This is a genomic window from Chryseobacterium lineare, assembly GCF_977014045.1.
Window position 1 is genome coordinate 1,557,131 of record NZ_CDRNIQ010000001.1, and the last position, 57,671, is coordinate 1,614,801.

General features: G+C 37.0%; 56 protein-coding genes, 1 tRNA gene and 2 pseudogenes (1 of these 59 cut by a window edge). 34 read left to right on the plus strand and 25 right to left on the minus strand.

What is annotated here, in order from left to right; translation table 11 throughout:
* Positions 1–530 precede the first annotated feature (530 nt).
* The 4 genes from ACWNCI_RS06780 to ACWNCI_RS06795 all read left to right on the plus strand — a co-directional run bounded on the left by ACWNCI_RS06780 (position 531) and on the right by ACWNCI_RS06795 (position 2,691).
* Positions 531–1,112 carry a Crp/Fnr family transcriptional regulator gene (locus ACWNCI_RS06780; protein ID WP_449387700.1) on the plus strand — a complete coding sequence of 194 codons (582 nt, stop codon included), beginning with the start codon at positions 531–533 and terminating at the stop codon, positions 1,110–1,112.
* Positions 1,113–1,173: 61 nt separating this feature from the next.
* Positions 1,174–1,557: a DUF4260 domain-containing protein gene (locus ACWNCI_RS06785; RefSeq protein ID WP_449387701.1), complete on the plus strand. Its 384-nt coding sequence runs from the start codon at positions 1,174–1,176 to the stop codon at positions 1,555–1,557.
* A gap of 120 nt (positions 1,558–1,677) precedes the next feature.
* Positions 1,678–2,163 carry a hypothetical protein gene (locus ACWNCI_RS06790; RefSeq protein WP_449387702.1) on the plus strand — a complete coding sequence of 162 codons (486 nt, stop codon included), beginning with the start codon at positions 1,678–1,680 and terminating at the stop codon, positions 2,161–2,163.
* Between the two features lie 336 nt (positions 2,164–2,499).
* On the plus strand, positions 2,500–2,691 hold the full coding sequence (locus ACWNCI_RS06795; protein WP_449387703.1) for a hypothetical protein: 192 nt from the start codon (positions 2,500–2,502) through the stop codon (positions 2,689–2,691).
* Positions 2,692–2,720: 29 nt separating this feature from the next.
* On the opposite strand, the gene ACWNCI_RS06800 is transcribed toward ACWNCI_RS06795, so the two are convergent.
* The gene (locus ACWNCI_RS06800; RefSeq protein WP_449387704.1) at positions 2,721–2,942 is read right to left on the minus strand and encodes a hypothetical protein; all 222 of its coding nucleotides are present in this window, start codon (positions 2,940–2,942) and stop codon (positions 2,721–2,723) included.
* A 1-nt stretch (position 2,943) separates the two neighbouring features.
* Here ACWNCI_RS06800 and ACWNCI_RS06805 point away from each other — a divergent pair, with 1 nt between their 5' ends.
* The 5 genes from ACWNCI_RS06805 (at position 2,944) to ACWNCI_RS06825 (ending at position 6,117) form a co-directional block, all read left to right on the plus strand.
* The gene (locus tag ACWNCI_RS06805) at positions 2,944–3,630 is read left to right on the plus strand and encodes a type 1 glutamine amidotransferase domain-containing protein (RefSeq protein WP_449387705.1); all 687 of its coding nucleotides are present in this window, start codon (positions 2,944–2,946) and stop codon (positions 3,628–3,630) included.
* Between the two features lie 118 nt (positions 3,631–3,748).
* Positions 3,749–4,273 carry a DUF1440 domain-containing protein gene (locus tag ACWNCI_RS06810; protein ID WP_449387706.1) on the plus strand — a complete coding sequence of 175 codons (525 nt, stop codon included), beginning with the start codon at positions 3,749–3,751 and terminating at the stop codon, positions 4,271–4,273.
* A 292-nt stretch (positions 4,274–4,565) separates the two neighbouring features.
* Complete coding sequence (locus tag ACWNCI_RS06815; protein WP_346984990.1) at positions 4,566–5,171, plus strand: DUF2911 domain-containing protein; 606 nt, start codon at positions 4,566–4,568, stop codon at positions 5,169–5,171.
* Positions 5,172–5,221: 50 nt separating this feature from the next.
* The gene (locus ACWNCI_RS06820) at positions 5,222–5,749 is read left to right on the plus strand and encodes a GNAT family N-acetyltransferase (protein WP_449387707.1); all 528 of its coding nucleotides are present in this window, start codon (positions 5,222–5,224) and stop codon (positions 5,747–5,749) included.
* On the plus strand, positions 5,746–6,117 hold the full coding sequence (locus tag ACWNCI_RS06825) for a cupin domain-containing protein (RefSeq protein WP_449387708.1): 372 nt from the start codon (positions 5,746–5,748) through the stop codon (positions 6,115–6,117). The genes ACWNCI_RS06820 and ACWNCI_RS06825 overlap by 4 nt, the downstream gene beginning before the upstream one ends.
* An 81-nt stretch (positions 6,118–6,198) precedes the next feature.
* Here the strand turns inward: ACWNCI_RS06825 and ACWNCI_RS06830 are convergent, their stop codons facing one another.
* The gene (locus tag ACWNCI_RS06830) at positions 6,199–6,942 is read right to left on the minus strand and encodes a dienelactone hydrolase family protein (protein ID WP_449387709.1); all 744 of its coding nucleotides are present in this window, start codon (positions 6,940–6,942) and stop codon (positions 6,199–6,201) included.
* Between the two features lie 358 nt (positions 6,943–7,300).
* Positions 7,301–7,732, minus strand: coding sequence for a type I restriction enzyme HsdR N-terminal domain-containing protein (locus tag ACWNCI_RS06835; RefSeq protein ID WP_449387710.1), 432 nt, complete (start codon positions 7,730–7,732; stop codon positions 7,301–7,303).
* Positions 7,733–7,739: 7 nt separating this feature from the next.
* Between ACWNCI_RS06835 and holA the strand changes: the two genes are divergently transcribed.
* From holA to ACWNCI_RS06855, 4 genes are all read left to right on the plus strand, one after another.
* Positions 7,740–8,777: a DNA polymerase III subunit delta gene (gene holA / locus ACWNCI_RS06840; protein ID WP_449387711.1), complete on the plus strand. Its 1,038-nt coding sequence runs from the start codon at positions 7,740–7,742 to the stop codon at positions 8,775–8,777.
* Positions 8,778–8,957: 180 nt separating this feature from the next.
* Entirely contained in the window at positions 8,958–9,899 is a 942-nt protein-coding gene (gene trxB / locus ACWNCI_RS06845) for a thioredoxin-disulfide reductase (RefSeq protein ID WP_449387712.1), read from the plus strand.
* Between the two features lie 227 nt (positions 9,900–10,126).
* A tRNA-Ser gene (locus ACWNCI_RS06850) sits at positions 10,127–10,214 on the plus strand.
* A gap of 367 nt (positions 10,215–10,581) precedes the next feature.
* Positions 10,582–12,072 carry a serine hydrolase gene (locus tag ACWNCI_RS06855; RefSeq protein ID WP_449387713.1) on the plus strand — a complete coding sequence of 497 codons (1,491 nt, stop codon included), beginning with the start codon at positions 10,582–10,584 and terminating at the stop codon, positions 12,070–12,072.
* 129 nt (positions 12,073–12,201) lie between these two features.
* Here the strand turns inward: ACWNCI_RS06855 and ACWNCI_RS06860 are convergent, their stop codons facing one another.
* Positions 12,202–12,357, minus strand: a complete 156-nt coding sequence (locus ACWNCI_RS06860) for a hypothetical protein (RefSeq protein WP_449387714.1) — start codon at positions 12,355–12,357, stop codon at positions 12,202–12,204.
* Between the two features lie 2 nt (positions 12,358–12,359).
* Here ACWNCI_RS06860 and ACWNCI_RS06865 point away from each other — a divergent pair.
* A pseudogene (locus tag ACWNCI_RS06865) lies at positions 12,360–12,506 on the plus strand (arsenical-resistance protein); the annotation flags it as partial.
* A gap of 249 nt (positions 12,507–12,755) precedes the next feature.
* Here ACWNCI_RS06865 and ACWNCI_RS06870 read toward each other — a convergent pair.
* The 7 genes from ACWNCI_RS06870 to ACWNCI_RS06900 all read right to left on the minus strand — a co-directional run bounded on the left by ACWNCI_RS06870 (position 12,756) and on the right by ACWNCI_RS06900 (position 19,190).
* Entirely contained in the window at positions 12,756–13,670 is a 915-nt protein-coding gene (locus ACWNCI_RS06870) for a helix-turn-helix domain-containing protein (RefSeq protein ID WP_449387715.1), read from the minus strand.
* 16 nt (positions 13,671–13,686) lie between these two features.
* Entirely contained in the window at positions 13,687–14,424 is a 738-nt protein-coding gene (locus ACWNCI_RS06875; RefSeq protein WP_449387716.1) for an SDR family oxidoreductase, read from the minus strand.
* A 12-nt stretch (positions 14,425–14,436) separates the two neighbouring features.
* A complete protein-coding gene (locus tag ACWNCI_RS06880; RefSeq protein ID WP_449387717.1) occupies positions 14,437–15,414 on the minus strand; it encodes an aldo/keto reductase in 978 nt (325 codons plus the stop codon).
* Between the two features lie 435 nt (positions 15,415–15,849).
* Positions 15,850–16,680 (minus strand): SDR family NAD(P)-dependent oxidoreductase, encoded by an 831-nt coding sequence (locus tag ACWNCI_RS06885; RefSeq protein ID WP_449387718.1) that lies wholly within the window; start codon positions 16,678–16,680, stop codon positions 15,850–15,852.
* A gap of 80 nt (positions 16,681–16,760) precedes the next feature.
* On the minus strand, positions 16,761–17,654 hold the full coding sequence (locus ACWNCI_RS06890) for a helix-turn-helix domain-containing protein (RefSeq protein WP_449387719.1): 894 nt from the start codon (positions 17,652–17,654) through the stop codon (positions 16,761–16,763).
* A gap of 107 nt (positions 17,655–17,761) precedes the next feature.
* On the minus strand, positions 17,762–18,742 hold the full coding sequence (locus ACWNCI_RS06895) for a DUF6268 family outer membrane beta-barrel protein (RefSeq protein WP_449387720.1): 981 nt from the start codon (positions 18,740–18,742) through the stop codon (positions 17,762–17,764).
* 13 nt (positions 18,743–18,755) lie between these two features.
* Complete coding sequence (locus ACWNCI_RS06900; protein WP_449387721.1) at positions 18,756–19,190, minus strand: hypothetical protein; 435 nt, start codon at positions 19,188–19,190, stop codon at positions 18,756–18,758.
* 165 nt (positions 19,191–19,355) lie between these two features.
* Here ACWNCI_RS06900 and ACWNCI_RS06905 point away from each other — a divergent pair, with 165 nt between their 5' ends.
* The 7 genes from ACWNCI_RS06905 to ACWNCI_RS06935 all read left to right on the plus strand — a co-directional run bounded on the left by ACWNCI_RS06905 (position 19,356) and on the right by ACWNCI_RS06935 (position 25,315).
* Complete coding sequence (locus ACWNCI_RS06905; protein ID WP_449387722.1) at positions 19,356–20,447, plus strand: sensor histidine kinase; 1,092 nt, start codon at positions 19,356–19,358, stop codon at positions 20,445–20,447.
* The gene (locus ACWNCI_RS06910; protein ID WP_449387723.1) at positions 20,444–21,154 is read left to right on the plus strand and encodes a LytR/AlgR family response regulator transcription factor; all 711 of its coding nucleotides are present in this window, start codon (positions 20,444–20,446) and stop codon (positions 21,152–21,154) included. Before ACWNCI_RS06905 ends, ACWNCI_RS06910 begins: the two co-directional genes overlap by 4 nt.
* A 213-nt stretch (positions 21,155–21,367) precedes the next feature.
* Positions 21,368–21,523: a transposase gene (locus tag ACWNCI_RS06915; RefSeq protein ID WP_449387724.1), complete on the plus strand. Its 156-nt coding sequence runs from the start codon at positions 21,368–21,370 to the stop codon at positions 21,521–21,523.
* Positions 21,524–21,557: 34 nt separating this feature from the next.
* Complete coding sequence (locus tag ACWNCI_RS06920) at positions 21,558–22,250, plus strand: helix-turn-helix transcriptional regulator (RefSeq protein WP_346984939.1); 693 nt, start codon at positions 21,558–21,560, stop codon at positions 22,248–22,250.
* 70 nt (positions 22,251–22,320) lie between these two features.
* Positions 22,321–22,749 (plus strand): DUF1761 domain-containing protein, encoded by a 429-nt coding sequence (locus tag ACWNCI_RS06925; protein ID WP_449387725.1) that lies wholly within the window; start codon positions 22,321–22,323, stop codon positions 22,747–22,749.
* Positions 22,742–23,341, plus strand: coding sequence for a YdeI/OmpD-associated family protein (locus ACWNCI_RS06930; protein WP_449387726.1), 600 nt, complete (start codon positions 22,742–22,744; stop codon positions 23,339–23,341). Before ACWNCI_RS06925 ends, ACWNCI_RS06930 begins: the two co-directional genes overlap by 8 nt.
* Before the next feature lie 564 nt (positions 23,342–23,905).
* Positions 23,906–25,315: an MBL fold metallo-hydrolase gene (locus ACWNCI_RS06935; RefSeq protein ID WP_449387727.1), complete on the plus strand. Its 1,410-nt coding sequence runs from the start codon at positions 23,906–23,908 to the stop codon at positions 25,313–25,315.
* A gap of 90 nt (positions 25,316–25,405) precedes the next feature.
* Here the strand turns inward: ACWNCI_RS06935 and carB are convergent, their stop codons facing one another.
* From carB to ACWNCI_RS06955, 4 genes are all read right to left on the minus strand, one after another.
* Positions 25,406–28,585 (minus strand): carbamoyl-phosphate synthase large subunit, encoded by a 3,180-nt coding sequence (gene carB / locus ACWNCI_RS06940; protein WP_346984936.1) that lies wholly within the window; start codon positions 28,583–28,585, stop codon positions 25,406–25,408.
* 179 nt (positions 28,586–28,764) lie between these two features.
* Complete coding sequence (gene tnpA / locus ACWNCI_RS06945) at positions 28,765–29,211, minus strand: IS200/IS605 family transposase (RefSeq protein ID WP_449387728.1); 447 nt, start codon at positions 29,209–29,211, stop codon at positions 28,765–28,767.
* Positions 29,212–29,278: 67 nt separating this feature from the next.
* A complete protein-coding gene (locus ACWNCI_RS06950) occupies positions 29,279–30,355 on the minus strand; it encodes a carbamoyl phosphate synthase small subunit (RefSeq protein WP_449387729.1) in 1,077 nt (358 codons plus the stop codon).
* Between the two features lie 135 nt (positions 30,356–30,490).
* Positions 30,491–31,381 carry an aspartate carbamoyltransferase catalytic subunit gene (locus ACWNCI_RS06955; protein WP_449387730.1) on the minus strand — a complete coding sequence of 297 codons (891 nt, stop codon included), beginning with the start codon at positions 31,379–31,381 and terminating at the stop codon, positions 30,491–30,493.
* Positions 31,382–31,620: 239 nt separating this feature from the next.
* Between ACWNCI_RS06955 and ACWNCI_RS06960 the strand changes: the two genes are divergently transcribed.
* Complete coding sequence (locus tag ACWNCI_RS06960) at positions 31,621–32,082, plus strand: Lrp/AsnC family transcriptional regulator (protein WP_248392595.1); 462 nt, start codon at positions 31,621–31,623, stop codon at positions 32,080–32,082.
* Between the two features lie 148 nt (positions 32,083–32,230).
* On the opposite strand, the gene argH is transcribed toward ACWNCI_RS06960, so the two are convergent.
* The 8 genes from argH to ACWNCI_RS07000 form a co-directional block, all read right to left on the minus strand.
* Positions 32,231–33,535: an argininosuccinate lyase gene (gene argH / locus ACWNCI_RS06965; RefSeq protein WP_449387731.1), complete on the minus strand. Its 1,305-nt coding sequence runs from the start codon at positions 33,533–33,535 to the stop codon at positions 32,231–32,233.
* A gap of 227 nt (positions 33,536–33,762) precedes the next feature.
* A complete protein-coding gene (locus ACWNCI_RS06970; protein WP_449387732.1) occupies positions 33,763–34,845 on the minus strand; it encodes a M20 family metallo-hydrolase in 1,083 nt (360 codons plus the stop codon).
* Complete coding sequence (gene argB / locus ACWNCI_RS06975; protein ID WP_449387733.1) at positions 34,820–35,614, minus strand: acetylglutamate kinase; 795 nt, start codon at positions 35,612–35,614, stop codon at positions 34,820–34,822. The genes ACWNCI_RS06970 and argB overlap by 26 nt, the downstream gene beginning before the upstream one ends.
* 41 nt (positions 35,615–35,655) lie before the next feature.
* A complete protein-coding gene (locus ACWNCI_RS06980) occupies positions 35,656–36,630 on the minus strand; it encodes an N-acetylornithine carbamoyltransferase (RefSeq protein ID WP_449387734.1) in 975 nt (324 codons plus the stop codon).
* Between the two features lie 232 nt (positions 36,631–36,862).
* Entirely contained in the window at positions 36,863–38,002 is a 1,140-nt protein-coding gene (locus ACWNCI_RS06985) for an aspartate aminotransferase family protein (RefSeq protein ID WP_449387735.1), read from the minus strand.
* 257 nt (positions 38,003–38,259) lie between these two features.
* Positions 38,260–39,240, minus strand: a complete 981-nt coding sequence (argC, locus tag ACWNCI_RS06990) for an N-acetyl-gamma-glutamyl-phosphate reductase (RefSeq protein ID WP_449387736.1) — start codon at positions 39,238–39,240, stop codon at positions 38,260–38,262.
* Between the two features lie 67 nt (positions 39,241–39,307).
* On the minus strand, positions 39,308–40,504 hold the full coding sequence (gene argG, locus ACWNCI_RS06995; RefSeq protein WP_449387737.1) for an argininosuccinate synthase: 1,197 nt from the start codon (positions 40,502–40,504) through the stop codon (positions 39,308–39,310).
* Positions 40,476–41,072 (minus strand): GNAT family N-acetyltransferase, encoded by a 597-nt coding sequence (locus tag ACWNCI_RS07000; protein ID WP_449387738.1) that lies wholly within the window; start codon positions 41,070–41,072, stop codon positions 40,476–40,478. Before ACWNCI_RS07000 ends, argG begins: the two co-directional genes overlap by 29 nt.
* Positions 41,073–41,232: 160 nt before the next feature.
* Here ACWNCI_RS07000 and ACWNCI_RS07005 point away from each other — a divergent pair, with 160 nt between their 5' ends.
* The 12 genes and pseudogenes from ACWNCI_RS07005 to nhaA all read left to right on the plus strand — a co-directional run bounded on the left by ACWNCI_RS07005 (position 41,233) and on the right by nhaA (position 56,587).
* Positions 41,233–41,649 (plus strand): IS1/IS1595 family N-terminal zinc-binding domain-containing protein, encoded by a 417-nt coding sequence (locus tag ACWNCI_RS07005; protein ID WP_449387739.1) that lies wholly within the window; start codon positions 41,233–41,235, stop codon positions 41,647–41,649.
* Between the two features lie 246 nt (positions 41,650–41,895).
* Positions 41,896–43,275 carry a porin gene (locus ACWNCI_RS07010; RefSeq protein ID WP_449387740.1) on the plus strand — a complete coding sequence of 460 codons (1,380 nt, stop codon included), beginning with the start codon at positions 41,896–41,898 and terminating at the stop codon, positions 43,273–43,275.
* A gap of 45 nt (positions 43,276–43,320) precedes the next feature.
* Positions 43,321–44,901, plus strand: coding sequence for an MFS transporter (locus tag ACWNCI_RS07015; protein ID WP_449387741.1), 1,581 nt, complete (start codon positions 43,321–43,323; stop codon positions 44,899–44,901).
* 43 nt (positions 44,902–44,944) lie between these two features.
* On the plus strand, positions 44,945–45,172 hold the full coding sequence (locus ACWNCI_RS07020) for a DUF6814 family protein (protein WP_449387742.1): 228 nt from the start codon (positions 44,945–44,947) through the stop codon (positions 45,170–45,172).
* 77 nt (positions 45,173–45,249) lie between these two features.
* Positions 45,250–45,441, plus strand: coding sequence for a hypothetical protein (locus ACWNCI_RS07025; RefSeq protein WP_449387743.1), 192 nt, complete (start codon positions 45,250–45,252; stop codon positions 45,439–45,441).
* Positions 45,434–48,100, plus strand: a complete 2,667-nt coding sequence (locus ACWNCI_RS07030; protein ID WP_449387744.1) for an ATP-binding protein — start codon at positions 45,434–45,436, stop codon at positions 48,098–48,100. Before ACWNCI_RS07025 ends, ACWNCI_RS07030 begins: the two co-directional genes overlap by 8 nt.
* A gap of 32 nt (positions 48,101–48,132) precedes the next feature.
* Positions 48,133–48,492 (plus strand): response regulator transcription factor, encoded by a 360-nt coding sequence (locus tag ACWNCI_RS07035; RefSeq protein WP_449387745.1) that lies wholly within the window; start codon positions 48,133–48,135, stop codon positions 48,490–48,492.
* A gap of 143 nt (positions 48,493–48,635) precedes the next feature.
* Complete coding sequence (locus ACWNCI_RS07040; RefSeq protein WP_449387746.1) at positions 48,636–50,522, plus strand: AMP-binding protein; 1,887 nt, start codon at positions 48,636–48,638, stop codon at positions 50,520–50,522.
* A 114-nt stretch (positions 50,523–50,636) separates the two neighbouring features.
* Positions 50,637–52,553 (plus strand): annotated as a pseudogene (gene acs / locus ACWNCI_RS07045) (acetate--CoA ligase); the annotation flags it as partial.
* Between the two features lie 176 nt (positions 52,554–52,729).
* Positions 52,730–53,089: a hypothetical protein gene (locus ACWNCI_RS07050; protein WP_449387747.1), complete on the plus strand. Its 360-nt coding sequence runs from the start codon at positions 52,730–52,732 to the stop codon at positions 53,087–53,089.
* Positions 53,090–53,200: 111 nt separating this feature from the next.
* The gene (locus ACWNCI_RS07055; RefSeq protein ID WP_346984916.1) at positions 53,201–55,405 is read left to right on the plus strand and encodes a RelA/SpoT family protein; all 2,205 of its coding nucleotides are present in this window, start codon (positions 53,201–53,203) and stop codon (positions 55,403–55,405) included.
* 9 nt (positions 55,406–55,414) lie between these two features.
* On the plus strand, positions 55,415–56,587 hold the full coding sequence (gene nhaA, locus ACWNCI_RS07060) for a Na+/H+ antiporter NhaA (protein ID WP_449387748.1): 1,173 nt from the start codon (positions 55,415–55,417) through the stop codon (positions 56,585–56,587).
* Between the two features lie 41 nt (positions 56,588–56,628).
* On the opposite strand, the gene ACWNCI_RS07065 is transcribed toward nhaA, so the two are convergent.
* Positions 56,629–57,561: a YihY/virulence factor BrkB family protein gene (locus tag ACWNCI_RS07065; protein WP_449387749.1), complete on the minus strand. Its 933-nt coding sequence runs from the start codon at positions 57,559–57,561 to the stop codon at positions 56,629–56,631.
* A gap of 1 nt (position 57,562) precedes the next feature.
* Positions 57,563–57,671, minus strand: the final stretch of a protein-coding gene (locus ACWNCI_RS07070; protein ID WP_449387750.1) for a DUF4421 family protein. The gene runs 911 nt beyond the window's last position; the window shows 109 of its 1,020 coding nt (coding positions 912–1,020); its start codon lies beyond the right edge, outside the window — the gene reads right to left on this strand; it ends in the stop codon at positions 57,563–57,565.

A 57,671-nucleotide genomic window follows, 5' to 3' on the forward strand; every position in this document is an offset into this window, starting at 1 on the left:
CCGAATCTTTCCATGCTACTGTTACCAACGATGCCGAGATTCCTAACGGAAATCGAAGATTCGACGGAGTCAATGACAAAGTGGGGGTTTTAGGGTCGGAGGGTTTGAGAGTATGAGAGTGGGAGTATTTGGTGGCTGAACGGAGCCGAAGCCACCATTGAACGGATGCTACCACGTTACCTTGTCATCCCGATAAGGATCTAGGCCCGAATCTTTCCATGCTACTATTACCAGCTATGTCGAGTTCCTAACGGAAATCGAAGATTCGACGGAGTCAATGATAAGGTGTGTGTTTTAGGTTGGGAGAATTTTAGAGTCGGAGGGTTTTAGAGTTTGATCGTGGGAGAGTCTTGGTGGCTGAGGTGACTCGAAGCCACCACTGATACAGAGTTTAAGGATCGGTTGAACAGTGTATAGATAAAAGAAATATTACTATCTTTAAATCGGAAATAATACAAAGAATAGTATTATCCTAACTCACTGTGATAATCCAGAAAATGTTCTGAGCAGACCAACGTTTATTTTAAATTATGCAACATCTAGATCATCTTTTACAGAACTATTTCGGTACGTTATCTCATGAAGAGCTGTCGTTTATTGAGCCCTATTTCAGGGAAGAAAAACTGACAAAGAATGACTTTTTTATCAGATCCGGAAAGATATGCAACAGGCTGAGCATTGTAAAGACAGGTATTTTAAGGTTGTATGCATTGTCCGAAGATGGTAAGGAAGTTACCCAATGGCTCGCTCAGGAAAACTTTTTATTAACTGAAGTTTCGGGATTCTTTTTTGATCAACCCAGCCGTTGGAATATACAGGCGCTTACCGAGACAGAGCTTCTGACGATCACTAAAGATGATTACATAAAACTTTGCCATGATTTTCCAAGATGGTCTGAGATTGAAAAGAGATTGATCATGAAGTGCTTTTCGATGATGGAAGACCGTATTTTTACTCACCTTTCGCTTACCGCCGAGCAGCGGTACAATCTGTACTTTGAGCAGAATAAGAGTCTCTTTACCCAGGTTCCGCTGCAATTCATCGCCTCGGTTCTAGGGATGTCGCCGGAAACCTTCAGCAGGATAAGAAAACGCCGGGTTTCAAATTCTTGACTTTTATCAAGAGGAACTTTGCAGAAATGAGGGAACTTTGCTTCATTAAATCAATATCGTCATGAACAGTAAAATGGATCTCCTTTTGAAACTTGAACAGGCAGGGCAGTTTATCCTTTCTATCCTTTTATTCAATCAACTCAATTTTGCCTGGTGGGTATTTCCTGCATGCATATTGCTTCCTGATATATCGATGGTCGGATATCTGTTCGGCAATAAATCAGGGGCCTACACGTATAATTTCTTCCATCACAAGCTGGTTGCAGTTATCGTTATTGCATTGGGATTTTGGTTAGATAATTCCATCCTTTCACTGGCAGGAGTTATCCTGTTTGGTCATTCGGCGATGGATCGTTTTTTTGGCTATGGCCTCAAATTTACAGATGGCTTTAAGCATACTCATCTCGGAGGGATCGGAACCAAAAGTGAGGAGGTAGAGAAATAAAAACTTCGTTGAAGAAAGTATTAAATTAAGCCCATTATCATTATAGATGCCTAAATCCTTTCATCATGCTACCCTACTCCATTTTTTTACCTATTTTTACGTGATAATAGATCAACGTATATGAGAAAAATACTATTCGCAGGAATAATAACTTTAGGAGGTTTTTTAATGGCAAATGCACAGTGCAAACCGGTATCCTCCATTACAGAAAATTTTGATACCTGGAAGGAGATCGGACCATGCTGGACTGCTCAGCAAGGAAAGGCAATGCTTTACGCCAGTGACAAAAAGATCATATTTTATTCCATGACCAATCCCGGTGAAAATATGTATCTGGTAACCCCTAGAATCAAGGCAGGAAACTATACTTTAACGCTTGATATTTCAGATAACGGAGGCGATACCATTCTGGAACTTTTCTCTATTAACAATACTTCCGATCCTAAATCTTATATTTCTATAGCTAAACCTTCAAAAATAGCCGGAGGCAAAAAAACATTCACCATTTCTCTGAAAAAAGAGGCGAATCTTGGGCTGAAAGTATTGCTGAATAGCGTTCATCAGGCAGTGTATGTAGATAATCTTTCTTTAAAACCAAAAAAATAATTGATTAATAATTAAGTTTTTTATTTAACCATAAAAGCTACAAAAGATTTAGATTCTTTTGATTAAAGTTAATAAACATTAAGAATAAAGAACACAATAGTTTTTAAAATCTTTGATTTTTGTTCTTTTGAAAGTTTTGAACAGCTCATAAAACTTTTAAAATTGTCTTTTGCACCTTTTGCGGTTAAATTTAATTTAGTTTAAACATTCTATTGTAATAAATCTCCAAAGCTGATACTTTGGAGATTTATTTTGCTCACAGTTTATTATATTTGTGATCGACTAATAAACATCTTAGTTAAGACCATATCTTAATTAAAACAAAACTTTAAAATTATGGAGAACAGCAAAGCACCTGTATTCACGATGACAATCGTTGCCATTATTGTCGGCGGAGCATTATACAAACAGTTTGATTTCAAAACCCGGACTTTCGAAAACCCCGCTTTATCGGCACTGTATGTGATCATTTTTTTATTTGCCATTTTTATTCTGGTAAGAAATTACAGAAAGACCGCAAGAAAATAAATCAACACAGAAACTGTTTTGGATTATCCTCAAAACATCCCGGAACCATTTTTCAGTCCCCAACCACTTCCCCACTTCAATCTCAAAGCTAAATCTATTGAGGCTAATTTGTTTTTGCAGAACATCCAATCCGGATTGGCAATAAACTTGTATGTAAGTATCCCGGACATCGTCTGAAGATTCGTCGCAACATACAAAGCGATATTTTTAACCTGAAGACTCTTTTCTAAATTAACACTAAAAATATTCAATATGAAAGTATTATTTGTACTTACCTCCCACGATGAGCTGGGAAACACCGGCAAAAAAACAGGTTTTTGGGTAGAAGAATTTGCGGCACCCTATTATTCATTTAAAGATGAAGGATTTGACATTGTAGTCGCTACGCCAAAAGGCGGACAGGCACCCATTGATCCCAAAAGTGAAGATCCTGATGCCCAGACTCCCGCTACAGAACGCTATTACAAAGATGAAGAAGTGCAAAACATCATTGCCAATACCCACAGATTAAGTGATCAGAAAGCCGCAGATTTCGATGCTGTTTTCTATCCGGGAGGCCACGGACCACTTTGGGACCTGGCGTACGATAAAGATTCTCAACAATTAATTCTTGATTTCTATAATACGGAAAAACCGGTGGGAGCCGTTTGTCATGCACCCGGTGTTTTTAAAGATATAAAACTGGGAAATGGTGATCCGTTCGTAAAAGGTAAAAATGTTACCGGTTTTTCTAACACTGAAGAAGAGGCGGTACAGCTGACCGACGTTGTTCCTTTCCTGGTAGAAGATGAACTGAAAAAATCCGGCGGGCATTACAGCAAAACCGATGACTGGGGCGTACACGTTATTCAGGACGGCCTTCTGATCACCGGGCAAAATCCTGCTTCATCCGAAGCTGCAGCCGAAAAACTGATCGCGATCCTGAAGAAAATAAAGTAAGCATAAAAACAAAACCATCTCTAGCAGGATGGTTTTGACTTTTATTCGCATTACTTAAACCATCATGATGCGTAATTAAAGTCAGCATTAACCACTCTCCTATTTTAAACTTTCAACAATGAACACACTCACAAAAGATATTATAAAAGGAATTGCAGTTGGATTATTGGCTTCTTTCATTAAATCTATCGCAGAACCGCCTTTACAAAAGCTGGGTGAAAGCTTATTTCCACCAAAACCAGATGAACTCGATTTACGAGGTGCAGATGTTACGTATCAGCCGGAAAATATGCCGCCGGCAGTATTGGCCAAAGAAATTTATAAGAACATTTGCTATAAGGAACTGTCATACAATGACACCTTACAATCGATGAAAGCGATCCATTATACATTAGGAACCGCGATTGGAATTACGTATGTTTTGTTAGCAAATAACAATAAATACATTAAAGCAGGTGAAGGCTCCGCAGCAGGTATTGCGGTATGGGCATTCACACACGGTTCTGCCGTTCCGGCATTAGGGTTACAGGGAAAAGTTTCTGAAATGCCCACATCATGGTGGGTTTGGGAATTCGGTTCACACATCATTTTCGGACTGGCCATGGAACAGAGCCGGAAGATTTTAAATCAATTATTGAATTAACCGCAAAAGATGCAAAAGACAATTTTAAAAGTTTTATGAACCGATCATAGCTTTCAAAAGAATAAAATCAAAGATTTTTAAAAACTATTGTTAGCTTTTTCTTTTTATAAAAAGGGCTTAAGATAGAAACTTCTAATCTTTTGGAACTTTTGTGGTTAAAAAAAACTTATCACAAGCTTACAATGAAATTAGATTAATGTATTCGCTTACCTAGATTCTTTAACATAAATTTATTATCTCAGAGAAATAGAATTTTGATCTCGTTTTTGTATTTTAGGCAAAATTTTTAAAAGTGAAAAAAGTAATAGTTGCATTATGCATATCAGTATCAGCATTAGGTTTTGCTCAGGATTACTCGGTGCCGGCAGTGAGTCCGCGCCAGAAAGTTGAACAGCAGTTTTCTATGTCAAAAATTACAATAGACTACGGAAGACCGGGCGTGAAGGGAAGAAAAATATTTGGAGAACTGGTGCCTTACGGACAGGTTTGGAGAGCAGGCGCCAACTCATCTACCAAAATTACTTTCGGGCAGTCGGTGAATTTTGGCGGAAAAATCGTTCAGCCAGGAACATACGGATTATTCATCATTCCTACCGAAAAAGAATGGAAAGTAATATTAAACAAAGACTTCCAGCAGTGGGGCGCTTACACTTACGATCCTAAGCAGGATGTCGTGGATGTTACTGTTCCGGTAAACAAGCTTGCCGATAAGCAGGAATGGTTTGAAATCACACTAAATCCAACAGGCGAAAATTCTGCAAATCTGGTTTTAAAATGGGACATGGCTCAGGCTGAGGTAGCATTAAAACCTTCAAGCCCTGAAGCTGTAACTAAAATTGCAGACAAACTAAAGGAAATAAAGAAAATAGAAGCTGACGCTGCCAAAACAAAGAGCTAAGCGTTCAACTCATATATTCTGTCTGATCAGAATCCACAAAATATTATCCGATGAATTTTTCTATTCAAACTATATTAGAAAATCAGGAATATCAATTAATCCCCTTACAACAAGGGGATTTTGAGTCTTTATATAAGGTTGCTGCCGACCCTGAAATCTGGAAACAGCATCCCAATAAAGACAGACACCAAAAAGAGGTTTTTGAAATCTTTTTTAATGGTGCGATACAAAGTGGCGGCGCTTTTAAAATTATTAAAAAATCTACAGGCGAAGTCCTGGGAAGCAGCCGTTTTTATGATTACAATGAAAAAGAAAACAGCATTTTCATAGGGTACACTTTCTACGGAACAAAGTGCTGGGGAAAAGGAATTAATCCACAGATCAAAAAACTCATGCTCGATTATATCTTTCAGTTTGTTGACACTGTTTATTTCCATGTCGGAAAAGACAATATCCGATCCAGAATCGCTATGGAAAAACTGGGAGCAGAGAACAAAGGTGAATATGAAATCGCTTACTTCGGAGAACCTTCAAGAATGAATATCTTATATCAAATCAAAAAAGAAAACTGGTTATGAAAAAATTTAAAATTCAGCAGACGCCATTTATAGTACCAACAACCGACGGAAAACTGATTGAGGAACACTGGGGAAATTCCACTGGAAACTCCAATATCTCTATCGCACACATGGTAGCGCCTCCAGATTGGAGCGAACCCCATCAGACACCCGAATTTGATGAATTTACTCTTATTATTTCAGGAAAAAAGCAATTTGAAATCGACGGTGAAATTGTAGTTTTAGAAAAAGGACAAAGTATCTTCATCGAAAAAGGAGCAAGAATTCGCTACAGCAACCCTTTCCCTGAAGAATGTGAGTATGTCTCCATCTGCCTTCCCGCCTTTTCCATGGAATCGGTACACAGGGAAGATGAAGGAGTGGATTGAAAAATGTAATAATCTAAAAATGTAACAGTATAACAATAATGAGATTAAATTGTTATACTGTTACATTTTTAAATTGGTATATTATTTAAGGATTTCCTTAAGGAACATCAATGTATGATTCCAGGCTCTTTTTGCCATTACTTCGTTATAATCCGGTGACTTCGGATCCGTGAAGGTATGTTTTGAATGCGCATACGTAATGATCTGCCAGTCAGCATTGCCCTCATTCATTTCTTTTATCAAATTATTATAGTCTTCCGGCGACACACTTTTGTCATCAGCAGGATTTTCAACCAGAATTTTTGCAGCAATCGGTCCGTTTTTTCGTTCCTGAGCTTTTCCTATGCTTCCGTGTATGGAAACCACACCCACAACAGGCAGATTGCCTCTGGCCGATTCCAAAGCACCGGTTCCTCCGAAACAATAGCCTATTACCGCAATTTTATTGGCTATAGCACCATTTTTCTTTAATTCTTCCAACGCAAGCGAAATTCTTTTCTGGTAAGCTTCATAGTTTTTCTTGTAATATCCTGAATTTCTTGCCGCTGTATCCATATTCGTCGGGATATTCCCTTCTCCGTAAATATCTGCGACAAAAGCAATATATCCTTGTTTTTCCAGCTCAGCAGCAGCTGTTTTTGCTTCGTCATCAATACCTTTCCAGGCAGGAAGAATAAGAACTCCCGGAAGCTTTTTCCCGGCGTTAGACGTTACCAGTCCGTTGAGTTTTTGCGGACCGTCCTGATAAGTAACGGTTTTCAGTTTCTGACTGAAAAATTTTCCTGAAGTGAGTAAAATTCCGGCAAGTAAAATTGAACGTATCATATTTTGTAATTTAATTTTTTAAGGAGCTTTTTTGACTCTGTCGAATTGTTTTTTGGAGCAATTTGATTACATCGGAAAGCAATATATATTTTTCATTTGAAGCTTTTTGACTTCGTCGAATTGTATTTACTTATTTATTTTTTTAAGGAGCAATTTCTCGCTTTCGCTACTCGCTTTTCGTGGTTTCGGCGGGCTTCGCCCGCCGAAACCACGAAAGAGCTCAGACATACCGCTCAATCGCGGCTAGGAAAGTTCAGCATTTATAACAAATGAATGACAAAAATCTTTTATCTAAATTAATAAAAAATAACCCAATCATTAGCAATAAAATATTTCAAAGCTGTCATTCAGCTTACATTTAATCAGGTTTATAAAACCGGTACTCTCCGTTATCATAATAGGCATTGATGTGCTGCAGACCATTTGTGAGGATAATTTCTTTAGCACCAATGACAGAATTGTACCTTGCTGTCTGTTCAAAAGTTTTTTCCGTCAATTTTATTTGTGGTGCTTTACATTCAATTAAAATTTTAGGCTGAGTTTTCTCTGTGATAAGAATATCTATTCTTTTGGTCAAACCGTTTAAAACAATTTTTTTTTCAGTAATTAAAGCAGAAACAGAATAAGATTTTACGGTGAGATAATAGTGAACCCAATGCTGTCGCACCCATTCTTCAGGAGTGAGCAAAAGGTAAGTTTTACGAACCAAATCATAAATAAAAAACTTATCTTTGTCTCTCTTGAATTTAAAATCAAAAGTTTCCTGAAAATTCAGTTTTGGAAGTTCCATTTATAAGATGAAAGAATTAGATTTAATCCTCAAAAATATTAAAAATAAAGAAGTTTTACCGATTTATTTTTTCCACGGAGAAGAACCTTACTTTATAGATCTTGCTGTAAAAGCCTTCGAGCACGATTTTCTGACTGAGGATGAAAAGGCATTCAACCAGACCGTTGTGTACGGAAAAGATACGTCTTATCAGGAAGTTCTTTCCCTGGCGAGACAGTTTCCGATGATGGGAGACAAGCAGGTGATCATTGTAAAAGAAGCGCAGGATCTGAAGCTGACCGAAAGTGAAAGCAGTGCTTTAGACGTATATGTTCAAAATCCTGTACCGTCAACAGTGTTGGTTTTTGCCCATAAACATAAGAAGCTGGACAGCCGAAAAAAGGTTACGAAATCTTTAGACAAATCCAATGCATTATTTTTAAGCGAATCTATCAGGGAAAATAATCTTCCGAAATGGATTGCTGATGAATGTATTTCATTGGGAATAAAAACAGCACCCAATATCTCTCATTTGCTGGCAGAATACCTTGGAAATGATCTCTCAAGAATTGCCAATGAACTGAATAAATTAAAGATTATCCTCAAACCCGGGGATATTCTGGACGGCAAAATTGTGGAAGATCATATCGGGATCAGTAAAGAATACAATGTATTTGAGCTTCAGAAAGCATTAGGAACCAAAAATGCCAATGCAGCTTTTAAAATTGCACATTTTATGGGTAAGAATCCGAAAAACAATCCTTTCGTCATGATGCTGGCAAGTCTTTATAATTATTTTTCCAATGTGATCATTTATAATACGATGGCCGGTCAGCCACCGCAGGTTATTGCCGCACAGATGGGTGTAAATCCCTATTTTATAAAAGATTATGCAGAATCGGCACGACTCTATCCTCTAAAACATGCTACGAGAGTGATCTCTATTTTAAGGGAATTCGACATGAAGGGAAAAGGACTGGGAGCAGTCAATATGACAGAAGCAGAACTGATTAAAGAACTGGTTTACAAGATTATCAACGTCGATAAAATTAAGATGAAAGTATAAAGAAGTGAATGGTGAATAGTCAATTCATTTCATTTGTCAATTTACCTGAAGAGAATTCAAAGTTGACAATTGACCATTCACATATTAGATATTGACAAGTATCATTAAAATAACTTTAAATAAATATTAAAAATTACGAACTTAGCGGACGTAAATTTTAAATCTTTTGAAAAGCAAATTATGGAGCAAAACATTTTAGATTGTGTGATCGTTGGATCCGGTCCTTCCGGCTTTACAGCAGCAATTTATGCGGCAAGAGCAGATTTGAAACCTGAGTTATACACAGGTTTGGAGCCGGGTGGACAATTAACTACAACTACGGAAGTGGATAATTTCCCGGGATATCCGGCGGGGATTACAGGTCCTGAAATGATGATGGATTTGCAAAAGCAGGCCGAAAGATTCGACACAAAAGTGCATTATGAGATGATCACCAAGGTTGAATTTTCTAAAGAAGTCGGCGGAGTTCACAAATTATATTCAGGAAACAAGGAAATTCTTGCCAGAACCGTGATTATTTCTACGGGTGCTACTGCAAAATATCTGGGTCTTGATGATGAGAAAAAATATGCGGGCGGAGGTGTTTCTGCGTGTGCGACCTGTGACGGATTTTTCTATAAAGGAAAAGATGTTGTGGTTGTGGGAGCCGGAGATACCGCAGCAGAAGAGGCAACATATCTTGCAAAATTGTGCAAAAAAGTGACCATGCTGGTAAGAAAAGACACTTTCAGAGCATCCAAAGCAATGATTCACAGGGTACAGAATACACCGAACATCGAGGTTAAATTTCACCATGAATTAATCGCGATTGAAGGTGATAACAATCTGGTTGAAAGAGCGGTAGTAATCAATAATCAGACTCAGGAAACTTCTACGGTGGATGTTGACGGAATTTTTATTGCGATCGGTCATAAGCCGAATACAGATATTTTTGCAGGCCAAATCAATTTGGACGAAAATGGATATATCTTAACTGAAAAAGGCTCTGCGAGAACCAACCTTCCTGGAATTTTTGCAGCGGGAGATGTTCAGGATCATATTTACAGACAAGCGATTACGGCAGCCGGAAGCGGATGTATGGCCGCTATGGATGCAGAAAAATATTTGGCAGAATTACATTAATTATTGAATTCTAATTGAGACAAACGCATTTCTTGAAGTGCGTTTTTTTTATTATCAATACTACAAAACCTTCTTCATACAGCTTATAACCTGCAGTAATAAAAATATTTCTCTGATTTATAGTTGATTATTAAGTTTTGTTAAAATTTTATTGATAAATATTTTGGCAATAAACAAAAACTTTCTATATTTGCACCACTGAAAACGACGATAAAATCGGAGTTTCTGGAGAGTTGGCAGAGTGGTCGATTGCGGCAGTCTTGAAAACTGTTGACTGTAACAGGTCCGGGGGTTCGAATCCCTCACTCTCCGCCAGTTGGGAAACTAAAATAAGCTAAAACGCTGTAAACATTGATGTTTACAGCGTTTTTTGTTTTAGCGCAGGTATCAAAAAAAAATCAAAATAGGTCACGATTTATATGTCCTATTTCGTGATACATTAGCACGAGAAATACATTAGCCTTCAATCCCATGTAATAAAATCCCCTCCGACATTGTCCTAATAATAAAAATACAATTAAGTTAATTATACATCCATAATTTATTGTAAATTTTAGGATCAATTAAAATTACTAAAAAATGTGATATAAATCTTTAGTCATCCATTTTCACTATTCTTTATTTAGGTAGTTGATAGCATCGTTGTACTCATCTTAATTTATATTTTATAAAAAAATATCTAATGAAAAATTCCTTTAAAACCACTAAAATTATCCTGATACTATCAATAACATCATTTTCACAACTGCTGTTTGCTCAAAGTAATTCGGACAGCATCGATATTTTCATCAAAGAGAAAATGAGCCAAATGAAGATTCCCGGACTTCAGCTGGCTATTATTAAAAATGGTAAACTAGAAAAATCAAGCAACTACGGTTTTGCCAATCTAGAACATCAGGTTCCTACCACTTCAAAAACTACTTTCTCTATAAACTCTATGACGAAAGCTTTTGTAGGAGTTGCAATTATGCAATTACAAGAGCAAGGAAAATTAAAGGTCGATGATCAAATTTCCCAGTATATTTCTGATATCCCAAACGAATGGAAAGCTATTACCCTCAAACAATTGCTCAGCAATACTTCCGGATTGCCCAATAATATAGATGAAAAAGAACAGGTTCTAGGAAATGGCGTTGAAGAAAAAAACTGGGAATTAGTAAAGACATTGCCAATGGAATTCAAACCCGGAGAAAGATTCAGCTATAACCAAACGGGATATTATATTTTGGGTAAAATCATCACGAAATTAAGTGGTCAACATTTTACAAAATTCATCGAAGAAAATCAATTCAAACCTTGCAATATGATTGCTACACAATTTGGAGATTCAAATGATATCATTCCAAACAATGCCGGAGCCTATTCCACAATTATCAATACGGACGGAAAATGGATTAATGACGGAAAGCTGCATAATGTATTTGCCACTTTTCCGGTATTCTTTAGAACAGCCACAGGGATCATTTCCACTTCCGAAGATCTAAGCAAATGGCTTATTGCATTGCAAAATGGAAAGCTATTGCAAAACAAAAATAGCGTCCAAGAGCTTTTCACTTCCGTAAAACTAAATGACGGGCATATCGACGGGTTTAATAAATTGACTAACGGATATGCACTGGGCTGGCCAACAGTCGAGCGAGAAGAACATCCTGCTGCTGCACCTGTTGGAGGTATGCGTTCGGCATTATTCGTCTATCCAAAGGATGATCTGTCGATCGTGGTTTTGACCAATCTTCAAGGTTCCAATCCTGAATGGTTCATTGATGAAATAGCCGGATACTATTTTCCTGATATGAAAGTTAAAAATGGTTTCGGCCTGAGTAATAATCTAAAATCATTACGTCAACAACTCATTGAAAGTCAATTTAAAAATGGATACAAGCTTTACACAAAAATTAAAAAAGCCAACAAAGATTTCACATTATCCGAAGACGAAATCAATTCTTGGGGCTATCAATTATTAGAACAAAATAAAAAAAACGAGGCTTTACAGGTTTTTCAATTGAATACCTTGTTATTTCCAAACAGTGCGAATGTTTATGATAGTTACGCTGAAACTCTAGAAGCAATGGGAAACCGGAAAGAGGCGATCATTAATTATAAAAAATCACTTGAACTCAATCCCAATAATACAAATGCAAGTAATTTTCTAAAAGATAAAATGGTCAAATAGCTATTCTTAAGTTAATAGCCATGATCCTTATACTAAAAGTACCTTGCTGAATATGGTTTGACCAAAAGAAAGAATTTAAATATAATATCATTGTAGTATCTATGAAGCCATAACCGTCAGAGATATTTTTTAACCAATGCCAAATTCTTGACATAGCCAGTCGCCGATTTTAAAATTTGAAATAATCCCAAACATGCGGTCATATATTTTCCAATAAAATATTTTAAAATAACCCGGTAAAAAGGCAGCTAAAGTATTGTTGCCAGCCAACGCCTCTCCCACCATACTTTTTAATCAAATTGAAAGGTTTGGAGTGGTACAATAGAAAGTTCATTCCTAAAATATCTCCGTTAACATTATATGCTTTACTATTTACGATTGTACTCATGTTCAGTCTGAAAGGAGATAAGATTTTAGAATTACCATTTAGAATAAGTTTATGGTTAAAAAAAACGATGTATGCCTGAAACTTCTCTCTATTGTTTTTATTTGGAGCCTTATAACAAAATTGATTTATGATCAGATCAAAAAAATCCAAATGTTAAGCTTCAGCAGCACAGCATTGAATAAGGAATGTTACCAATCATACTTTATTATACGAAAACTAAATCCCCTTTACTTGTAAGGGGATTTTTATTCGACTTATAATGCAAGTTAAGACCAGCAATCATTATGTACTTCATTTAATTAAATGACTGTCTGAACTCCAACGGTGAAACGTCTGTCTTTGCCTTGAAAAGTTTGCTGAATGATTGTGAATGTTCAAAGCCTAATCCATAAGCAATTTCCGAAACAGAAAGATTTGTTGTTGATAATTTTTCTTTGGCTTTTTCTATAATGGCGTTTTGAATATACTGTTGAGTGTTCAGTCCTGTCAGTGAACCTAACATATCACTCAGGTAGCGTTGGGACAGCTTTAATTCTGTACTGATATATTTCACGGATGGCAAACCGTTTTTCAGACTGTTTTCTTCTTCAAAATACTTATTTAAAAGTTTGTCCAGAGAAGTGATGATGTCGTGATTGATGGCTTTTCTCGTAATAAATTGCCTGTTGTAGAAACGATTGCTGTAATTCAATAACAATTCTAATTGCGACACCAGAACATCCTGGCTGAAGCCGTCAATGTTATTGGATAATTCATTTGCTATTGTTGCAAATAAATTGGCTACAATTTCTTTTTCCTTTGCCGATAAAAATAAGGCTTCCGAAACATCATAAGAGAAAAAGCCATATTGATTTATTGTTTTCCCTAATGGATAATTTCTGATAAAGTCCGGATGAAAATACAAGGCGAACCCTTCATAGCTTTCAATTTCTTCCGGCGAGAAAACGATTTGTTTGGGTTTCAAAAATGCCAATCCGCCTTCTTCAAAATCGTAATAGCCCTGTCCATACTTTATTTGTCCTTTAAAGGTAGATTTAAAGGAAATTTTATAAAAGTCCAGGCTTACTTTTTGACCCTTTGGAAATATCTCCATAGGAACATTACCGTAATCAACCAATGCGATCAGCGGGTGCAGTGGTGCAGGAAGTTCCAATAGCCGTATCAATTGCGATATACTTTTAATATGATGGATGTCGGATGGTGTTTGCATTTCTTTACGAATGTAATCAATTTTGTTTTGACGGACGAATCACAATCTCACCAACTTCCACATCTTTGGGTTGACTAATGGCATAGCTAACCGCATTGGCAATGGCATCCGGGCTAATGGCTAAATTTTCCATATTCTGCGTGATAATGGTCTTCATTTCCCGATTTTTTATACTATCAGCAAAGTCGGTTTTTACAACACCCGGCGAAATACCAGTAATCCTTATCATTCCATCTGATTCCTGCCTAAATGCTTCTGCGATAGTTCTAACTGCATTTTTCGTACCTGCATAAACACCCTGCATTGGAACGATCTTTATTCCTGACGTTGAAATAATATTGATGATATGTCCCGATTTTTGTCGTTTGAAAATGGGAATTGCAGCTGCCATCCCATACAATACACCCTTCAGGTTAATGTCGATCATTTCTTCCCAACCGTCTATATCCAATTCGTCGATCCGGCTTAACTGGCTTACACCTGCGTTGTTTATAATTACATCCAATGTTCCGTATTGATCAACTGCTGTACTGACGAACCGAACGAGATCAGCTTTATCCTTCACATCAATCTGAGAAAAAATGGCTTCACCACCTGTATTTTTAATTTCTTTTACCAACTGTTGCAATTGTTCCGTTCGTCTCGCACCCAAAACAACCTTTGCGCCGTTTTTTGATAATTCTATGGCAATAGCCTTACCTATTCCGCTGCTGGCCCCTGTAATCGCAATTACTTTTCCTTTAATATTTTGCATTGCTGTTCATTTTTATTTATCAATTTGTTTTTCTAAAAATTCGGGATATCGGTCACCTGCAAGCGTAATTCCATTGACTGTTGTATCAATTTTTTTAAGTTCATCGTCTGTTAAGACAATATTGGTACTGCCAATGTTTTCTTCTAGTCGATGCAATTTTGTAGTTCCGGGAATTGGTACTATCCAAGGCTTTTGAGCTAAGAGCCAAGCCAATGCTAATTGTGCTGTTGTCACATTTTTTTGTTGGGCGATCTCAGAAAGTGCATCCACTAAAACCAGATTGGCTTTTATATTTTCTGCGGTGAAACGTGGAATAACATTTCTGCGGTCGATATCGTCTAATTTTTTGTTAATGATACCCGTCAGAAATCCTTTACCCAAAGGACTGAACGGAACGAAACCAATTCCCAGCTCTTCTAATGTTGGTATGATTTCATTTTCCGGTTCACGCCAAAACAGAGAGTATTCGCTTTGCAATGCTGATACCGCTTGAACAGAATGTGCTTTCCGAATCGTTTTAGCACTTGCTTCCGATAAACCGAAATATTTTACTTTGCCCTCCTGAATCAAGTCTTTTACCGTACCTGCAACATCTTCTATCGGAACGTTCGGATCAACTCTGTGCTGATAAAGCAGATCAATATAATCTGTTTTTAATCTTTTTAAAGAGGCGTCGGTTACTTTTCTTATCGTTTCGGGTCTGCTGTCTAAACCTACTGCCGGATTGGCATCTTTGCAGCCGAATTTTGTAGCGATGACGACTTCCTTTCTAAAGGGCTTTAGTCCTTCACCCACGAGTTCCTCGTTCGTGTAAGGTCCGTAAGCTTCTGCGGTATCAAAAAACGTTATCCCTCTCTCAACGGCGTTATGTAGAAGAGTTACGGCTTCTTTTTTATCAAGACCTTTACCGTCAAGAAAGTTTAACCCCATACAGCCAAAGCCCAACGCGGAAACTTCCAACCCGCTATTTCCTAATTTTCTTTTTTGCATATTTTTTTTATTTGTTTTTAACCGAATTAATTTTCAAGTACAAAATTCCTGATTGATGTGCTGTAAAAAGTAGCCCAATTGGTAATTATTGTAGTCAGATTATCAAACTAATTCAATGTAAATCAGTAATTTTAGCTTTAAAGAAATGTATTTAAAAAAGATTGATAAATCCTCATCAAGTTTTTACTAAAAAAAGGATTCCATTAAATGAACTCCCAGATATCAAAACCACCTGCATTTAGCAAATCGAAATACCGAGAAGCATACGTTAAATCCTGATCCTAAGGACCAGGTTTCTGATGAGAAATTTAGAGAAATTTGACATCGGGTAAAGATCAGGAAGATGAAGATTTCACCTATAAAATGAAGAAAAAAGCAGAGAAAAAGTAATTTCCTACATTCAACGGATCAATTTATTATGTTTTTGTGACTTGCTTATTGTTGAAAGTCTGTTGAGGCTGAAAGATCTTCCCATTCTTCGATTTGCTGTGATAAGAAGGCTATTTTTTCCTTAGCTCTTTTGTGAGCATCGCTTCCTAAAAATAAAAGCGTCGGAGGATTCTGACTGTTCACTAGTTCAATAAAAATGTCAGCGACCTTGTCGGGGTTACCTGGCTGTTTGCCATCTATTTCGTTCATTTTTTGATGTGCCGTTCTCAAAAAACCATAATCATCAATCTGTTTTTTGCTGAAGGCGATGGAGTCCTGTTTTGCAAAATTAGTTCGAAACCATCCGGGCAAAATTGCAGTCACATTGATTCCCAATGGCTTTAGATCATTTGTCAAAGCTTCTGATAAACCTGTAACTGCAAATTTAGCAGCACAATAGATGCTCCAGCCAAGTCCTGGTGCAAAACCGGCAATAGAAGAAATATTGATGATGTGCCCTGAATGTTGGCTCCTGAAAAAAGGCAATGCCTGTTGGATGACTTTAACGACTGCAAAAAAATTGATGTTGAAATTATCGTTAATCTCTTGTTCTGTCAATTCTTCAATAGCTCCGCCGATTCCATACCCTGCATTATTTACGATCACATCGATTCTTCCAAACATAGTGTTGGTTTTTTCCAGGGATACTGCTATAGATTTTTCATCTTTCAGATCAACCTCCAGAGGCAAAAAGTTTTCGTTTGTGATATCAGATAACGCAGAAATTTGTCGTGATGTTGCAGCAACCTTATAACCTCTCAATAACAATTGCTCTACAAGGGACCTTCCAATACCTTTGGACGCACCTGTAATGTACCAAACTTTAGAAATATTCATTTTTATATTTTTTATTACAGCAAAATTAGTCCGGATACCTGAAGCATCGTTAGTAAAAATAAAAACATTATTTGTATAAATCAAACCAACCTGAAAGAGGTCGGGTTTAAACCTGTTTGCTTTTTGAAGAACTTATTGAAGTGGGCAAGGTCATCAAAACCTAGACTATCACTTATTTCAGAAACAGACCAATCTGTGTGTTTGAGCAAAATTTTCGCTTCAGTACTCAGCCGCTCCATTATGTGCTGGCTTGTGGTCTTACCCGTCACTTTTTTCAAACAGCGGTTAAGGTAATTGACGTGAATGGAGATCTTTTCTGCAAATTCATTGGGTAAACGGAATTTAAGTTTGTCAGTGCTGTATTGGATGGGGAATTGTTGCTCTAACAATTCCAAAAATACCATTGTAATTCTTCTGCTGGCATCACCATATTGAAACAGATTTTCCGGAGGCATCCATTTCATTGCCAAAAAGTACAGCTCACTGGCATAATTCCTGATCAGATCATATTTGTAAATATAGTTTCCGTTTACTTCCTGAAACATTTTGTCAAAGAGGTTTTTTACTTCTTTGCAGTCATCCGTGGATAATTTAAAGACGGGGAGAACAGAAGATCTGAAAAGGGAAAGATTATCTACATCAAGTTTGTGGTTTCCAAGAAAAAATTCACGTTTGAAGACACAAAAAAAACCTTTTGTATCAGAGGTTAAAGGTTGATAGGAATAGGGAATATCAGGATGAAAAAACAGCAAGGTGTTGCCTTCAACTTTTATTTCCTCGTTTCCGTATTTGAAAACATTTTCTCCTGAAAAAAGCATTATTTTAAAAAAATTCCTGCGAACGTGCAACGGCAATTCTTCTTTTCTGTCCAATCGGTTTTCAATACGAAACACATTAAACTGTCCGATGGTATATTCCAAATTACCAGGTAATTCATTGAATTTATGCTGGTAAAATTGTTCTATTGTTTCCATAAATCAGATTTGAACATATTTACTGATTAGTATAAAAGAAACCAAGTTACAAATTATTGATTAGGGAGACAAATCACAATTGAAGTATGATTTGGATTCATAAATATTTATTGCTGTGCTGTTTTCTTGATAAACGGATCGAAAGACAGACCAACGTTCACATAAAATGTGGTCTGTGGCTTTGCCTGGAAAATATATGAACCATAAGATTCAGATTTCTCAAATAACCGTCCCTCCACAATACTTTTCGCACCGCCCTTCAATGTTGCAACAAAAGAATTTCCAAGATAATGTTCATACATCAGCCCTGAATTGATCTCTATCTGCCGGAATTCATATTTTTTATCCGTACTGTCGATATTATAAAGATACAATGATGTCCCATCCAGTTCACTCCCGATCGAGAGCCTGCCATTCTCAGCAATTCTTTTTCTGAGGTACACACTTTTCGGTAAAATAATGTCGGCGATCAGACCATTATTGAATTTATGCTCATAGGTGAACGTCGGAATGACAGGTGTCTGAACGGAAGGATCTATAGCAACCAAAAGTCCCACCGTCATTTTGGTCTTTGCATTGGCTCTCAAAACCATCGTTGCGGTTGCTATTCCGCGCAGTCTTTCAAAATGTTGTTCACTCCCGTCCACTGAGGCGCTGGCCGAATAGATCATCATCCTGTTGAACAATTTTGAAAAATAAGTAAGACTCAAACTCTCCGAATGATAGTGATAATCTTCTTTGCTTCTGAAAAATACGCTGCCTGCAGGATCATTCATTTCCGTGTTTGCTGACATGTAACGATAATTAAGGTTAGTGCTCAATACAAATTTTTGTTTTGTAATTAAATTGATATTGGCACTCATTTTTGCGCGGTAGAAATTTTTCACTTTTGCTTCCGGCAATTCCTGACCTCTCAATGTAGAAGAAAAGTTGTAAGGTGTTAACTGATTATATTCCACATTCAGGGCACGCGTAATAGGAAATTTCTCTGCGATGTAGGACATGGTTTTTGTGGACGTGCTGTCCTTCACCTGTGAAAAAAAGATTGTGCTGATAACGGTTGCTAATAAAGAGAATTTTGCTTTCAAAATGTAAATATTTTTATTTTATGATTTGAACCCGGGATTGTAAGAAGTCAAAGCTGAATATTTTATCGTAGATCTTATCCCGTGATTTATCTGTAATCAAGCTTTTGAATGATCTCATATCATTGGATGCACAACTGCTGACGACGACGAGCCATAACTCTTTCAGATTTTCACGTTTTTTAAAGTCGATCAAACCGGCATTGGAATAGTTTGCACGTGTTAAGGGCAACTTTGTATCATCACAAAAGATCACCCCTGTATTTGTGCCAGAGTATTTAATGATACTACCCTTATATCGCATCCAATTAATGATCTCTATGGACGGATCGTAGGATTGTATAAAACGGCTCAGATCTGCGACCTTCGTGATCATCTCTTCTTGTTGCTCGGCAGAGAGACAGGAATGCTCTATCTCTTCTACAATTTTCAGAAAACTTTCAACCTCCATAGATCAGATTTAGGAAGCAAAAGAAAGGATTTTAGATCTTGGTTTTTATTTTTTTATACCAAACACCCCTAAACCTCTACCAAATCCCATAATTTTTTTGGTAGTCGAAAACAGCTGTTTTGTATAAATTATTTAACGCTCTATTATAAATGCTCTATTTTTGTAATGAATAAATTTATAATGGAAACCTATCAGGCTAATAAGAACAGTGGCATTATTAACTTTTTAGTGGATGCCCGCTATCGTTTTGTCAGGCATATTCTGCTCTTACTATGGCTATTTTTGTTATTAGTCAATGTAAACTTTACTTCTGACTTTACAGAAGATTCCAGATATTTTCTATTCCTTACGGTGTTTATGACATTTGTAATGATGATCTACGTCAATATGTATGTGATTGTCCCTTTATTTTTTTTCAAAGGAAAGTATTTTGCATATCTTTTGGCTGTACTGATGCTTTGTATCATAGGTCTCGCTTTTCTTATTTTTATTATTGGAAATATTTTTAATAATTATCATATCAATGATCAACATCGGACATTCCCGGTCAATGAATATTTTGAGAGCGTGAATTTCGTTATGCTTTTTATCTTATTGACTACGACTATAAAACTGCTGCAAAGGTGGATCGTAGACAGTACCAGAATGTCAGAATTAAAGACTCTGACCATGAATCTCGAACTGAATGAACTGAAAAATCAGATCACCCCACATTTTTTGTTCAATATGCTCAATAATATAAAGGCACTGATCAGAAACAACCCTTTGAAGGCAACGGACATCATTGTGAGATTATCAGATCTGTTGAGATATCAGCTGTATGAGAGTAGCAATGAAAAGGTCAGGCTGACTTCCGAAATTAAGTTCATAACCAATTTTCTAAGTCTTGAAAAGATCAGAAGAGATCACTTTGATTTTACGATCCAGACAGATAATGAAGTGCCGGATCTGAGAACGATCGAAATACCTCCTAACCTATTTTTGCCATTCGTAGAGAACGCGATCAAGCACAGTACGGAAACTTCAGAAAATCAGAGTAACATCAATATCAGGTTTTTCGTCACCGAAAAAGAAATATGCTTTTCATGCATCAATTCTATACCTCTAGAAAAAGAGCAGACTGAAAATCCTTATGGAGGTCTGGGACTGAAAAATATTATCCGAAGGTTACAGCTTTTATTTAATGAGGATGAATATAAGTTAGAAACCACATCGACAGCCAATCAGTATACCGTTAACTTAAAAATCCCGATATGAACTGTATCATTATAGACGACGAGCCATTGGCAAGAGAGGAATTACATTCGATGCTGGAAGAGATCTCCGGACCCACAGTAGTCGGAAGTTTTTCAAGTGCGTCGGCCGCAGAAAAATTCCTTTCAGGAAATGAAGCAGACCTGGTGTTTCTTGATATACAAATGCCTAAAATGACAGGATTGCAGTTTATTGAAACAATACCGAAGAGCAGTCTGGTCATTTTCACAACAGCATATCCTCAATATGCACTGGAAAGCTATGAGCTGGATGCCATAGATTACCTTCTAAAGCCTTTTGACAATGAGCGGCTGCAAAAGGCGGTCGACAAAGCCCAACACTACAACGATCTATTATCGGCCAATAAAGAAAACAGCCTGGAAAAAAGCACTTCGGAGTTTATGATTATAAGATCTGAGAAGAAATTTTTTAAGGTCAATTTTACAGACATCAAATACATTGAAGGCTTAAAAGATTATGTTCTGATCCATACCACATCGCAGAAGATCATAGCCTCCATGAATCTTAAGACCATTCATCAAAAAATTCCTTTGCCAAGCTTCATCAGAGTAAGCAAGTCTTATGTGATCAACAGTGAGCATATCATTTCTTTTGACAGTTATTCAATCAATTTCGATGACAGGGAGGTTCCGATCGGTGAGATCTATAGGGAGAATTTCATCAAAACGTTTACCAATGGATTGTTATAAGGTTTTTAGATTTGCTCTGCACTCCAAATAGATTATTGTTCGAGCCATTTTTTGAACTCTGTCACCTTATTTTGCTAATAAGAATATGGTCCCAATAAAATATTAATAAAGTGTAACTTTTTTCTGTAAACTTCCCAAATTCAGACCAGTTAAAAATAAAATTCTAAACCGGACGTAGCGAGGCTATTAGAAAAACTCTTAATTTTAATTAGTATGAAAAGAATCAAGTTTAGGGAATCCCAGATTGTAAAAGCAATCAAAGAACATGAGAATGGCAAGAATGTTTACGATTTCTGCGGAGAATTAGAAATTGGCACCGCCACCTTTTACAAATTGTGTCAAAGATACGGAGGAGCTTACATAAGATGAATACCACTTAACAAAATTTCCTGACATTTGTAGGATGAATGACACAAAAAGACTTTCCAGACTTGTAGCCATTTTAACGCAATTACAAACAAGACGGCTTGTAACATCTACTAAACTTGCAGAAAAATTTGGTGTTAGTACAAGGACAATTTACAGAGATTTAAAGGCATTAGAGCAAGCAGGTGTCCCAATTCTGACAGAAGACGGCAAAGGCTATACGCTGATGGAAGGCTACAAAATTCCACCCATTATGTTTAGTGAAAACCAAGTAAACGCCTTAATTCTTGCAGAACAATTAGTTTTAAAAAACAAAGACCGCTCATTAATTAGTGATTATGCCGAAGCCATTGACAAAATAAAAGCGGTTTTAAGACAAAGTGAGAAAGACAAAGCTAATTTACTTTCATTAAGAACAAAATTTGCAAAGCTTGATAATTATGAGATTAAGAGTAACATTTTATCTTCTTTGCAAAATGCACTTACCAATTTCTATCTTGTACAATTAGACTACATCAATGCAGAAAATAATAAAAGCAAAAGAATTGTTGAGCCTTTTGCTTTATTAAACATTACAGAAGGTTGGTTGATGGTTGCCTTTTGTCGTTTAAGAAAAGAATTTAGATATTTTAGGTTAGACAGAATTCAAAAATTACAAATTCAACAGGAGAAATTTACCCCACACAAAATGACCCTGCAAGATTTTTTTGAAAAATATCACGACCATTAAAATACCCTTGACATAACGTTGTCAATGACTCATTTTAATTTTGTGACATTATTAATCAAGACAAAAATTTATGTTACAAAAAATTTCTAAAATCAGTTGGCTGGGAGTATTCCTCTCTTTAATATTTTATTCTTTTCTCGGTTGGCTATGGTTCACGGTATTATTTTCCAATCAATATGCCAGTACATTAGGCAAATTAGGTTTGATGCCTGCCAATCCAGAGCCAATTTATTTTTATGGACCACCTTTGACCATTCTACCAACAATAGTTACAACCGCTTTATTAATGATGGTGCTAAACATAAACACAAGGAAGGCGGCCATTGAGTTTGCCCTGGTAATAGGATTTGGATTTTTGGTCGCCAATACGTTGGACATTGCCATTAACCCAAATATCCCACACCCAATGTCGTATGGTTTGTTAGTTGGTGGATTTCAATTAGTTGGTATGTTAGGATCTTGCTTAATTTTGCAAGCAATGCGCAAAAAAAATGAGTAAGCAAGAAATAGAACAATTCTATCCTGAGACCAAACAGCATTGGCGAAAGTGGTTAGAGAAAAATCACATTCGTAAAGATGCTGTTTGGCTTATTTATTACAAAAAAAATGCGGGTAACCCAACAATCAATTGGACTGACGCAGTTGATGAAGCCTTATGTTTTGGCTGGATAGATAGTAAAGCCGAAACGATAGACAAGGATACTTTTAGACAATATTTCTGCAAACGAAAACCCAACAGTACCTGGAGTAAAATCAACAAACAAAAAATTGAAACTCTGACATCAAAAGGATTAATGGCAAAGGCAGGTTTTGATGTTATAGATATTGCAAAACAAAATGGTTCCTGGACAATTTTGGACGAAGTAGAAGAACTGATTATACCATCAGAATTGGAAAAAGCATTTGAAAATTTTCAAAACTCAAAAGACTTTTTTTCTTCGTTAAGCAAAAGTAAGCAAAAGGTTTTACTCCAGTGGATAGCGCTTGCAAAGACAGACACGACAAGACAAAGAAGAATTTTGGAAATAGCAGAAAATGCTTCTCAAAAACAACAGCCCAAACAATTTAGACCGAAAAAAAAAGACATATAAACAGCACTAACCCAAAAGTGACAAGTCCGTTCTTCGTAAGACAGCTTAAATACATTTCTCCAAATGAAGTTTAGTGATAAAATTGCCATCTTCAGGTAGCCGCGAACCATTGTCAGTAAATTTCATTTATCATCCCTGATTCTGAGATCCGATTCCTTGTTTTTATTTAAAAATAATTTCAGTTTAGTAACAGAAATTGCTACTACTTCTTTTTCCAGGAAATTTCACATTGTTGGTTACATGAATTACTTTTGCGCATTCAAATCACTGAAAGCAATGCAACCGATTGCACATAATAAGCCTGCAAAAGAATTTTAACTATAAACATGCATGTATTGGATGAGTTAGTCTTCAAAAGTATTGATAATAAGATAATTATTTTATTAAAATTACAGACTCAAAATATTAATTTAGGTAAAATACTTTATACAAATCTTTTACTCTGAGCCAAGTCAGAAGCTAAATATCAAAAAACGTTGTAAATATTACTATATTATTTTAAGATTGATGATGTTTATCATTTTTTATCTCATTGAAAATCAATATTTTTAATCAAAAAATTAAATGAAAGTAGAGCAAATTTATACAGGGTGTCTTTCCCATGCCGCTTATTTTTTAGAAAGTGATGGTGAAGTAGCTATTTTTGATCCGTTACGTGATGTAGATTCTTATATATCAATGGCTAAAGCCAATCATGCTGAAATAAAATATATTTTTGAAACCCACTTTCACGCTGATTTTGTGAGCGGTCATCTTGAATTAAAGGAAAAAACAGGGGCAGAAATTATTTTAGGCCCCACAGCAAACCCCTCCTATGAAGCTGTCATAGCAAATGACAGTGATCTTTTCAAAGTGGGCAAATGTATGGTGAAAGCAATCCATACACCTGGTCACACGATGGAAAGCACATCTTATCTGATCTTTGATGAAAATGGTCAACAACACTCTATTATAACAGGAGATACTTTATTTATTGGTGATGTGGGCCGGCCGGATCTTGCACAACATGTAAACAGTGATCTTACCCAGGATAAATTAGCACGGCTATTATTTCATTCATTAAGAGAAAAAATAATGCCTCTTGACGATCACCTCATTGTATATCCCAATCATGGAGCCGGAAGTGCCTGCGGAAAAATGATGAGTAAAGAAACTACAGACACCCTAGGACACCAGAAAGAAACAAACTATGCGCTGAGAAAAGATATGACCGAAGATGAATTTGTGGCCGAATTGCTAAGCGGATTAACCGATCCTCCGAAATATTTCCCAAAAAACGTTTTGCTGAATATTAATGGTTATAATTCTCTTGATTCTGTATTAAAACAGGCAAAAAAGCCGATGACTCCTGATGATTTTGAAAAAATTACTGAAACGGATGTAGTAATTTTAGACACGCGGGATGCATTTGAGTTTTCAAAAGGTTTTATCCCGAATAGCATCAATGTGGGGCTTGACGGGCATTTTGCCAATTGGGTTGGTGAGATGATTACTGATCTCAATCAGAAAATCGTACTGGTTTCCGATCCTGGCAAAGAAGAGGAAAGTATGATAAGACTTTCCAGGGTGGGCTATGACCATACTATCGGATATCTTCAGGGCGGTTTTGAAGCCTGGAAAAATTCAGGGAAAAAGATTGAAATTGTAGAACGAATCACAGCTCTAGAATTTGCGGAAAATTATGATCAGAAATTACCTGTTTTTGATGTAAGGAAGAATAGCGAATTTGAATCAGAACACATTATTGATTCGGTTAATATTCCATTAAATAAGATCAGCTCTCGTCTTGAACTTTTCCCCAGAGATCAAATGTTTGTAATACATTGTGCCGGCGGTTACAGAAGTATGATCGCTGCTTCTATTTTAAAGCAAAACGGATTCAATAATTTTAAAGAAATAGCAGACGGCTTTTCTGAGATAAAGAAAACAAATATTCCAAAAACAAGTTATCATGCTCAAAAGACCTTCTTATAGACTGGGAGATCAACAATTTAATTAACATCTTTGCATACAAAAAGCCTCGCAAGACAACTTGCGAGGCTTTAAATATTTAATTCTAAAGATTTACATTGTTTCCATTTTAAATGTCATGCTTTCGATGACTTTCAGAATAGCTTCTACCGTATCCATAGAAGTTAAGCAGGGAACACCGTTTTCCACACTCATTCTTCTGATCTGGAATCCGTCTCTCTCAGAACGTTTTCCTTTCGTCATGGTGTTTACAACATACTGAACTTTTCCTTTTTGAATCAGGTCGATTAAGTTTACACTTTCCTCCCCGATTTTATACCCGATTTTGCACGGAATTCCTTTTTCTTCAAAGAATTTAGCGGTTCCTTCCGTAGCCCAGATCCTGAATCCTACTTCATGGAATCTCGCTGCCAGATCAGCTGCTTCCTGCTTGTGCTTATCGGCCACTGTAAACAAAATTGAGCCATGCATCGGAACTTTTCTTCCTGCTGCCACCAATCCTTTGTATAATGCTTTTTCAAGTGTTGTATCTTTACCCATAACCTCTCCTGTAGACTTCATTTCAGGGCCTAAAGAGATATCAACCTTCGTTAATTTAGAGAAAGAAAACACAGGAACTTTTACAAAAACACCTTCTTTATTGGGAACCAAACCGCTTTCGTAGCCCAAATCTTTCAGTTTCTGACCTAAAATAGCTTTTGTTGCTAAATTTGCCATCGGAACGCCTGTAATTTTAGACAAGAAAGGAACAGTTCTGGATGAACGCGGATTTACCTCGATTACATACACATTTCCTTCAAAAAGAACATACTGGATATTCATTAATCCTACAACATTTAATCCTTTTGCCAGCCTTTTGGTATAATCTACCAGCGTATCAATTTCGCTTTGTGAAACATTCTGAGGAGGATACACCGCGATAGAGTCTCCGGAGTGAACTCCTGCCCTTTCGATATGCTCCATAATTCCCGGAATAACTACTGTTTCACCATCGCAAATCGCATCTACCTCGACTTCTTTTCCAACCATATATTTGTCGACCAAGACCGGATGTTCCGGACTTGCCTCTACCGCAAATTCCATATAATGAGCCAGTTCAGATTCAGCATAAACAATTTCCATCGCTCTTCCTCCCAAAACGTAACTCGGACGAACCAATACCGGATACCCGATTTCGTTAGCAATTTTGATTGCTTCCTCTTTTGAAGTAGATGTTTTTCCTAAAGGCTGCGGAATCTGCATTTCCTGAAGGGCTTTCTCAAACTTATCCCTGTTTTCGGCTCTGTCTAAGTCTTCAAGCGTTGTTCCTAAGATCTGAACGCCGTGTGAAGCCAATTTATCTGCAAGGTTAATGGCCGTTTGTCCTCCGAACTGCACCACTACTCCTTTTGGTTTTTCAAGCTCGATGATGTTCATTACATCTTCTTCCGTTAAAGGCTCAAAGTACAATTTATCTGAAATCGAGAAGTCTGTAGAAACCGTTTCAGGATTATTATTGATGATGATCGCTTCGTATCCCATTTCTTTGATTGCCCAAACCGAGTGAACAGTTGCATAATCAAACTCAACACCCTGTCCGATTCTGATTGGTCCTGAACCTAACACGATGATTTTTTCTTTATCTGAAGCTACAGATTCGTTTTCTTCTTCGTAAGTTCCGTAGAAATATGGAGTTTCAGATTCAAATTCAGCGGCGCAGGTATCTACCATTTTGTATACCGGCATTATTCCGTTTTCTTTTCTGAAATTAAAGATTTCACGTTCTGTTACATCCCAAAGAACTGCAATATTTACATCAGCAAACCCTAACTTTTTAGCTTCCAATAAAATTTCTTTATTGAATTTATTTTCAGCAATCGTCTTTTCGAAATCAATGAGTTTTTTGATTTTCCAGATAAAGAATTTATCAATTTTACTCCATTCTACGATCTGTTCCCAGTCATAGCCTTTTCTCAAAGCATCACCGATGATGAACAATCTTTCATCGTCACAAACTCTGATTCGTCTTTCTATTTCTTCTGCTGTTAAGGCTGCAGCCTGTTTCGTTTTTAAACCGATATGTCTGATTCCTGTCTCCAGTGAACGGATGGCTTTCTGTAAAGATTCTTCGAAATTTCTTCCGATCGCCATTACTTCACCCGTTGCTTTCATCTGCGTTGACAATCTTCTGTCAGCCGTTTCAAATTTATCAAACGGGAATCTTGGGAATTTAGTTACTACATAATCCAAAGCCGGTTCAAAGCAAGCGTATGTTTTTCCTGTAACCGGATTCATAATTTCATCTAAAGTCAATCCAACAGCTATTTTTGCAGCAATTTTAGCAATCGGATACCCTGTTGCTTTTGATGCTAAAGCTGATGAACGGGAAACTCTAGGGTTTACCTCAATGATATAATATTCGAATGAATGCGGGTCTAATGCCAACTGTACATTACATCCACCCTCGATTCCCAACGCTCTGATGATTTTTAACGAAGCATTTCTCAAAAGCTGATATTCTCTGTCTGAAAGCGTTTGAGAAGGTGCCACCACAATTGAGTCTCCTGTGTGAACCCCTACCGGATCTATATTTTCCATGTTACAAACCACAATGGCATTGTCGTTTGCATCACGCATTACTTCATATTCAATTTCTTTGAAACCGGCGATTGATTTTTCGATCAAACACTGAGTTACAGGACTGTGTTTCAATCCTAATTCAGCAATTTCTTTCAATTCAACTTCGTTGGAAGCGATACCGCCTCCTGTTCCACCCATGGTGAAAGCAGGACGAACAATCACTGGATATCCGATATTATCAGCAAAATTTAATGCTCCTTCAACCGTGTTCACGATATCAGATTCAGGAACAGGTTCGTTCAGTTCTCTCATCAACTCACGGAACAAATCTCTGTCTTCCGCCCTGTTAATCGCTGAAAGCTTCGTTCCCAACACTTCTACTTTACATTCTTCAAGAATTCCTGATTTTTCCAATTCTACCGCCATATTCAGTCCGGTTTGTCCACCAAGAGTTGGTAAAAGCGCATCCGGACGCTCTTTTCTGATGATATGACTTACAAACTGAAGTGAAATCGGCTCGATGTAAACTTTATCTGCGATTTCCACATCCGTCATAATCGTTGCAGGATTTGAGTTGATCAAAATTACCTTGTAGCCTTCTTCCTTCAAAGACAGACAAGCCTGCGTTCCCGCATAATCAAATTCCGCCGCCTGACCAATGATGATAGGCCCTGAACCGATTACTAAAATTGTTTTTATGTCGTTTCTTTTCATTTTTTTTCTTTTTTATTATGCCACGGATTTTCATCCGTGGCTATTGTTGTTGAACCATTTCATGGTTCTTTTGTTTTTGGGTAGCCACGAAGTGGCTGAATCTTAATAGCCGTAGGTGAAACCTATGGATTGGGAATTTTAACCCCATTCGGAAACCCATGAAATGGGTTGAACATAATTTACCAAAGATATTTTTCATCAAATTCAATTCCATGAGATTTTAGCAAATTTTTATATTCATCCTCAAAAGATTCAGTTTTATGATGTTCCTTTTGATTTTTAATATAATTGACAATCATATCCTTTTCTCTTTCAGAATAAGTGAACGCTCCGTAACCACTTTGCCATTCTTCAAAATCAGGAAATAATCCGCATTGCTTCATCCACAAATTGCTTGAAACCTTTATATCTTTTACAAAACTGCCCAACGAAACTGACGGATGCAGATCTGTAAATAAATGAATATGATCCGGCATTCCATTAATCCTATAAAGTTTGCAATTCTTATTCTTTACAATTCCCCAAATGTATTTATATAATTCATCCTCATGCTCAATACTCAACACAGGTTTTCTGTGCTTCGTACTAAATACAATCTGATAATATATTTGGCGAAATGTTGACATTTTCTTTCTTATTTTTCCACGGATTACATCCATAGCTATTGTTGTTGAACCACTTCGTGGTTCTCTTTTATTTATTCTTAAAATCTTCCATTAACTGGATAAAATCATCAAATAAATAATTTGCATCTTCAGGGCCCGGGCTCGCTTCCGGGTGATACTGAACTGAGAAACAAGGATGAATTTTGTGTTTCAGACCTTCGTTTGTTCTGTCATTCAATGCGATGTGTGTTTCAATTAAATCTGTTCCTTTCAAACTTTCCTGATCCACTGCATAACCGTGGTTTTGAGAAGTGATCGCTACTTTGTTCTTTTCCAAATCTAATACCGGGTGGTTTCCTCCTCGGTGTCCAAATTTTAATTTGAACGTTTTTGCTCCACAAGCTAAACCGATTAACTGGTGTCCTAAGCAGATTCCGAAAATGGGAACTTTTCCTAAGATTCCGCGGATCATTTCAAGAGCCTGTTGGTTGTCTTCCGGATCTCCGGGACCGTTGGACAGCATTACTCCATCCGGATCCATCAATAAAATTTCTTCTGCTGTCGTGTCGTGAGAAACAACCGTAATATCGCAGTTTCTTTGAGATAACTCTCTGATAATCCCTAATTTAGAACCAAAATCTACCAATACAACTTTCAAACCTCTGCCAGGATTTGCATACGCTGTTTTTGTGGAAACTGTTTCTACCTGATTGGTTGGGAAGGTTGTATCTTTTAATTCTGAAACAACTTCATTTTCATCAGCATCAATATTTACAATTTTTCCTTTCACAACTCCCTGATTACGTAGAATTCTTGTCAGTCTTCTCGTATCGATTCCTGAAATTCCTGAAAGGCTTTTCTTTTTAAATAATTCATCTAAAGTAATCTGAGTACGGAAATTGGATGGCAGATCACAAAGTTCTTTCACAATAAGACCTTTGATCGCCGGCTCAATACTCTCATAATCATCTCTATTAATCCCATAGTTTCCGATAAGCGGATAGGTCATACACACGATCTGACCGCAATAAGACGGGTCGGAAATCAGCTCCTGATACCCTGTCATTCCGGTGTTGAAAACCACTTCTCCTGCAGTTTCCAATTCTGCTCCGAAACCTTCTCCATGAAATACTTCACCGGACTCCAGTATTAACTTTTTCTTCATTTTAAACTTTTATCTTATTTCTATTTTATCTTTTCTTTAAACCACCCCGTCAAAAATTCTTTGAATTTTTGCCACCCCTCCAAAGGAGTGGAATTTACGCATACTACTTTTAACTTGATTCTTTTCTCTTGGTTCTTATTTAAAAGTATAGCCTTCTTTTTCCAAAGCTTCTTTTAAAATTGCCATTCTTGCAAAAACACCGTTCTGCATCTGTCTGAATATTCTTGATCGTTGGCATTCTACCAGGTCAGAATCAATTTCAACTCCTCTATTGATAGGAGCCGGATGCATGATAATGGCTTCTTTTTTCATCGTTTTCTCCCTTTCTTTTGTTAAACCATATTTCCTATGGTATTCGGTAGCGGAAAAACTCATTTTAGAGTCGTGTCTTTCGTGTTGAATTCTTAATAACATCAGAACATCAACCTCATGAATCATTTCATCAACACTTAAATACGTACCGTTGATTAAGGCCCCTTCATCAAACCATTGTTCAGGTCCTGAGAAGTACACTTTTGCCCCTAATCTTCTCAACGCTTCTGCGCTGGAGTTGGCAACGCGGCTATGTTTTACATCTCCTACGATCCCTACTTTCAACCCTTCAAACTTTCCGAATTCCTGATAAATTGTCATTAAGTCAAGCATGCATTGTGATGGATGGTTTCCTGTGCCGTCTCCGCCGTTAATAACAGGAATTCTAATATTTTTAAGGTCATCAAAATATCTGTCTTTCTTATCTCTGATTACAACCAGGTTTACGCCTAAGCTTTCAATGGTTTTTACCGTGTCATACAAGCTTTCTCCTTTATTTACGGAACTGTTGGATGCGTCAAAAGGTACTACCTGAAGTCCCAGTTTTCTTTCGGCGATATCGAAACTGGTTTTTGTCCTGGTGCTGTCTTCAAAGAAAAGGTTTGAGCAAAAAACCTCGCCTTCAATTCTTACAGTTTTACCTTCTGCAAAAGCCAATGCTTCATGTACTATTCGGTTAATTCTCTCGGTGCTTAGTTCTGTAATCGTAAACATAATATTTTAAAATTTTTACAAAAAAAAAGCGAAGAAAATATCTTCGCTTAAAATAAATAAATATCGTAAAGGGCGTCTACGCCCGGTAATTCTAATGATATAAATACTGTGTTATTCATTAGGTGCAAAGATACAACAATTCTGCAAAATGACAAAACCAAAATTTGATTTAACTAAAAAATCTTATTCTTTCTTTATTTCATTTTTAAATATTATTTTTGTTCAAACTCAAGTTTGTTATGGATTTAAAAGATAAAATGATTCTCAGCATTATTCAGGAAGACTCTACGTATTCTGTAAAAGAAATTTCAGAAAAGATCGGTCTTACCTTTACTCCGACGTATGAGCGTATCAAACAATTGGAGAAACAGGGAATCATTGAAAAATATGTAGGCCTTTTAAACCGTGAAAAACTGGGTTTAAATATTGTTGTTTACTGCAATGTAAGACTAAAAGAACAATCCAAAAAAGTATTGGAAACTTTTGAGAAAAACATCATGCAGCATGACGAAGTCCAGGAAATCATCAGTCTTTCCGGCGAATATGATTATATGCTTAAAATTATCGCGAAAGACATTAATTCTTATAATGATTTTACGGTGAATGTAATTTCAAATATTCCTAATATCGGACAATACCACAGTTCTATCGTGCTTCATGAGGTGAAGAAATCTACAAAGTTTAAGATTGATTTGGATTAAAATTAAATTTAACCATTAAGGTTTTATTTAAGGAGTTAAGAATATTTAAGATTCGAAAGCGAATAATAAAATAGTAATTAAAAATCTATAGATTTTTCTTAATTAAGCTTAACTTCTTAATTTGAAATCTTAATGGTTTAAAATAAAATCAACCCAATAATTTATTTTTCAGTTTATTAAACTGATATTCTATTTTATCCAGACAAAGATTCCCGATGCTTCCCTGATGCGTATGATTCAGATTTTTAATTTCAAAATCAAACTCACCCTTTTCAATCTCCTGCCCTACCTTTATATAAGCATCTCGAAATGAGCTTCCGTTTTTCACTTCTTCATTGATTTTTTCTACGCTGAAGAGATATTGATACTTTTCATCCTCCAAAATTCCGTCTTTCACCTGAATGTTCGGTAAGGTGTAATTTAAAATCTCCAGACATTCCTTTAATGAATCGATTGCCGGGAAAAGAATTTCTTTCGTCAGCTGCATATCTCTGTGATAACCCGAAGGAAGATTATTCGTCAACAAAATAAACTCATTCGGCAACGACTGAATTCTGTTGCAACGCGCGCGAACCAGCTCGAAAATATCCGGATTTTTCTTGTGAGGCATAATACTGCTTCCGGTTGTAAATTCTTTAGGGAAACTGATAAAATCAAAATTCTGACTTAAATACAGACAAACATCGTACGAAAATTTACTTAAAGTTCCCGCCAAAGTCGCCATTGCCATCGACAACATTTTCTCCGACTTTCCGCGCGTCATTTGAGCATACACCGAATTATAATTCATCGACTGAAAGCCTAATTGAGACGTCGTACTCTCCCGATCAATCGGAAAAGATGAACCATAACCTGCCGCTGAACCCAATGGATTTTTATTAATGATATTTTTTACCGAAAATAACATTTCAACATCATCAAGCAACGCTTCTGCATACGCTCCAAACCACAATCCGAAAGAGGAAGGCATCGCAATCTGTAAATGCGTATAGCCCGGAAGCAAAACATTTTTATGCTGTTCCGCCAATTTGATTAAGATCTGAAAGAATTCGTCCGTCAAGGCTGTAATTTCACGGATTTCATCTAATAAATACAATTTAATATCCAATAAAACCTGATCATTTCTTGATCTCGCTGTATGGATTTTCTTTCCAGTATCACCTAATTTTTCAATTAAAACAGATTCTATCTGCGAATGAATATCTTCCGCGCTTTTATCAATTTCAAAAGTTCCGTTTTCGATTTCTTGTAAAATCTCTGCCAGAACAGACAACATCTGTTTAGATTCTTCATTAGAAATAATTCCGACTTCTGCCAGCATTTTACAATGCGCCATAGAACCTTTGACATCATATTTTACCAAACGTTCGTCAAAATCAAGATCTTTTCCGACGGTAAATTTGTTGACTAATATATTGGTGGCATTATCGTCTTTTTGCCATATTTTTTTCATAAAATTCTTTTTTTATTTAAAATTTTCTTTTGCCTTGAAGCAAAAAGAAACAAAAGTTCAAGACTGGAAACTCCGGCTAAAAATTGAAATTGAATCCTAAAATCCCCAAAACTTGCGCGAATTCAAAACTTGTTCTTCGATTCAAAATTAGTGTCGCGCTTCAAACAGTGGGAATTTTTTAACGGATAAATTTAAATTTTCTTAACGCCTCTGTTTCCTAGGTCGATTTATAGGACCTTTTCAAGGATTTGGATATAAACATCAATTCCTTCTTCTATTTCCTTTATATATATGTATTCATCTGCGGTATGGGAGCGTGTGCTGTCACCTGGACCAAGCTTTACAGAAGTACAAGGAATAATCGCCTGGTCGGATGAAGTTGGTGAGCCGTAAGTTGTCCTGCCAATTTCCAAGCCTGCCTGTACAAATGGATGTTCCATTTCAATTTTTGAAGAATTTAATCTGAAAGATCTTGCCGTCAAAGTTGACTTCATTTGCGATTGGATGATTTCAAATGCTTCTTTATTAGAATATTCATCAGTAACTCTCACATCTAAAGTAAAAGTGCACGATTCCGGGACAACATTATGCTGAACTCCTGCGTGAATTCCTGACAGTGTTACCTTAACTTCACCTAAATAATCCGAAACTTTTGGAAATTTAAAGCTTAAAATATGCTGTAGATCGTCCATACACTTCACAATAGAATTATCGTTGTTCGGATGAGCGGCGTGAGAAGGAGTACCTTTCATTTCGCCGTCTATCACTAAAAGCCCTTTTTCCGCAATCGCCAGATTCATCTGCGTTGGTTCTCCTACAATGGCGAGCTCGATATTAGGCAACTGCGGAAATAAAGCTTCAATCCCGTCAAAACCTGAAATTTCCTCCTCCGCTGTCAAAGCAATAACTAAATTATATTGCAAATCTTCTTTTTCATAAAAATATAAAAAAACCTGCGCCATCGAAACCAGAGAAGCACCTGCATCATTGCTTCCCAATCCGAATAATTTCCCGTCCTTTTCAATGGGTAAAAACGGATCTAAAGTGTAAGCTTTATTCGGTTTTACCGTGTCGTGATGCGTATTCAGCAGGATCGACGGTTTGAAAACATCAAAATTTTTATTTACTGCCCAGATATTATTTTTAAAACGTTTTGTGGGAATCTGATGTTTTTTAAAAAAAAATTCAATTTCTACGGACGTATTAAATTCATCTTTGCTGAATGACGGAATTTCAATCAGTTTCTTTAATAATTCAACTGCATTATTCAGTAATTCTTCTTTACTATAAACAGATTTCAGTTCCTTCATGATGGTTTTCGATATGTTTTTTTAGTTCGGATTCCTTAATTAAGAATACCTTATTGACTTTATTTTTCACTGCTCCAAGAGCATTTTCCAATTTTGGAAGAATTCCTTTGTGAAGTTTTCCTTCGTTTTTTAAGGTTGAGAATTCGTCTTCAGAAATATTTTTAATCACAGATTCCGGATTATTTACATCTTCCAAAACGCCTTCTTTATCAAAGCAATACAACAATTCTACATCATATTTTACCGATAAAGCCTGTGCAATCACCGAAGCAATTGTGTCCGCATTCGTATTGAAAAGATGTCCTTTTTTATCATGAGTAATTGCTGAAAAGACCGGAACCAATTCCAGTTTAAGCAACTTCGAGATCAACTTCCTGTTCACACTTTTTTCGGTAATATCTCCTACAAATCCGAAATCTATTTCTTCATGTTCTCGTTTTGTGGCTTTAATTAAATTGGCATCCGCTCCCGAAAAACCTATTGCTTTACATTTTTTCTGCTGAAGTTTTGCGACAATATTTTTATTAATTCCTCCTGCATACACCATCGCCACAATATCCAAAGTATCTTTATCCGTGATTCTACGCCCATTAATCATCTTCTGCTCAATTCCAAGTTTATCCGCTAAAGTTGTGGCTAGTTTTCCACCGCCATGAACAAGAATTTTCTTTTCCTGGATTTCAGCAAACTGTTCCAGAAATTGTTCTAATAATTCCTCATCATCAATTAATGCCCCGCCAATTTTTATGATGTATAATTTATTTTTCATTAAAAATTAAATGATTAAAAAATTTAAAAATTCTGAACACATCATTTCTTATTCAATTCATCTAAAATTTCCGAGAAAACTGCCTGAGCAGAGAAAATCCGGTTTTTTGCCTGCTGATAAATGATCGAATTTTCACCGTCCATTACTTCATCACTCAATTCTACATTTCGACGAACCGGTAGACAGTGCATCACTTTTGCCTGATTGGTATTGGCTAATTTTTCGTTTGTTAACATCCAGTTTTCTTTTACTTCAGGCATCGCTGCATACTCATCAAAAGACGACCAGTTTTTAACATAAATAAAGTCTGCATCTTTCACAGCTTCATCCTGATTATGGATTACTTTTACGTCTTTCGTGAAGTTTTTATCTAAATCATATCCTTCCGGATTTGCGATGACAAAATCTACATCCATTTCCTGCATCCATTCTGCAAAAGAATTTCCCACCGCATGAGCAATTGGTTTGATGTGTGGCGCCCACGTTAGAACAACTTTCGGTTTACGGTTTACACTGAGCTTGTCGAAGTGCCAATTTTCTGTGATCGTGATGCAATCTGCCAGGCTTTGCAAAGGATGACGTGTCGCTGACTCCAACGAAATAACCGGCACTTTTGCATGTTGCTCAAACTGGCTTAAAATGCTTTCATTCACATCATCTTCCTTACTTTTCATTCCTGCAAAACAACGGACTGCAATGATATCACAATATTGGTTCAACACTTCAATCGCATCTTTGATGTGCTCAACCGTATCGCCATTCATTACGGCGCCATCAGCAAATTCCAAGTTCCATGCTTCCTGTGCGGCATTTAAGGTTAAAACATTTAAACCTAAATTTTGCGCTGCAATCTGACTGCTTAAGCGAGTTCTCAAACTTGAATTTAAAAATACAAGTCCTATGGTTTTCCCTTTTCCCTTCCCGGTTTCCGAAAGAGGATTTTCCTTGATTTTTAAAGCTTTTTTTATGATTTCCTGTAAGTTTTCAACATCACTTACAGAGGTGAATTTTTTCATTTTGATTTTTGATTTTAAAGATTTTTTTATCTTACATATTTATGGTGAGTTTTTAATGCTATAGGTCGCGAAGTTTTTTTAATTAAACTTGAAAATATTTTCGTTCGCAAGGGCGTTTTACTCAGCAATTGAACGACTCGTTTGTCATTCTGAGGAAGGAAGAATCTATTTTTTATTGATTGGAGGTTATTCACTACCACTTCGTTCCCGTTCAGAATGACAAAACTCACAGTTAGATTTCCTCAAGAACTGCTTTCAAAGCATCGATGAATATATCGGTTTCTTCTTTTTTAATGGTAAGCGCCGGAAGAATCCTCAACACCGCCTTATCATTGGAATTTCCTGTGAAAATATGATGATCGTACAGCAATCTGTTCCTGACTTCGGAGCAGTCTCTATCGAGTTCAATTCCAATCATCAGACCCTTTCTTCGGATCGTTTTAATATGTGGAAAATCTTTAATTCCATTTTCAATATAAGCGCCCATTTCCTGAACATTTTCAATGAGATTTTCATCTTTCATTACATCTAATACAGCAATCGCAGCAACACAAGCCAAATGATTTCCTCCAAAAGTGGTTCCCAATAAACCATTGGTTGCCTGAAATTTAGGATGAATTAAAACGCCACCAATCGGGAAACCGTTGCCCATCCCTTTTGCTGTTGTGATGATATCCGCTTCAATTCCAAATTCCTGATGAGCAAAGAAATATCCGCTTCTTCCGTAACCTGACTGAACTTCATCCAAAATCAAAACTGCGTTATATTTTTCACACAATTCTTTAATTTTATTTAAAAATTCAACCGTTGGAATCATAATTCCTCCAACTCCCTGAATTCCTTCAATAATTACCGATGAAATTTCGTTTCCCTGTTTTTCGAAAATTGCTTCAAGCTGTTCGATATTATTCCATTCAGATTTAATAAATCTTTCATCATAATTTACCGGAGCTACAATTTTCGGATTATCTGTCACCGAAACTGCCGCCGAAGTCCTTCCGTGAAATGAGCCTGAAAAATAAAGCACTTTACTTTTTCCGTTGTGAAAAGAAGCCAGTTTTAAAGCATTTTCGTTCGCTTCAGCTCCTGAATTACACAAGAATAAATTATAATCTTCTAAGCCTGAAAGTTTTCCTAATTTCTCAGCCAGTTCAGTCTGCAGTTGGTTCTGCACCGAGTTGGAATAGAAAGAAATTTTATCTAATTGGTTTTTTAATTGAGTTTTATAATGCGGATGATTGTGTCCGATAGAAATCACCGCGTGACCTCCATAAAAATCAAGATATTTTTCTCCTTTATCGTCCCAGAGAAAAGATCCCTGAGCTTTTATCGGATTGATATTGAATAATGGATATACGTTGAATAAATTCATGTCTATTTATAAATGATAATTGATGTTTGATGAATGATTTCATCTTTTTTATATTTTTCCTTTGTTTTGAAATCGAAGATTAGACGTAGTCAAACAAAAGAAACAAAAATTGCCTCCATAAGGTCGGCGAATGTTATTTCAAGACTGGAAACTGCGGCTAAAATTTTAAATAATGTCCCAAAATTTCTAAACTCCGTTTCCTAAGTCAATTTTAAATTAAACTGTAAAATTCACAATTGACTTATTGACTATTGACATTAAAATGCAACAGGCTTCAAGTTCAGTCCTGAATTTTCTTCCCAGCCCATCGCAATATTCATATTTTGAACCGCCAGTCCGGAAGCTCCTTTCAACAAATTGTCAATCGCTGAGTGAATAACTGCAGTATTCCCACTTTTTTCAATATGAATCACACAGCGATTCGTGTTGACAACCTGCTTTAGATCAATTGCTTTCTCGCTTACCTTTACAAAAGGTTCATCTGCATAAAAATCCCTAAACAATTGATATATTTTTGAAAGTTCTACATCTGTTTTCAATGTAGAACTTGTAAAAATTCCTCTCGCAAAATCTCCTCTCCACGGAACAAAATTCAAACTGATTTCATTGGTATTAAAAGAAACTAACTGCTGTAAAATCTCGTCAACATGCTGATGGGTCAAAGTTTTATACGCCGAAATATTATCATTCCTCCAGGTAAAATGCGTTGTCGCCTGCAAAGACTGCCCAGCACCTGTTGAGCCTGTAATTCCAGTTGTGTACACCTCATTCAGCAAACCTTTTTGAGCCAATGGAAGCAAAGCCAGCTGAATTGCCGTCGCAAAGCATCCCGGATTTGCAATACTTTTTGCGCTTGAAAGTTGCTTTTTGTTGATTTCAGGCAAACCATAGATAAAATTTCTGTTTCCAAAATTTCCGTCCAAACGAAAATCATTTCCTAAATCGATTACCAACGTTGAATCTTTTACAGGATTTTGAGCCAACCAATTCTGACTTTCTTTGTGAGGAAGGCATAAAAATAAAATATCTACTTCTTCAGGCTTATCCGTTAAAATCATTTCACAAACTGTCGCTAAATCCGGGTACAAATCTGAAATTTTTGTCCCTGAATTTGAACGACTATATAAAAAACTCACAGACACTTTAGGATGAAAAGCCAGCAGGCGAACCAATTCGCTTCCTGTGTAACCGTTGGCGCCAATGATTCCGGCTGTTTTTATTTCTTTTTGATTAATCATTTTTTTATTTTAATATTGATAGGATTACATCCTATCCTGATTCAAGTCGTCCCTTCGGGACTCTCTTTTAGTTTATATTCTGATTAATCTGATGATATATATTTAAAGAATTGCTTACAATTTTCGTGTAGCCTTTCACGTCTTCTCCTGTCCACGCTCTATTTGCTTCACCGTAGCTTCCGAATTTATCGGACATTAGATCGTGTTCAGATTCAATTCCGTTTAATACAAACCGGTAAGGATGAAGGGTTACAAAAACTTTTCCGCTGACCGTTTTTTGAGAATCAATGAGGAAAGACTCAATATTTCTCATCACAGGATCCAAGAAAAGTGCTTCGTGAAGCCAGTTTCCGTACCAATCTGATAGTTGAGATTTCATCATCTGCTGGTATTTTGAAAGCGTATGTTTTTCCAGTAAATGATGCGCTTTGATGATCACAGACGCCGCAGCCGCCTCGAAACCGACTCTTCCTTTAATTCCCACAATTGTATCTCCAACGTGAATATCTCTACCAATTCCATAGGCCGAAGCCAACTTTTCAATTTTCTGAATTGCATATACTGAATGTTCAAAATTTTCTCCGTTCACAGATACAACTTCACCATTTTTAAACTCAATTTCCAATTCTGAAGGTTGAGTTTCTTTAATTTGTGAAGGAAAAGCTTCTTCAGGAAGATAATTTCTTGAAGTCAGCGTTTCTTTTCCGCCCACTGAAGTTCCCCAAAGTCCTTTATTGACAGAATATTGTGCTTTTTGAAATTCCATTTCATAACCATGACTTTTCAAAAACTCAATTTCTTCTTCACGGGACAAAGCCATATCACGAATCGGCGTAATGATCTCAACATTCGGACACATTACCTGAAAAATCAAGTCGAAACGAACCTGGTCATTTCCTGCGCCTGTACTTCCGTGAGCAATGGCATCTGCTCCAACTTCAATCGCATATTTTGCAATTTCCTGCGCCTGAATGGTGCGTTCTGCACTTACAGACAATGGATAAGTATTGTTTTTCAACACATTACCAAAGATCAAATATTTTACGCAAGAATTATAATAGTCTTCCTGAGCATCTACGCACCTGTATTTTTTAACCCCAAGATTCAGGGCTTTTTTCTCCAATTCTTTTTCGTCTTCTTTAGAAAAACCTCCGGTGTTTACAGTGACTGCATACACGTCATATCCCAGTATTTCGCTGAGATATTTGGCGCAGTACGAGGTATCAAGACCTCCGCTAAATGCTAAAACTACTTTCTTGCTCATTATTGTATTGATTTTCAGACTGAGATTTATCAGCGTTGTTTTTTATATTATCTGGAACGAAAAGCATCGCCGTGCAAAGACAGTTTTTTCGTTCTTTTTTCATTAAAATATCATAATTCACACAACTTTTACAGCCGTTCCAGAATTCCTCATCCTGAGTGAGTTCAGAATAAATTACAGGTTTGTATCCTAAGTCGCTGTTGATTTTCATAACCGCTAATCCTGTCGTCAATCCGAAAATTTTAGCATTCGGATACTTATTTCGTGATAAAGCGAAAACCTTATCCTTTATTAAGGTAGCTACTCCCAGGTGTCTGAAATCAGGAGAAACAATCAGTCCGGAATTGGCTACAAACTGACCGTGAGACCATGTTTCTATATAACAAAATCCCACCCATTTTCCTTTATCTGTAGCCACTACAGCGTTTCCTTCAGTAATTTTTTTACTGAGGTATTCTATGGAACGTTTTGCGATTCCCGTTCCTCTGCGTTGTGCAGAATCATACATTTCCTGCTGTATTTCACTCACATACATCAAATGAATGGAGGAGGAAATTTCTATTTCCATTTATTTATCTAAAATTTTCCGCAAATTTAAAATATAATTTCTTTAATAAGCAAATAAAAAAGATTATTTTATTGATTTAATTTAATATTCAGGTAATTTTATCTTTATACTAAATTAATATTATGCTAAATTATTATATATTTGCTAAAAAGATATAGTTATGGAAAATAACTGTCCGAAATGCAACAGCAACAAGGTTGTAAAAAGCGGAATTGTTAATGAAAAGCAACGCTTTTTATGCAAAGAATGCAACTATTATTTTACGGTAAAAAAATTAGGAAAACAGATCGATGATTATTATGTTACCAAAGCATTACAGCTGTATCTTGAAGGATTGAGTTTCCGTGAGATCGAAAGAATTATAGGTGTTTCTCACGTCACCATAAGTTCTTGGATTAAAAAATATAATATCACAAGACCTCCACATTCAGAATTTCATCCTGTCTACAAAATTCTGAAACAAAACGAGCTTACAGAATATATTTCTAAAGAAGAAAATCTTAAAAATTCAGGATTGATCATCACTCAGTTTGCTGATAAGTATATGTTGATTAAATGGGAGAGATTTAAGAAATAAGTTTTGGGAATTATGAGTTATTAATTATAAGTTTTGAGTTTGCCAATATATAAATAAGACCAATAAATAATTATAAATCAAATAAATATCAAATTATTTTAAAAATTCAACCATTTCAAGAATTCATAATTCACAACTTAAAACTAATAACTATATATTTACCATTAATATATATTGAATTTTCGTAAATAAATTATTAATTACAATTTGGCATTCACAAAAAACAACGCCAAAAATTAATAATTTATGAAGAAAATACTTACTTGCATAGGATTAGCTTTAATGAGCGGTTCTTTATATGCACAAGGTTCTCCGGATTATGGCAACGGATTAAAAATTAACCTGAACCAACAGGGAGATAAATTCGTCCGCTTCATTTTGTGGGATCAGTTCTGGCTTAGAAATACACAGATGAATCCCGGAAGTATGGTGGGTGGAGAACCCACAGACAACTCCTGGAGCTTGGGAAACAGAAGATTACGTGCTTTAGCATATGCTCAGATTTCTAAAAGATATATGATTTTGGCTCATTTCGGAATCAATAATCAGACATTTATTAATGGAGGCGGCTCTGGAACTTCAGGAACAGGAGGTTACGGAAATGGTAAAAAGCCACAGATGTTTTTTCATGATGCCTGGAATGAATATGCCGTACTTTTACCCGGAGAAGCAGGAAAATTCAGTCTATCCTTAGGAGCCGGCTTACATTATTATATGGGACTTTCGCGTATGACCATGGCTTCCACGCTGAATTTCCTTACGGTGGATTCTCCTATTTTTACGTGGCCGCTGATCGATAATTCAGACCAGTTCGCACGCCAGCTGGGTATGTTTGCCAAAGGAAAATACGGAAAACTGGAATACCGTTTCAGTTTAAACAAACCTTTCGCAACAGACCTTGTTCCTGCAAATGTTACAGATGCGTCAAAAGCCGTAGCCGTTGACAACAATGGAAATCCGAGCTTTTCAAAAGCAGGCTATGTAGAATATCAGTTTCTGGATGAAGAATCCAATACACTGCCATTTAAAGTGGGATCTTATCTGGGGACCAAAAAAGTATTTAATCTAGGTACCGGGTTTTACCATCAGGCAGACGGAACCAGAACTTCAGTGAATTCAGCTATTGAAAAGCATGATATTACTCTTTGGGCGGTAGACGCATTTGCTGATATTCCTCTCGGAAATGCCAAAAATAAAATGGCTGTTTCTGCCTATGCCGGATATTATAACTACCAGTTCGGCCCGAATTACCTCAGAAATCTCGGCATTATGAATATTGCTGCTTCAGACCCCAATTTTGTTGGAAACAAAGCCATTGCAGGACCGGGAAACCTTCAACCGACTATCGGAACAGGAAATATTATCTATGCGCAGGCAGGATTGCTGCTACCAAGCCAGGCGGAGAAACCAAAAATCAGGATTCAGCCTTTCGCAGCATTTACTCATAAAGATTTTGACGCCCTTAGCAAGCCTTCATCACAATTTGACTTCGGGGCCAACTGGTTTATCGACGGTCATCATGCGAAAATCACTACACAATATTCTACACGCCCTGTGTACACCAGCCCTACAGAAGATCCTACCTCCAAAGGAGAATTTATTGTTCAGTTTCAGATTTATCTTTAAACAATCAGGATAACAATTAATTATTAACAAACTAAATTAAACAATATGAGCGAAAAGCACTATGAAAGCTATGAGAATATGACGGAGAAACAGAAAAACCGCACCATCTGGAGCGTGATCACAGCCTCATCTCTCGGCACTCTTATCGAATGGTATGATTTCTACATTTTCGGAAGTCTTGCCGTTGTACTGGCTACAAAATTTTTCCCGGCAGATAATCCTACCGCTGCATTTTTGTCCACTCTTGCTACTTTTGCGGCAGGATTTGTGGTACGTCCGTTCGGAGCATTATTTTTCGGACGACTGGGAGATATCATCGGAAGAAAATATACTTTCCTGGTTACTCTTCTGATCATGGGATTTTCTACCTTCCTGATCGGATGTATTCCGAGCTATGAAACCATCGGATTTATGGCACCCGTTTTAGTTTTAATTTTAAGATTATTACAAGGATTAGCGCTGGGAGGCGAATATGGCGGTGCCGCTACCTATGTCGCAGAATATGCACAACCCAACAGAAGAGGTTACTGGACGTCATGGATACAGACTACCGCAACAGCAGGACTTTTCATTTCTTTAATTGTAATTCTGGTAACCAAAACCTCACTTTCTGCGGAAGAATTTGATGGTTGGGGATGGAGAATCCCGTTCTGGATTTCCATTTTAATGGTTGGCGTTTCTTACATCATCAGAAAAAACATGAAAGAATCTCCACTCTTTGCAAAGGCTAAAAGCGAAGGAAAAACATCCAAAAATCCTTTAAAAGAAAGTTTCGGAAATAAATTCAATTTTAAATTTGTACTTCTGGCTTTATTCGGAGCCGCTATGGGACAAGGGGTAATCTGGTACACAGGACAGTTTTATGCGATGAGCTTCCTACAGAAAGTCATGAACATAGAATCTGCACAGGTAGATTCTCTGATGGCTACTGCGCTGTTTTTAGGAACACCTTTCTTTGTATTTTTCGGGTGGCTTTCGGATAAGATCGGAAGAAAAGCCGTCATGATGACCGGAATGCTGGTCGCTATTTTGGCATACAGACCTATTTATGACTCCATGTTTAAAAGCGTAAATTTTGAAACCAAAACTGTAGCTGCTAACGGAATTACAGAAAAAAGAACCGTAAAAGTTCATGATAAAATCGCAACGGACAGCCTGATTACATTCCACAAAGAAACACTTTATACCGACGGTACTATGGCGAAAAAAGACAGCATCGTACACTGGTCCGCAGCCGGTCCGGTAATGAAGGATGGAAAAGCGGAAGAACCTAAAGTAAGCCAATCTGTAAAACTGAATGATGACACAAAATGGTATCTTGTGCTGATGGTTTTTATTCAGGTAATTTTTGTAACGATGGTGTATGGACCAATTGCGGCATTCTTGGTAGAGATGTTCCCGGTAAGAATACGCTACACTTCGATGTCTCTGCCTTATCATATTGGAAACGGAGTATTCGGAGGATTGCTTCCAGCGGTAGCTACTTATCTTGTAACGACAGGAAAAGAAGCAGGACATGCATCATGGTATCTGGAAGGACTCTGGTATCCGATCGGCGTGGCCACCGTCTGTCTGGTAATCGGGATATTCTATCTGAAAAGCAAGAACAATAATATTCACGAATAACAGTGGTTTCAATCAAATTTTTATTAATTTTAAATGTATTAAAATGAACGGACTCAAAAAAATATTAGGCCTTGTCTGGATCGCGGTTGCGCTGATCGTAGGATATTTCGGAATTACAGTATTGGGAATTCCCAAAATCACTTCGGGAAAGCAGGAAGATCTTGTTTTCGGGATTATTATCCTGTTTGTTCTGATGCCTATTATCTCTGGCGGATTGGGAATTTTCGGATATTATTCCTTAACCGGCGAATATTCTGACGACAAAAACTAATGTAAACAATGAATGATAATTGATAAACAAGACTAAACGGCATTAAATAATCAATTATCATTCATTAATTATCACCTATGAAAAAGAGACATGAACAAAAACTGATTTTGCTGAGCATCGGACTGATGGTTGCTTTCAGTATTCCTGTCTCTTTACTTTTTAACAGTGAGCAGGAAGTCTTGGGATATCCTATGCTTTTGGTATATCTCTTTGCCGTATGGATGATTTCCATCATCATTGCTTTGGTAATCGTAAAAAAATATGAGTAGTTTCGCACTGTTCTCTGTGGTTTTGCTCTATCTGGCACTTTTGTTCTTCGTTGCCTACATAGCAGAGAAGAAAAAGAGTAAGCTCTGGATCAACAATCCTTATATTTACGCACTTTCCCTCGCCGTGTACTGCACTGCGTGGACATATTATGGAAGCATCGGCGTTGCAGCCACCAGCGGACTTAATTATCTTCCGATTTATATCGGCCCCATCATCGTTATTCCTTCCTGGATTTACATCAATACCCGGATCGTAAGAATTTCCAGAATCAATAAGATCAGCAGCCTCGCCGATTTTATTTCACTCCGCTATGGAAACAGCAGAAGCCTGAGCGCCATCATTACGCTGGTTTGCCTTTTCGCGATCATTCCTTACATCGGGCTTCAGATTAAAGCTATTTCCGAAACTTTTCATCTCGTTACAGAAACGCCTGTTTCAAAAAATATCCTGACGGACAGCGCAACCTTTGTTGTGTTACTCATCGCTGTATTTTCTTCTTATTATGGGACGAGATATGTTGATGCTTCCGAAAAACGGTTGGGAATCATTTCAGCAATTGCCTTGGAAAGTTTTTTAAAACTGTTTTTCATTATTATCCTGGGGCTTTTCGTTATTTATTTTGTATTTGACGGATTTTCAGACATTTATCATAAAGCCAGCAAATTCAGTGATTTTAAAGCTAAAAATACTTTTAACGGAATTGAAGGAGCCCTCAACTGGATGGTACTTTGCATGATATCAGGAACTGCCATTTGTCTCCTACCGAGACAGTTTCACACGGCTATTATCGAAAACAGACAGGAAAAGCATATTAAAACAGCCATCTGGTTTTTTCCGTTGTATCTGTTGATTTTTACCCTGTTTATATTTCCGATTGCATGGGCCGGTAGGCTGATTTTCAACGGACAACAGGTAAATCCGGAATTTTATTCGATCCTGATTCCTCAACACTTTGACAATACAGTGATTACGGTGCTGGTTTTTCTGGGCGGATTAAGCTCCAGCATTTCCATGATTATCATTTCAGCGATTACTTTATCGATCATGCTTTCTAATAACATGATCATTCCGTATGGGTTGCTGGGAAAATTCAAAGCCGAAGATGAAACCCAAAATACACGGAATATTACCCGAATCAGGAAATTCAGCATTTTCGGACTCATCATTATGGCATTTGCCTTTTACAAATATTTTATACTTAAAACTTCCCTGGATTCCGTTGGACTGATTTCATTTGTGATTATTGCACAATTGGCTCCGGCCTATTTTGGAGCTATTTTTTGGAGAAGAGGAAGCTACAAAGGCGTTCTGGCAGGTTTAGTAGCAGGATTGGTGATTTGCTATTTCGGGCTGATTATTCCGCAATATTATTTTTCATATAATCAGGAATTTAAAGGAATTCTGAGAGAGATGTACGACGCTTTCAGTTTTTTCAACATTCCTTATCTCGGAAGGATTCCGCAGATCTTTTTCTGGTCGATGTTGGTAAATATAGGGCTTTTCGCAGGTATTTCGGTAAGCATGAAAGGTAATTACCGTGAAAGAAACTTTGCAGAATTGTATGTGGATATCGACAAATATATTCAGAACCACGAAAATGCATTTATCTGGCGGGGAACAGCTTATGTTTCAGACATTAAAAATATTTTAGAGAGATTTTTAGGTAAAAAGAAAACTGAACAGGCACTGAGGATTTTCAATCTTAAATATAATATTGATTCAGAAACGGAAACGGCAGATTCAAGGTTTATTAAATTTTCTGAAAATCTTCTGGCAGGAAGGATCGGGACAGCATCTGCGAAAATTCTGATCGAAGGCGTCACCAAAGAAGACAAGATATCGCTTAAAGAAGTATTGAATATTCTTGAAGAATCTAAAGAAAATATTATTTTAAACAAAAAATTAACGGAACAATCCCAGGAATTAAAGAAACTTTCAGATGATTTAACGAATGCCAATCAAAGCCTGATCGTAAAAGACCGGCAGAAAGACGACTTCCTGGATTCTGTTGCCCACGAACTGCGGACACCGATTACCGCTATCCGCTCGGCCGGGGAAATTCTCGCTGATGACGATGATATCCCGCTGGAAATCAAAAAAGAATTTTTAAACAACATTATCACAGAATCCGACCGTTTGAGCGAGATCATTAATGATATTCTTTACCTTGATAAGCTGGAACATGGCGAAATAGCTCTCCACATTAAGGAAAATAACATTCTGGAAACGTATAAAAAAGCGTTAAACCCGCTGCTACACCTAATTCAGCAGAAAAATATCCACATCAGTGAGGTCAATCTGTTAAATCATTTTATCTTTGAATATGATGAATCGAGAATGATTCAATTATTTCAGAATATTTTAGGAAATGCTTTAAAATTCACCGATGAACAGGGCACAATACAGACCAAGTTCTTCAGCAGGGAGCAGGAACTAATCATCACAGTCTTCAACACCGGAAAACATATCCCGGAAGAAGATCTGAAAATGATTTTTGACAAGTTTTATCAGTCGAAAAACCAAAATATTTTAAAACAGGCGGGAAGCGGCCTCGGGCTTGCGATCTGCAGGAAAATTATTCAGAACCACGGCGGAACTATACAGGCAGAAAACAGTGGCCTGGGTGTCACTTTTACCATACAACTGCCGGAACGATAAAAGAACATGAAGTTGAACGATAAGAAAGCATTATGAAAAAGATAATCATTGCCGATGATGAGCATAAAATATTAATGTCGCTGGAATACAGCTTTAAAAAAAATGGGTACGACGTCTACATTGCCCGCGATGGGACGGAAGTATTAGAATTTTTGAAAACTATGGTCCCTGATGTTATTCTTCTGGATATTATGATGCCTAATCTGGATGGCTTCAGCACATTAAATATTATTAAGCAGGATGAAAAATTAAGAGACACTAAAGTTATTTTCCTGAGCGCGAAAAATAATCCGAAAGATATTGAAAAAGGCCTTGAAATGGGCGCTGATGCTTATGTAACGAAACCTTATTCTATAAAGAAACTGATGCAGCTGATTGAGGAAATGGTTTAAAGGATAAGTAGATGAGAGACGAATAGATTATAGACGCAGAGAGAATTATTAATGATTCCGGAGAGAATTATGAAGCAACGCTAAAGTTTAGCACTTACTAATTATCAATTGTCAACAACAATGTAAAGCACAAAAAAATTACCATGAACGCAGAAAATTTATTTAAAAAAAGTTTAGAACATAAAGAAGAATTCTGGAAAGAACAGGCTCAGGAAATCAAATGGTTTGAATTTCCGACAAAAATTCTTTCTGAAGGCGGAAACGGATATCCACAATGGTTTTCCGATGGAAAGCTGAATATGTGTTATTTGTGCATCGACAAACATATTGAAGATGGTTTTGGTAATCAGGCAGCGATTGTATATGATTCTCCGGTAACCGGACAGAAAAAGACATACACATTCAATCAGGCAAAAGAGGAAATTGCAAAACTGGCGGGAGGCCTGGTTTCATTAGGTTTAGAAAAAGGCGATACCGCCGTTATTTATATGCCGATGATTCCACAAACGCTTTTTGCTATGCTGGCGTGCGCAAGAATCGGCGTGATTCATAATGTGGTTTTCGGAGGTTTTGCACCGCAGGAACTTGTCGTAAGAATCGATGACTGCAAGCCAAAAGCACTGATTACAGCAACCGCAGGAGTGGAAATTGCCAAAAGAATTCCCTACCTGCCTCTGGTTGAAAAAGCAATTGAACTGGCTCAGGATAAAGTAGAAAACATCATTGTTTACAACAGGAAATTAGTAGATAACCAACACGAAATGTTTGATGGACTGATTGATTATCAAGAATTAGTTGAACAATCGATACCTGCAGATTGTGTTCCGGTAGAATCTACTCACCCACTCTATTTACTGTACACTTCAGGAACCACCGGAAAACCGAAAGGCATCACCCGAGATACTGGCGGTTACGCGACAGCGTTAAAATTTTCAATGACCAAGATTTACGGTGTTGAGCCCGGAGAAACCTATTGGGCAGCATCAGATTTCGGATGGGCAGTTGGCCACAGCTTTTCTGTGTACGGGCCTTTAATTAACAGAAATACAACTATTATTTTTGAAGGAAAACCAGTCATGACCCCTGATGCAGGAACCTTCTGGAGAATTATTTCGGAATATAAAGTTTCGGTGATGTTTACGGCCCCTACCGCCATAAGAGCCATCAAAAAGGAAGATCCGGACGGCGAATTGGTGAAAAAATACGATTTAACCCAACTTAAAAAACAATTTCTGGCCGGAGAAAGGTGCGACGTTGCCACACTTGACTGGTTTGCCGAGCATATTGGAGTTCCTGCCATCGATCACTGGTGGCAGACGGAATCGGGCTGGCCAATGCTGGGGCTGATGACTTTTGACGACCAGTACACTATTAAAAGAGCTTCCGCAGGAAAACCAATTCCAGGATATGATATTAAAATTTTTGATGAAAACGGCTATGAGCTGGATGCTCATCATGAAGGCTATCTGGTAATTAAACTGCCACTTCCGCCCGGCGCATTGTTGGGAATCTGGAACGATCATGAACGATTTGTAAAAAGCTATCTATCACAATATCAAGGGTATTATTTTTCAGGAGACGGGGCGATCAGGGATGAGGACGGCTATGTATTCATTACCGGAAGAGTAGATGATGTAATTAATGTCGCAGGACACCGTCTTTCTACATCAGAAATGGAGGAAATCGTTTCTTCCCATCCGGAAGTAGCCGAGTGCGCCGTCGTGGGCATTGATGATGAATTAAAAGGACAGGTTCCTTTTGCAACAGTTGTCGTAAAAAACGGTTCTGCTATTTCGGAAGAACAGCTGGAAAAAGATATTGTAAAGATGGTTCGGGAGAATATTGGAGCGGTAGCCTGTCTTAAGAATGTGATGACCGTAAAGCGTTTACCCAAAACACGTTCAGGAAAAATCTTAAGAAAACTAATTAGAACCCTATTGGACGGAAGAGAATTTCAGGTACCGCCAACCATTGATGATGAAAACATTATCGGGGAAATTCAACAGAAAATTCAGCAGTATAAAGCATAGCAATAATTTATATTTCCTTTAATTAACAATGACTTAACATATTATTTGATTAAAAATAATCAATACAAATAATAAAATTTTTAAAAATCAAAACAGAAAAATAATTCTAAAACAGAAAGTATGAGAAACTACCTGATAGAAGATTTACCACATTATTTTGAAGAGTATAAAAACTCTATTAAAAATCCTAAAAAATTCTGGGATAAGATTGCCGATCAAAATTTTGTATGGTATCAGCGATGGAGCAAAGTGGTAAAATATGACATGAATGAAGCCAAAATTACCTGGTTCAAAAATGCAAAACTGAATATCACCAAAAACTGTCTGGACAGGCATCTTTCAGTGCGGGGAGAGAAAACAGCCATCATCTGGGAACCCAACGATCCGAAAGAAGAAGCACAGCATATTTCCTATAACGAGCTGTACACCAGAGTCAACAAAACCGCCAATGTTCTGCGTGAAATGGGCATTGAAAAAGGAGACAGAGTGTGTATTTATCTTCCGATGATCCCTGAGCTGGCCATTACAATGCTTGCCTGTGCAAAGCTGGGAGCCGTACATTCGGTGATCTTTGCAGGATTTTCTGCATCAGCTGTTTCTTCCAGAGTGAATGACTGTGGAGCCAAAATGGTGATTACTTCAGACGGAAGCTACAGAGGCAGTAAAGTCCTTGACCTGAAAAGCATTGTAGATGAAGCATTGGAAAAATCGCCAAGTGTAGAAAAAGTGTTGGTGGTAAAAAGAACCAATAACGAAATCAACATGAAAGAACACCGGGATTTCTGGATGGCAGATCTCTACGAAAGTGCATCTCCGGATTTCGTTACTATGATTATGGATGCCGAAGATCCGCTTTTCATTCTGTACACCTCTGGCTCTACAGGAAAGCCGAAAGGAATGCTTCACACCTGTGCCGGATACATGGTTTATACTGCTTACACTTTTAAAAATGTATTTAATTATAAAGAAAACGACATCTATTGGTGTACCGCTGATATCGGGTGGATTACAGGACATTCTTACATTCTTTACGGTCCGCTTCTCAATGGTGCCACAACCGTTATTTTCGAAGGAGTTCCAACCTATCCGGAACCCGACAGATTTTGGGAAGTGATTGAAAAACATAAAGTCACACAATTTTATACGGCACCAACTGCTATCCGTTCCCTAGCAAAAGAAAGCTCTGAATGGGTAGACAAACACGATCTGAGTACGCTGAAAGTCATCGGTTCGGTAGGAGAACCAATCAATGAGGAAGCATGGCACTGGTTCAATGATCACGTCGGAAAGAAAAAATGTCCGGTAGTCGATACCTGGTGGCAGACAGAAACCGGAGGAATCATGATCTCCCCTCTTCCTTTCGTAACGCCTACCAAACCTACCTACGCTACCCTTCCTCTACCGGGAATACAACCGGTTCTGATGGACGACAAACGTAATGAAATCATGGGAAATCAGGTTACCGGAAATCTTTGCATCCGTTTTCCCTGGCCTGGAATTGCACGGACGATCTGGGGCGATCATCAACGGTACAAAGAAACTTACTTTACCGCTTTTCCGGGAAAATATTTCACTGGTGACGGTGCGTTAAGAGATGAAGTAGGATATTACAGGATCACCGGCCGTGTGGATGATGTGATTATTGTTTCCGGACATAATTTAGGAACTGCTCCTATTGAAGACAGCATCAACGAACATCCTGCTGTAGCAGAATCGGCAATTGTCGGATATCCTCATGATATCAAAGGAAATGCTTTATACGGCTTTGTCATTCTGAAAGAAACCGGAGAAAGCCGCCAGAAAGAAAACCTTAAAAAAGAGATCAATCAGCTGATTTCCGAACAGATCGGCCCGATTGCCAAGCTGGATAAAATACAGTTTGTTTCCGGGCTTCCGAAAACACGTTCAGGAAAAATCATGCGTAGGATCTTAAGGAAAATTGCGGAAGGTGATTTCAGTAATTTCGGGGATATTACAACCTTACTGAATCCTGAAATTGTAGAGGAAATTAAAAATGAAAGAATTAATTAATCAATAGTGAACGGGCTTAGGCTCGTTTTTTTATTTAAATAATTAAAACTTAATAGATATATCAAATAAAATTTTAATTATTTATAGATATTACAATAAAATAACAAAATCATTCCATTTATATTAATTTAAATAAGAAAATTTTAGTATCTTTAATCAAAATTAAAACCATTGCTATGTCAAATATTTTAGCTGGATTATTTGAACCCCACAGCGATTATAAGAAATTGGAAGCAGATCTAGAAAGTTCTGGTTTTCAGAATTCAGATTATATTGTATATCTCAATGACGAAAATCATTCGCCCTACATGGTAAGTGTGGCCGTGAAAGACCATCAGATTGACAGTGCAAGGAATGTTTTCAGCCAGAATACCGTATTAAAAACGTATCTTTTTGAAAATATGGACCTTAAGCAGGCAAATTATACCGACATTAAAAATTATATTAATGTAAGAAATAAAGCAGAAATCCATAACAGTCCGGATGTGAGAATTAAAGGTTCTACCAGCGGAATGGACTCTGAGGTAAAGTTTTAAAACAAATGATAAGAATTAATAACCGGAATCCGTAGATTAGTCTACGGATTTTTCGTATTTGAAAAGTGCAAAAAATTTCGTATTTTCGTTTAAATATAGGCTTTAGCACGAATGAGTTACGACGTAGAACAAGAGAACAAAGAAATCTTAGCCCGGTATAAGGATCTGATTTCTAACACATACAGAACTTTGGATGAAGAAAATAACAAGCTCATCCGAAAAGCGTTCGATATCGCACTGGACGCTCACAAAGACCAGCGAAGAAAAACGGGTGAACCATACATTTACCACCCCATTGCTGTTGCAAAAATTGTTGCAACAGAAATCGGTTTGGGCGCGACTTCCATTGCCTGTGCGCTTCTGCATGATGTGATTGAAGATTCAGATTATACATACGAAGACCTGAAGAAAATTTTTGGTGAAAAAATTGCCAATATCGTCAATGGCCTCACCAAGATCTCAATTATGAACCATCAGAATATATCGGTTCAGTCGGAGAATTACAGGAAACTTCTGCTTACCCTTTCAGAAGATTTCAGGGTAATCCTGATCAAAATTGCAGACCGTCTTCACAATATGCGTACCCTGGAAAGCATGGCACCGGACAAACAGAAAAAAATCGCTTCCGAAACGGTGTATATTTATGCTCCCATGGCGCACCGTTTAGGTTTGTATAACATTAAATCCGAACTGGAAGATTTATCTTTAAAATATAATAATCCCGACGTTTACACAGAAATCACCGAGAAACTTGAACTGGCCAAGGAAAACCGTGAACGCTACATTGAAGAATTTAAAAAAGAAGTTTCTGAAAAACTCCATGAAGAAGGATTAAACTTTAAAATAAAAGGCAGGGCAAAAGCTATTTCTTCCATTTACAGGAAAATGCTGAAGCAGGGCGTTTCTTTTGAAGAAGTTTATGACAATTATGCCATCCGGATCATTTACAGGTCTGACGCTAAAAATGAAAAATTCCTCGCCTGGAAAATTTATTCTATTGTAACGGATGTTTATCACAGTAACCCTTCGAGAATGCGCGACTGGATTACGCAGCCACGTTCCACAGGATACGAAAGTCTTCACCTAACGGTTCTGGGGCCCGACAAAAAATGGATTGAAGTACAGATCCGTTCCGAAAGAATGGATGAAATTGCTGAAAAAGGCGTGGCGGCACATTACAAATATAAAGAAGGCTACAAGCAGAGCTCCGATGACCGGAATTTTGAAAACTGGGTTACGGAAATACGCGAAGTGCTTGAACAGCAGCAGAATCTTTCTACCTCTGAACTTCTGGACAATATCAAACTGAATTTATATTCTAAGGAAGTTTTTGTCTTTACGCCAAAAGGTGAAATTAAAATTCTGCCTACCAATGCTACAGCTCTCGATTTTGCATTTTCCGTTCACTCTGATCTGGGCATGAAGTGTTTAGGAGCAAAAATTAATGGAAAACTGGTTCCGATTTCTTATGTTTTGCAGAATGGGGATCAGGTGGACATTCTCTCTTCACAAAATCAGAAGCCCAAATCTGACTGGCTGGAATTCGTGGTTACTTCTAAAGCTAAGTCAAAGATTAAGAGTTATTTAAACTCACAAAAAAATCAACTGGTAGAAGATGGAAAAGAAATTCTTCAGCGAAAGCTTCGTCACGCAAAGATTAGCTTCAATGATGATGAGGTGAATAAGCTTCAGAAATTTTTTAATCTGAAAAGCTCACAGGAACTGTTCCTGAAATTTCAGAGTAACGAATTGGATGCAAGCAGCTTAAGAAAGTATATTGAAAGTAAAAATGTATTTAACAACCTACTTTCAAGATTCAGAAAATCTCCTTCAAAAAATACAGCTTATATAGAGCCGAAGGAACAGAATCTGGATATGATTGTCTTTGGAAAAGACGAAGAAAAACTGAATTACACTTATGCAAAGTGCTGTACCGTAATTCCCGGAGACAAAATTTTCGGGTTCATCACAATTTCAGACGGAATCAAGGTACACAGCGACAATTGTCCGAATGCTATCAATCTTCGGGCGCAGTATGATTACAGGGTTATTCCTGCCAAATGGGTTAATGCAGAAAGCTTTAAGAACAGAGTAAAAATTGAAATTGAAGGACTCGACAGAATGGGAATGATCAATGATATTACAACTGTAATCAGTGGTGCTATGGGAATGGATATGAAAAGTATGTCTATTGAATCTAATGACGGAATTTTTACCGGAAACATTAACCTTGAAGTGAAAAATAAAAGCCAGCTGGAGCAGACCTTTAAAAAGCTGAAAGATATTGATGGAGTTTCGAAAGTAAGAAGAATATAATTTAAAAAAATGAATCTGACAGTATATTTTAAGAAGTTTTTCAGCAGCAGCCAAACTTCGGGTATCCTCTTGATTTTTTGTGTATTAATCGCTTTATTAATTGCCAATTCGCACGCGGCAGCAAATTTTCAGTATTTTTTAGATAAAGAAATCGGCACTGTAGTTTTTGGTTTGAAATATCCTATCAGTATCTGGATCAATGACGGCCTGATGGCTGTATTCTTTCTACTTGTAGGTCTTGAAATAAAAAGAGAAATGGTCGAAGGCGAACTCTCTTCATTTAAGAATGCTTCGTTACCTATTTTTGCAGCAATCGGCGGAATGGTGGTTCCTGCTCTTATTTATACAGCTTTCAACTTTGGAACGGCATATGGAAACGGATGGGGAATTCCTATGGCTACCGACATTGCTTTTTCACTGGCAATTATTTCCATGTTGGGTAAAAAAATTCCGAACTCAATTAAAATTTTTCTGGCTGCTCTGGCCATCGTTGATGATCTGGGAGCCATTCTTGTAATAGCGATATTTTACACCGAACAGATTCACTGGATGTATTTGTTAATGTCATTTGGTGTTACGGCACTTTTATTTTTGCTGAATTTTTTGAAGGTTAAAAAAATTGTTTTTTATCTTATTCCCGGCCTTTTTTTATGGTATTTCCTGCATCATTCGGGAATTCATGCAACAATTGCGGGCGTATTACTTGCATTTTCAATTCCCACTAATATTTCCGATACTGAAATCTCGCCCTTGGAAAAACTTGAACATAAACTCCATTTTCCGGTGAGCTTCCTGATTATGCCAATATTTGCATTAACCAATACCAATATCACTTTTACTGCTGAAATGATTTCAGGACTTACAAGTACTTTAGGGTTGGGAATTATCTGCGGACTGGTTGCCGGAAAATTGATCGGAATAAATCTTTTTTCTTTACTGGCAGTAAAATTAAAATTAAGTTCATTACCTCAGAACAGTTCCTGGAAACAAATGCTGGGCGTAGGATTTCTGGCCGGAATTGGCTTTACCATGTCAATATTCATCGCATTACTATCCTTTAAGAATGAGACTGAAATTCAGGACGAAGCTAAATTTGCCATTTTGATAGCATCCTTTTTAGCAGCTGTTACCGGCTATATCATTTTAAATTTTAGCTCTAAACAGGGAATTGAAGAAGATTAAAATTAAGCTTTCAGGTACTATTATTCTTTGTTTTTAGATTCCTAATGTCTGGACTTTTTTATTTGATCGGATAATAATTTTTCGATCCGGAGCTTTCTGATCGCAAGATTCAGTTCATTTCCGAAAAGAAGGAGATAAACATTTACATTTACCCAAACCATCAGAAGAATCATGCTTCCTATTGAGCCATACAAAACGTTGTAGCGGGCAATATTTTTAACATATAATGCAAAAAAATACGTAGTTACCACAAATAAAACCGTTGTTAAAATAGCTCCCGGAATTGCCTGTCTGAATCTGACGATCTTCACCGTTCCAAGCCAGTAAAAAAGAGTCAGAAGAATAAAATAAAATAAAGGAAAAGACACAAAACCAATGATTTCCGAAAGGTTATTAACCAGCCAAGAGACGTCATAAACGGGCGTAAACTGCTTTAGAACCACTTCTGAATAGTATATCCCGAAAAGCGCCAGAAAAACAATCAGGACAAACCCGATCGTAATAAAAAATGAAAGGATAAATTCTTTTACATCGGTCATCTTTTCATCCGTTGTTTCATTGAAACCATTTATAAGAGAAAAAGTTCCATTAGTTGCAAAAACCAATGCTAAAACAATCGTCAAATTGCTGATTCCCTTCATATTGGGAACAATACTCTTTTCGATATATCCACGCACGTCACCTTCCATATTAGAAGGAAAAACATTGTGCATCAGTACATCAAATATATAATACTGCAGCTTTTCATAATGAGGCATATAGGGTATAACTGACAATAAAAACAGGATAAAAGGAAATAAACTGATCGTGAAACTCCAGGAAATAGCGGCTGCCTTTCTGCCTATTTTTTCTTTAAAAATTCCCCGGATATAAATCTGAAACATCTGCCAAACCGATATTCCTAAGAGAGGAATATGTATATCATCGAAAAATTCTTTAACTTTTATTATAAATTTTGGAAGTTTTACAGCCATATTACTTTAAAATATTATCTATTTTATCAAAGTTTCTGTTTACAAATGTAGGAGAATTAAACCGAAAACCAATTCCTATCCTGAAAAGCCATTGTGTGGTAGAGTAAAAA

What these genes read in the sequence shown, in the direction of transcription:
- ACWNCI_RS06780 (WP_449387700.1), top strand. Translation starts at nt 531, where the DNA reads ATGCAACATCTAGATCATCTTTTACAGAACTATTTCGGTACGTTATCT.
- ACWNCI_RS06785 (WP_449387701.1), top strand. Translation starts at nt 1,174, where the DNA reads ATGAACAGTAAAATGGATCTCCTTTTGAAACTTGAACAGGCAGGGCAG.
- ACWNCI_RS06790 (WP_449387702.1), top strand. Translation starts at nt 1,678, where the DNA reads ATGAGAAAAATACTATTCGCAGGAATAATAACTTTAGGAGGTTTTTTA.
- ACWNCI_RS06795 (WP_449387703.1), top strand. Translation starts at nt 2,500, where the DNA reads ATGGAGAACAGCAAAGCACCTGTATTCACGATGACAATCGTTGCCATT.
- ACWNCI_RS06805 (WP_449387705.1), top strand. Translation starts at nt 2,944, where the DNA reads ATGAAAGTATTATTTGTACTTACCTCCCACGATGAGCTGGGAAACACC.
- ACWNCI_RS06810 (WP_449387706.1), top strand. Translation starts at nt 3,749, where the DNA reads ATGAACACACTCACAAAAGATATTATAAAAGGAATTGCAGTTGGATTA.
- ACWNCI_RS06820 (WP_449387707.1), top strand. Translation starts at nt 5,222, where the DNA reads ATGAATTTTTCTATTCAAACTATATTAGAAAATCAGGAATATCAATTA.
- ACWNCI_RS06825 (WP_449387708.1), top strand. Translation starts at nt 5,746, where the DNA reads ATGAAAAAATTTAAAATTCAGCAGACGCCATTTATAGTACCAACAACC.
- ACWNCI_RS06830 (WP_449387709.1), bottom strand. Translation starts at nt 6,942, where the DNA reads ATGATACGTTCAATTTTACTTGCCGGAATTTTACTCACTTCAGGAAAA.
- ACWNCI_RS06835 (WP_449387710.1), bottom strand. Translation starts at nt 7,732, where the DNA reads ATGGAACTTCCAAAACTGAATTTTCAGGAAACTTTTGATTTTAAATTC.
- holA (WP_449387711.1), top strand. Translation starts at nt 7,740, where the DNA reads ATGAAAGAATTAGATTTAATCCTCAAAAATATTAAAAATAAAGAAGTT.
- trxB (WP_449387712.1), top strand. Translation starts at nt 8,958, where the DNA reads ATGGAGCAAAACATTTTAGATTGTGTGATCGTTGGATCCGGTCCTTCC.
- ACWNCI_RS06855 (WP_449387713.1), top strand. Translation starts at nt 10,582, where the DNA reads ATGAAAAATTCCTTTAAAACCACTAAAATTATCCTGATACTATCAATA.
- ACWNCI_RS06860 (WP_449387714.1), bottom strand. Translation starts at nt 12,357, where the DNA reads ATGGTGGGAGAGGCGTTGGCTGGCAACAATACTTTAGCTGCCTTTTTA.
- ACWNCI_RS06870 (WP_449387715.1), bottom strand. Translation starts at nt 13,670, where the DNA reads ATGCAAACACCATCCGACATCCATCATATTAAAAGTATATCGCAATTG.
- ACWNCI_RS06875 (WP_449387716.1), bottom strand. Translation starts at nt 14,424, where the DNA reads ATGCAAAATATTAAAGGAAAAGTAATTGCGATTACAGGGGCCAGCAGC.
- ACWNCI_RS06880 (WP_449387717.1), bottom strand. Translation starts at nt 15,414, where the DNA reads ATGCAAAAAAGAAAATTAGGAAATAGCGGGTTGGAAGTTTCCGCGTTG.
- ACWNCI_RS06885 (WP_449387718.1), bottom strand. Translation starts at nt 16,680, where the DNA reads ATGAATATTTCTAAAGTTTGGTACATTACAGGTGCGTCCAAAGGTATT.
- ACWNCI_RS06890 (WP_449387719.1), bottom strand. Translation starts at nt 17,654, where the DNA reads ATGGAAACAATAGAACAATTTTACCAGCATAAATTCAATGAATTACCT.
- ACWNCI_RS06900 (WP_449387721.1), bottom strand. Translation starts at nt 19,190, where the DNA reads ATGGAGGTTGAAAGTTTTCTGAAAATTGTAGAAGAGATAGAGCATTCC.
- ACWNCI_RS06905 (WP_449387722.1), top strand. Translation starts at nt 19,356, where the DNA reads ATGAATAAATTTATAATGGAAACCTATCAGGCTAATAAGAACAGTGGC.
- ACWNCI_RS06910 (WP_449387723.1), top strand. Translation starts at nt 20,444, where the DNA reads ATGAACTGTATCATTATAGACGACGAGCCATTGGCAAGAGAGGAATTA.
- ACWNCI_RS06915 (WP_449387724.1), top strand. Translation starts at nt 21,368, where the DNA reads ATGAAAAGAATCAAGTTTAGGGAATCCCAGATTGTAAAAGCAATCAAA.
- ACWNCI_RS06920 (WP_346984939.1), top strand. Translation starts at nt 21,558, where the DNA reads ATGAATGACACAAAAAGACTTTCCAGACTTGTAGCCATTTTAACGCAA.
- ACWNCI_RS06925 (WP_449387725.1), top strand. Translation starts at nt 22,321, where the DNA reads ATGTTACAAAAAATTTCTAAAATCAGTTGGCTGGGAGTATTCCTCTCT.
- ACWNCI_RS06930 (WP_449387726.1), top strand. Translation starts at nt 22,742, where the DNA reads ATGAGTAAGCAAGAAATAGAACAATTCTATCCTGAGACCAAACAGCAT.
- ACWNCI_RS06935 (WP_449387727.1), top strand. Translation starts at nt 23,906, where the DNA reads ATGAAAGTAGAGCAAATTTATACAGGGTGTCTTTCCCATGCCGCTTAT.
- carB (WP_346984936.1), bottom strand. Translation starts at nt 28,585, where the DNA reads ATGAAAAGAAACGACATAAAAACAATTTTAGTAATCGGTTCAGGGCCT.
- tnpA (WP_449387728.1), bottom strand. Translation starts at nt 29,211, where the DNA reads ATGTCAACATTTCGCCAAATATATTATCAGATTGTATTTAGTACGAAG.
- ACWNCI_RS06950 (WP_449387729.1), bottom strand. Translation starts at nt 30,355, where the DNA reads ATGAAGAAAAAGTTAATACTGGAGTCCGGTGAAGTATTTCATGGAGAA.
- ACWNCI_RS06955 (WP_449387730.1), bottom strand. Translation starts at nt 31,381, where the DNA reads ATGTTTACGATTACAGAACTAAGCACCGAGAGAATTAACCGAATAGTA.
- ACWNCI_RS06960 (WP_248392595.1), top strand. Translation starts at nt 31,621, where the DNA reads ATGGATTTAAAAGATAAAATGATTCTCAGCATTATTCAGGAAGACTCT.
- argH (WP_449387731.1), bottom strand. Translation starts at nt 33,535, where the DNA reads ATGAAAAAAATATGGCAAAAAGACGATAATGCCACCAATATATTAGTC.
- ACWNCI_RS06970 (WP_449387732.1), bottom strand. Translation starts at nt 34,845, where the DNA reads ATGAAGGAACTGAAATCTGTTTATAGTAAAGAAGAATTACTGAATAAT.
- argB (WP_449387733.1), bottom strand. Translation starts at nt 35,614, where the DNA reads ATGAAAAATAAATTATACATCATAAAAATTGGCGGGGCATTAATTGAT.
- ACWNCI_RS06980 (WP_449387734.1), bottom strand. Translation starts at nt 36,630, where the DNA reads ATGAAAAAATTCACCTCTGTAAGTGATGTTGAAAACTTACAGGAAATC.
- ACWNCI_RS06985 (WP_449387735.1), bottom strand. Translation starts at nt 38,002, where the DNA reads ATGAATTTATTCAACGTATATCCATTATTCAATATCAATCCGATAAAA.
- argC (WP_449387736.1), bottom strand. Translation starts at nt 39,240, where the DNA reads ATGATTAATCAAAAAGAAATAAAAACAGCCGGAATCATTGGCGCCAAC.
- argG (WP_449387737.1), bottom strand. Translation starts at nt 40,504, where the DNA reads ATGAGCAAGAAAGTAGTTTTAGCATTTAGCGGAGGTCTTGATACCTCG.
- ACWNCI_RS07000 (WP_449387738.1), bottom strand. Translation starts at nt 41,072, where the DNA reads ATGGAAATAGAAATTTCCTCCTCCATTCATTTGATGTATGTGAGTGAA.
- ACWNCI_RS07005 (WP_449387739.1), top strand. Translation starts at nt 41,233, where the DNA reads ATGGAAAATAACTGTCCGAAATGCAACAGCAACAAGGTTGTAAAAAGC.
- ACWNCI_RS07010 (WP_449387740.1), top strand. Translation starts at nt 41,896, where the DNA reads ATGAAGAAAATACTTACTTGCATAGGATTAGCTTTAATGAGCGGTTCT.
- ACWNCI_RS07015 (WP_449387741.1), top strand. Translation starts at nt 43,321, where the DNA reads ATGAGCGAAAAGCACTATGAAAGCTATGAGAATATGACGGAGAAACAG.
- ACWNCI_RS07020 (WP_449387742.1), top strand. Translation starts at nt 44,945, where the DNA reads ATGAACGGACTCAAAAAAATATTAGGCCTTGTCTGGATCGCGGTTGCG.
- ACWNCI_RS07025 (WP_449387743.1), top strand. Translation starts at nt 45,250, where the DNA reads ATGAAAAAGAGACATGAACAAAAACTGATTTTGCTGAGCATCGGACTG.
- ACWNCI_RS07030 (WP_449387744.1), top strand. Translation starts at nt 45,434, where the DNA reads ATGAGTAGTTTCGCACTGTTCTCTGTGGTTTTGCTCTATCTGGCACTT.
- ACWNCI_RS07035 (WP_449387745.1), top strand. Translation starts at nt 48,133, where the DNA reads ATGAAAAAGATAATCATTGCCGATGATGAGCATAAAATATTAATGTCG.
- ACWNCI_RS07040 (WP_449387746.1), top strand. Translation starts at nt 48,636, where the DNA reads ATGAACGCAGAAAATTTATTTAAAAAAAGTTTAGAACATAAAGAAGAA.
- ACWNCI_RS07050 (WP_449387747.1), top strand. Translation starts at nt 52,730, where the DNA reads ATGTCAAATATTTTAGCTGGATTATTTGAACCCCACAGCGATTATAAG.
- ACWNCI_RS07055 (WP_346984916.1), top strand. Translation starts at nt 53,201, where the DNA reads ATGAGTTACGACGTAGAACAAGAGAACAAAGAAATCTTAGCCCGGTAT.
- nhaA (WP_449387748.1), top strand. Translation starts at nt 55,415, where the DNA reads ATGAATCTGACAGTATATTTTAAGAAGTTTTTCAGCAGCAGCCAAACT.
- ACWNCI_RS07065 (WP_449387749.1), bottom strand. Translation starts at nt 57,561, where the DNA reads ATGGCTGTAAAACTTCCAAAATTTATAATAAAAGTTAAAGAATTTTTC.